A 57,671-nucleotide genomic window follows, 5' to 3' on the forward strand; every position below is an offset into this window, starting at 1 on the left:
CACGTGCAGTTGATGCGGCTGGAGATGAGCGGCGCGCGCATTGGCGACAACGGTGCTGTCACGTCAGGCCGGATCGCACTGAATTTCGGTAAGCTGACGCTGGGACCGGCGGCTGCACGCGCGGCGGACGCCGCCGGACCAAGGGCAGCAGGGTCGTTTGCCACACTACGGTTCCAACTTGACCATTCACGACCGATTGCCGAAGGCGTTGCCCTGAACCTTGGGATCAGCGGTCAATTGGCCAACAAGAACCTAGACAGTTCGCAAAAATTCTACCTCGGCGGTCCAAATGGTTTGATGAGCACGGCCGTCGGCGCAGGTGGCGGTGACAATGGCGTGCTGGTCAAGGTAGGCCTGAGCCGAACATTGACGACCAATCTGCCCGGGCAACTGACGCTGAGTGGACAGCTGCAATGGGGCGCGGTCCGGGTCGATCATACGTCCTATGCCGGGGGCGCCACGCCCAACACGCTATCGGGAAGCGCGGCCGTACTGGGCCTAAGATACCAGAAAGACCGTTGGTTCATTAATGCGGCCGCAGCGGCCCCGATCAGCGATCGTGGCCTGCAATCAGCCGGACGGCTTTGGCTAAGTGCCGGCGTCACCTTTTAGGGCGGCGCGCTAGGGGCATGGAATTCAACATTACCCTCAAGTTCCAGCCGTCGGCATGGTTCGTCGGTATCTTGGCAGAGTTGAACGACGGCCATGCCGACTGGACGGACGACGGATACGACTGGGCTGCCCAGACCACCGATTTCCTGACAGCCCCGACGCCGTTGCCAGAGGTCGACGAAAGCCTGTTCCAGACGCCGCTGTCGAAACGCGCTTTGAACGATCTGCTGCACATCGCCGTTGCCATGCTTTCGGGCGATTATCCAAGGGTCCGCGACTACCTGCAGCATACCCGGTTCGCCTTTGTGATTGGCTATCCGCGCTCGGGCGGCAGCTACCTGACCAAAGAGCTGTTGCGCAGCATCGGGCTGGATCACACACGGGTGCCAGAGGCGCTGGCCCATGACGGGTTTCCCGAAATCCGCGAAACGTGGTACGAATGGGCGGGCGGCCGGCCGTATTACCATCTGCAATCGGCGGTCTTTCAGGTTGCCGAATTCCTCGTGATTTCAAATCTCTACTACCAGCTTCAGACAAAGGGATTGGGCAATAATCTGTGGCTGGCGCCCAAAAAAATGCACAAGATCGTCGGCTGGGCGAGCAGCTTCAAGATGCTTCTGGGTCAGGGCAGGGCCGACTACATCGTCACCCTGCGCCACCCGGTGCCGACCGCGATATCCATCTACGAAAAAAGCGGCGGACGTCCCACGTATGGCCTGTTCCCTGCTTTTGCCCCACGCAGCCTGATTGAGCGCTGGATCCTGGACGACCTCATGCACCTTGGCTTTTCACAGGATGACGTGGCCGGGATGAGCTATTTCGCGGCTGTTCAGGCCAGCTGGAGCCACTTTCATGGTCGCATGGCGACCTCTGGTCTGTTTCTGGGGGCGCGGGACGAGATCAGGCTGGTGCCCTACGGCAAGGACACGCTGGAAGAGGTGGTCCGGGACTACCGCGACCGCTGTGTCAACCCGATGCCGCCAGAGGACGTGCTGATCCACGACAAATCAGCGGAATTTCCAGACGCACAAGCCGCCGGGGATCAGGCGGTGGCCGACATGCAAGCGACGTGGGCTCAGCTTGGACTTAGGTTCCCAAGTCTAACACGGGACTAAGAAGCACAAAGGCCGGCAGAGCAGCGATCCTCAGATGACGATGATCCTTAAGGGCCGCCGCTGGCAACTCACCGCAACTTATCGATGCGGTACGTCAGCGCCGGGCCGCCGGGTTGTACGTAAGCCAGCTTCGACCGCACGAAGGGTTCTTCACGCGGAATGCCGCTGGTGTGGACGCCTTCGCCTGCACCGCGTTCGTCGCCATAGGCTTGGGCGGTGTCGATTTCGCGGTAACCTATGTCGATGGCAGATTTGACGGCGTCCGCGTCGACGTCGTCTTAGATCATCCATGTGCTAAGCGCCAGCTTGGGAACAGCGACGCCATTGGGCAGATTGGTGGATTCTTGCAGGATCATAGTCGAATTCCTTCAGTATTCGGTGCAGCGGTAGCTGCTGACTGAAGGGGATGTAGTGCCGGGGTGTAGCGACGATAATCGATCAGAAATGAAAGCCACTCGTGAGCAGGTTTCAAAAGAGGGCGATCATAAACCGATGCTTTGTTCGGTTTTCCGGCGTGGAACTATCGTAATCTTTTAGAGGTAGAAAACGATAGGCCGGAGGGCGCTCAGAAAAACATAGGTCAATCGGCTTCGCTTTCGGGGTCAAGGCTGTCCGACGTCGCCCAGCCTTGCGTATTGCTGCTCAACGCAGCCACACACCACCACCACCGTCAGCCTTCGCTGTCCGCCCACATCTCTGGCGTGATCCCGTATTTCCGGATCCGGGAATACAGTGTTGTCTGACGTATGCCCAGAATGTCAGCCGCCCCACCGGGGCCAGCAACGCGGCCGTTGGTATGTTTCAGGCAGGCGATCAGGTTTTCGACCTCGGCGGTGCGGAATTCCTGTTCGGTCATGATCGTCTGTCCGGGTCGTCCCGTCGTGGGCAGGGGGGTATCCAGACCTTCGATCCGCAGTTTGTCGCCGGTCGATACGATCAGCGCGCGCTCCATCACGTTCTCAAGCTCTCGCACGTTGCCGGGCCATTGATAGGACTCAAGCTTACGGATGGCGCCGGTTGTGATCGTCGGCTCGGCGCGTTTGGTGCGGCGGCAGGCAAGGCGCAGGAAATGGGTGGCGAGTGGCGGGATATCCTCGGCCCGCTCGCGCAGCGGGGTCAGCGGGATGGGAAATACGTTAAGAAAGAAGTAAAGGTCTTCGCGGAACCGGCCCGCGGCAACCTCCCGGGACAGGTTGCGGCTGGTGCAAGCGATGATGCGGACGTTGACGCGGCGCTGGCGGTCTTCGCCGACGCGGGTGACGGTCTGATCGCGCAGTGCGTCCAGCAGGCGACCTTGGAATTCCAGCGGCAGGTCGGCGATCTCTTCCAGAAACAAGGTGCCGCCGTTGGCCAGTTCCAAACGCCCAGCCTTGTCCGTGCCGCGTCCGTTCTGACGAACCTGCCCGAACAGTTCGACATCAATGTTGTCGGGCAGGGCGGCACAGTTCAGCCGGATCATCGACCGCCGCCGCCGGTCCGAGGCTTTGTGAACCGCTGCCGCAATCAGGGATTTGCCCGTGCCGCTTTCGCCCGTAATCAGAACGTTCGAGTCGGTCGGCGCGACTAGTTCCACCTGCTTCAGCGTCCGCTGTATCGCCGGAGAGTTGCCGATCACATCGTAATGCGCGCGGGCCGAGCTGATTTCTTCCTGCAGGTACGCGTTTTCCTGTTCCAGCCGATCCCGCAGCGCATGAACCTCGGCCATGGCGTCTTGCAGGCGGCGTTCGTTTTCCTTGCGGTCCGTGATGTCGCGAAAGATCACCACGGCTCCGGCCAGAACCTGTCCGTCGTAAATCGGCGTGGACACGTATTCGACCTGAATGGGCCGTCCGTCCTTGCGCCAGAACACCTCATTCTCGACCCGGCTGACGCGTTCGTTGCGGAAGGAATGATAGATCGGGCAATCCCGGTGATCGTAGGCAGAGCCATCCAGATGGTGGTGGTGGATCATGGCATGGATATCGTGGCCCAGCAGATCCTCGGCGTGCCAGCCCAGCATTTCCTGCGCGGCACGGTTCACGAAGGTCGTCTGACCATCGGCATTGATCCCATAGATGCCTTCGCCCGCTGCATCCAGAATAAGCTGGTTCTGACGCTCCAGTTCGGAAAAGAAGGTCTGAGTACGCTTCCATTCCATCAGGCCGGACCGATGGAGGTTCCCTGCCTCTGTGATGTCCTGCCGGGCCTGTTGTTCTTCCAGCGACACCAGCGCGATCAAAAGCCGGGGGCCGTCGTCTGTTTGCAGAAAGGTTCCCGTCAATTCGCAAGGGCACAGCGTTTCGTTAGGCAGGCGCAGGTGAAACGCGCGCGTCCAGTGACGGCCAAAGTGCTGAACACCGTCCGCAAAAACGACCAAGTCGCCGACGTCCCCTTCGAGGCACTCAAGGAAACGGCTGCCCGTCAGGTCGCGCCCCAACAGCCGTTGTGCGTCGGAATTGGATGCGGTGATCTGGTCTGTGGTCGGGTCCACACAGACGGCGGGCCACGGCCAGTGCTCTAGGATCGAATCGGCGGCAAAGTCTTTCATGAGGGAAGAATACCGCATCGCAGCAATTTCGTTACGAAAAATCATAAATTACGAATTATCGTAAAATGTGTACGGTTCGCGCAAGGTTTAAGCTATTGTTTTGTATGTGCTTTGTTGCGGAGACGATAATCCAAAAATCTCATACCTGCCGCCATCTGCCGGGCTAACCTGATCTCATCAAACACGGTCACCACTGAAGACCGGGCAAGAACTGGGAGACGGAACATATGAAAAGTCTGGGAAATCCTTTCGATCACAAGTCTGATCTGCGCCATGGCGCCGGCTGCAGCTGTAACACCTGTAAAGGTGCCGTCAGCGAAGAGGCGTCGCTCGACACCTCTGACGCGATGCTGGAGCGTGCCGTAGAAAGTGCGGTCGTGCGGTCGATGTTCGGTGGCAATGACCTTAGCCGCCGGTCCTTCATGGGTATGGTCGGCGGCGGCACCTTTGCTGCGGCGCTGGCCTCTGTCTTCCCGATGGATAAAGCCAAGGCCGCGATCCTTGACGAATTGGGCGCGCCCGAGAAAACCGATCTGAACATCGGCTTTGTTCCGATCACCTGCGCAACGCCGATCATCATGGCGCAGCCCTTGGGCTTTTACGAAAAATACGGCCTGAACGCTCAGGTCATCAAAACCGCAGGCTGGGCCGTGGCGCGCGACAAATCGCTGGCTGGCGAATACGACGCATCCCACATGCTGACGCCGATGCCGCTGGCGATGACGCTGGGCGCAGGCTCGACCGCGACGCCCTACATCATGCCCGCCGTGGAAAACATTAACGGTCAGGCGATCGTTCTGCACAACGATCACAAGGACAAGCGCGACCCGAAACAGTGGAAAGGCTTCACCTTCGGCGTGCCGTTCGAATATTCGATGCACAACTTCCTGCTGCGCTACTACGTGGCCGAACATGGGCTGGACCCCGACGTCGACATCCAGATCCGCGTGGTTCCGCCGCCGGAAATGGTCGCCAACCTCAGCGCCGGGAACCTCGACGGGTACCTGTCCCCCGACCCGTTCAACCAGCGCGCCGTCTGGGAAGGCATCGGCTTCCTCCACACGCTGACCAAGGATATCTGGGAAGGTCACCCCTGCTGCGCCTTCGCCGCACCTCTGTCCTTTGCCGAAGAACTGCCCAACACCTATGGCGCACTGCTGAAGGCCATTATCGACGCCACGCAATACGCCCGTGTCCCGGAAAACCGCAAAGAGATCTCCGAGGCGATCGCACCGACGAACTATTTGAACCAACCGGTGCCCGTCATCGAACAGGTTCTGACCGGCACCTATGCCGACGGTCTGGGAGAGGTGAAGCAGGTCCCCGACCGGATCGATTTCGACCCCTTCCCGTGGCATTCGATGGGCGTCTGGATCCTGACGCAGATGAAGCGTTGGGGTTATATCGAAGGCGACGTGGACTATCGCGGTGTGGCGGAACAGGTCTATCTGGCCGCCGATTGCAAAAAGATCATGAACGATCTGGGCTACGACGCGCCGGACGTCACCTACAAATCGCACACTATCATGGGCAAGACGTTCGATCCCGCCGATCCCGAGGGATACGTGAAAAGCTTTGCCATCGGCAAAGGCTAATCCATGACTTTGTCTTTGAACCAAAAAGCAGCGATCCTATCGATCGTCATGCTGGTGGTCGGCCTCCTGATCTGGGAGGCCGCCATTCCCGCACAAAAGCCGATGTCCGAGATGACGGAATACGAACGTCTGACCGGTGGCGGCGCGCAAAAAGCAGGCGTTCCGCCGCCGTCCCAAGTGCTTGGCAAGGCATGGGAGCAGCTGTCGAACCCATTTTACGATGCAGGCCCCAATGACAAGGGGATCGGCATCCAGATCGGCTATTCGATCTACCGGGTGCTGACGGGCTATTTCCTTGCGGCGCTTGTTGCATTGCCTTTGGGTTTCCTGATCGGCATGTCGCCCGTGGCCTATAAGGCGTTGAACCCGTTTATTCAGGTTCTCAGGCCGATTTCACCACTGGCATGGATGCCGCTGGCCTTGTTCATCATTCAGGACAGCGAAGCCTCGGCCATCTTCGTGATCTTCATCTGTTCGATCTGGCCCATGCTGATCAACACGGCCTTTGGTGTCGCTGGCGTCAGGTCAGACTGGGTGAACGTTGCCCGCACGCACGAGCTTGGGCCGCTGAAAACCGCGTTCACGGTGATCCTTCCGGCCGCCGCGCCCACGATCATCACGGGCATGCGGATATCCATCGGGATCGCCTGGCTGGTCATCGTCGCGGCCGAGATGTTGGTCGGCGGAACGGGCATTGGCTATTACGTCTGGAACGAATGGAACAACCTCGACCTGACGTCGGTGATCTTCTCGATCCTCATGATTGGCATCGTCGGTATGCTGCTGGATTCCGCCTTTGGCGCGCTTCAGCGGGCCGTGGCCTACGCAGAATAGGAGAGGCAAATGAGTAAACCATTCCTCAGCGTTGAACATCTGACGCAAAAGTTCCCCGACGGGCAGGGCGGTGACATGACCGTCTTCGAAGACGCCACGTTCGGGGTCGAGAAGGGCGAATTCGTCTGCATTCTGGGCCACTCTGGCTGCGGCAAGTCGACGATCATGAACATCCTGTCGGGCCTGGCCGAACCTACCTCTGGCGTCGTCAAAATGGACGGCTACGAGGTATCGGGCCCGTCATTGGATCGCGGCGTCGTGTTCCAGAACTATTCGTTGCTGCCGTGGCTGACCGCCCTGCGTAACGTGATGTTCGGGGTCAAGGCGCGCCATCCGGACTGGACCAAGGCGCAGGTGGCGGAGCATTCCGAAAAGTACCTGTCCATGGTCGGGCTGGAAGGCGACGCGATCCACCGTAAGCCATCGCAATTGTCCGGCGGGATGCGCCAACGTGTGTCCATCGCCCGGGCCTTTGCCAACCAGCCTAAGCTGCTGTTGCTGGACGAACCCTTCGGCGCTTTGGACGCGCTGACCCGGGGCACGATCCAGGAAGAACTGCTGAAAATCTGGAGCGAGACCAAGCAGACGGTGTTCATGATCACCCATGACATTGATGAGGCGGTCCTGCTGGCCGACCGTATCCTGTTGATGACCAACGGCCCCTTGGCCCGCGTCGCCGAGTCGGTAGAAATCACGATCGAACGTCCGCGCAATCGGACCGAAATCGTCGAACATCCCAACTACTACGCGATCCGGAACCACTTGGTGCAGTTCTTGGGACGTCGGTCCAAGGAACTGGCGGGCCAGCCGTCCAACGGCCTGCCGCAGACCCCGGAAACCGTGCGGATCGATCTGACCGGAACAACCCCTGACGATGACAGTGATGCCAGCCCGCGGCTGCGGGCCGTGACCAGCTAAGCCCGGGCGCAGCCCGCAGAAGAAAGGAGAGACCAATGAAAGACAACTATGAGGTGCCCCAGATGATGACCAAAGAAGACGTCACCATGATGATCCTGTCGGCCAAGAAGCAGGCCGGCATGAAATGGGAAGAGATCGCGGAAAAGATCGACATGTCCCCCGTTTGGACGCATTCCGCCTGCATGGGCATGAACGCCATGCCCGAAGACAAGGCCGAGGCGCTGGTATCCGTCATGGGCCTGCCGCAAGAGGCGGCCAGCGTGTTGGCTGAAAGCCCCACTAAGGTCTGGGAACAGGCTGTGCCGACCGACCCGTGTATCTATCGCCTGTATGAAATCGTCGGCGTCTATGGCCCGACGATCAAGGCGCTGATCCACGAAAAATTCGGCGACGGCATCATGTCGGCCATCGACTTTGACATGCAGATCACCCGCGTACCCAATCCCAAGGGCGACCGCGTCAAGATCGAGATGTCGGGCAAATACCTCGGCTACAACAGCTGGTAAGCCCGGCGTGCATCACTCTGGAACAGGGCGGTCACGCCCTGTTTTTTTCTTAATTACGTCTAGGCTCCGATGTCCCGTCCTCCGTTCCCTCCCTTCACCGAAGAGACTGCTTTGCAAAAGGTCCGTATGGCCGAGGATGCGTGGAACACGCGCGACCCCGATCGCGTCGTTCAGGCCTACACCGAAGACAGCTTTTGGCGAAATCGGTCTGAATTCCTGAGCGGCCGCGCCGACATCCACGCCTTTCTGACCCGCAAGTGGCAGCGCGAAAAGGATTATCGCCTGGTCAAATCGCTTTGGGCTTTCGCCGACGACCGTATCGCCGTGCGTTTTGCCTATGAATGGCACGACGATCAGGGCCAGTGGTTTCGATCCTACGGCAATGAAAACTGGCGCTTCGCATCCGACGGCCTGATGGCAGAGCGTCACGCCTCGATCAACGATGTGGCAATCAATGCGGACGAGCGTCTTTTCGACTGGGCGCCGGGCCCACGACCGACCGATCTGGCGCCGCCAAAGGGGCTTTTCTAAGCCCCCTTGGGCAGGGTGCAAGCCCGCCATTGCAGATCCGAGAATTCAGCCGGATCGTCAACCTGCACCGCAATATTTGGTAACCCGGTTTTAATCGCCCACCACAATGTGGCCTGTATACAACACGCGGGGCCGGAAAAAGCATCCAGCGGAGACAAAGGGTTAGACCCGCTGAGTCAACTATGTGATTCGTGGATTTGCTGAGCCAGCCGGTAGAACGCCGGACATAAGGTCAGGCCAATAAAAAATTGGGCAGTTTCGTGTGTAGCATCAGAAGATGCGCTGCATTTGGCAGCTATTTCTCTGCGGTCTTCGCCTGTCGGGTAAACCGACCGGTCGGTTTTTGCTTTCGCGCTCCCATCAAAAGTCCTTGTCTCGGCAGCCTCCTTCGGGTGGCCCAACATATCGGGTATTCTGATGCGCGCATTAGCGACGTTCCGCGGTCTTCTTCTTGTTGCGCTTAGCCTTTTCGCACTTGGCTTTGCAGCTCCAGCAGCGGCACAAAGCCTTGTTCTGAACAACGTCGGCACGCCCACGCAGGTGGGGACCGGCGCGGGCAAGCGCGCGATCTGGACCAATGCCGGGACGGTCGGCGGTACGACGATCGACCTTGTCGCCGTGCTGACCACCGCGACGCTGAACCATAACTTTACCACCACCAATTCTCGAGCGTCGATCACCTCGGTCGGGCAGGACAACGTATTTATCGATTGGCGGCTGTACCAAGCAGGCACCTACGACATCAACACGGACACGGGCGGTGTGCCCGTGATTGCGGACGTGCACGTTCAGATCAATGACGTGGACGGCCCGAACAACGAACGCGTCTTCGTGCCCGTCTGTTCGGGCGACGTGGACTGGATCCGGATCGACAAATCCGCCACCACGGGCCGCGACTTCGGCACCGTCGCAGGCCAAGCTGAAACCTTCAGTCTGATCGGTGACCAGAACTATGCCAGTGAGCCGGAGTCCGGTCTGGAAATCCGGTATTCCAACACCTCGACCTTTACCTTCGGCCGTACCGCCAACAACAACTTTTTCATCCGCGTCGACAGTCCGACCTATTCGTCATTCGACACCTTCGACTACCAATGCGCGGACTTCGTCGCGCCCGCAGCCAGTGACGATAGCGAAATCGGCACCCCCGATACTGCCACCAGCGTGTCGATCCTGCTGAACGACGCCATCGCAACGGCCAACGACAACGGCCCGAACAACAACAGCCTGACGCCGTCCGAATTCGGCCTGCAAACCGTCAGCCTGACCGCGCCCGTCGGCGCGACTGGCATTGTGACGGACGCGGATGGCGATGTGACGGGGTTTTCCGTTCCGGGCGAAGGCTCTTGGGCGCAGAACGATACGACGGGCATCCTGACCTTCACGCCGCTGGACAGCTTCGACGGGTCGCCCACACCGATCACCTATACCTACCGCAACGATCTGGGTCAGGTCTCGAACGCGGCGACGGTGACGATCACCTATCCCGGGATCGGGGTGGTCAAGAACTCGACCTTCAACGACGACATCACGGCGGATACGAACGGGCAGGTGGGTGAAACGATCACCTACAGCTACACGGTCACCAACCTGTCGGCCCTGCCGCTGAACACGATCACCCTGACCGAGACGGGATTCACCGGTGCAGGTACGACACCTGTTCCCACGTATGTCAGTGGCGACGCCAACGGCAACTCGATCCTGGAGCAGTCCGAGACATGGACCTACACCGCCACCTACACTCTGGTGGCTGCGGACGTCTCTGGCGGCGGCACCCAAACGGTTTCGAACCAAGCGACCGCGGGCGGGCAGACTGAGGGCGGCATCCCCGTGACCGACCTGTCTGACAGTGGCAACGCAGGCGATGGGGACGGCACCGGCACACCCGGCACCGGCACAGGAAACGACGACGTGACTGTGACCAGCTTTGGCACCGCGCCGATAGACGCAATCAACGATGCGCCGACCAGCATCAATGGCAAGGATGGCGGCACCACGACAAGCGCTCTGGGCAACGATACGCTCAATAGCGGGGCGGTAAGCCTTGCCACCATTACCCTGACACCGGGCGCGGCCCCGTCGCCGACCGCTGGCACGATCACGATGAACGCGGATGGCACCGTAACTGTGACGGCGGGCACGACGGCGGGCAGCTACACCTATCCCTACACCATCTGTGAAACGCTGAACCCGTCCAATTGCGATACCGCCACCGCGACAATCGCCGTCAGCGCCGCACCCATTGACGCCATTAACGATGCGCTGCCCACAGTAGACGGCACCGCCGGAGAGACCACGGCCTCGGTCATGGGGAATGACACGCTGAACGGTGTGGCGGTCGTCCCCGCAGACGTGACCTTGACCCCCGGTGCCGCACCGCTGCCGTCCATCACGATGGCGACGGATGGCACGATCACGATCGCACCGGGTACGGCCCCGGGCAGCTACACCTATCCCTATACGATTTGCGAAAACCTGAACCCGGCCAATTGCGATACGGCCAACGCGACAGTCGTCGTAGCCACGCCGGGAATGGGCGTGGTGAAAACGTCTGTCTTCAATGACGACAGCACCGCCGATACGAACGGGCAGGTGGGTGAGACGATCACCTACACATATACCGTCACCAACCTGTCGGCGCTTCCGCTGAACACGATTACCCTGACCGAAACGGGCTTCACGGGCGCGGGCACCACGCCCGTTCCGGCCTATGTCAGCGGTGACACCAACGCGAACTCCATCCTCGAACAGTCCGAGACCTGGACCTACACCGCCACCTACACTCTGGTCGCCGCCGATGTGGCTGGCGGCAACGTGTCGAACCAGGCGACAGGCGCAGGCCAGACCGCTGGCGGTACGCCGGTCACCGACCTGTCCGATAGCGGGAACCCGGGCGACGGGGACGGTACCGGCACGCCCGGACCGGGGCCGAACAATGGCGACACCACGCTGATCAGCTTTGGCACAGCGCCCATCGACGCGGTCAATGACACCCCCGGGGCAATCAACGGCACCAATGGTGGCAGCACGACCAGCGTCTTGGGGAACGATACGCTGAACGGGGCGGGTGTCAGCCTTGCCGCGGTCGATCTGACACCCGGCACTGCGCCTTCGCCGACCGCTGGCGCCATTACGATGAATGCGGATGGGACCGTAACGGTATCAGCCGGGACGACGGCGGGCAGCTATCCGTTCAATTATACGATCTGTGAAACGCTGAACCCGGCCAACTGCGACACGGCGACGACGACGATCATCGTCGGCGCGGCCCCGCTCGATGCGGTGGATGTAACGCCGACTTCGGTCAACGGATCGCTTGGCGGCACGATGCCATCGGTACTGAGCAACGACACGCTGAACGGCGCAGCGGTCACCTTGGCGGATGTGAACTTTACACCCGGGGCTGCGCCGACGCCGACCGCCGGGTCGATCACCATGAACCCCGACGGCACGATCACCATCGCGCCGGGCACGACGGCGGGCAGCTATACCTACAGCTATCAAATCTGCGAAAAGCTGAACCCGACCAATTGCGACACGGCGACAGTCACCGTGGTTGTCGACACCGCACCCATCGACGCGGTGGACGATACGCCCCCCGCGATCAACGGCTTTGTCGGCGGCACCAGCCCAAGCATTCTGGCCAATGACACGCTCAGCACACTGGCCGTGAACGCTGCGGATATCACGCTGACCCCCGGAGCGATCCCGACGCCGACGGTCGGCACGCTGACAATGAACGGCGACGGCACAGTGACGGTCGGCGCAGGAACCACCGCCGGAACCTACACGATCCCTTATCAGATCTGCGAAAACCTGAACCCCGCCAACTGCGATACCGCCACCCTGACGCTGGTGGTGGACCCGCCCGTGATTGTGGCGGTGGCGGATACGCCGCCCTCGGTCAACGGGACGAACGGGGGCACGATGCCGTCGGTTCTGACAAATGACACACTGAACGGCGCCGCCGTGAACCCAGCCAACATTACGCTGACCCCCGGCACGCCGCCATCCCCGACCGTGGGATCGATCACTATGAACCCCGACGGAACGATCACGATTGCAGCGGGCACAACGGCAGGCAGCTATCCTTTCAGCTATACGATCTGCGATGTCGTGAACCCGGCCAATTGCAGCACCACGACCGTTACGATCGTCGTTGATGCAGCCCCGATCGACGCGATTGACGACACGCCGCCTGCCCTGAGCGGGAACACCGGCGGCACGACGGCCAGCGTACTGGCCAACGACACCTTCAACGCGGCAGCACTGGTCCCCGCCAACGTCACGCTGACGGCTGGCACGGCCCCCACGACGGCCATCGGATCGATCACGATGAACCCGGACGGCACCATCACGGTCGCGCCGATCACGTCGCCCGGCACTTATGCTTATCCCTATACGATCTGCGAAAACCTCAACCCGACGAACTGCGATACCGCCACCGCCACGGTCGAGCTGACGGGCCACAATATCGCGGACATCCTCAAGGACGATAGCTCGCGCAACAATATACTGGGCGCGCCGGTGACATTGCGGGTTCTGGCGAATGACGCAGCCCCCACTGGTATTTTCGACCCGGCAACGCTGCGTATCATCGGCACCGCCGCGCCGGGCGATCCGCTGGTTGTCAGCGGACAGGGGACGTGGATCCCCGACCTCCAGAAGGGTACGATCACCTTCGCCCCCGTTTCCGGCTTTGCAGGCAATCCAACGCCCGTCCGCTATACCGCCATCGATATCTTTGGCGTCCAACTGACCCCGGCGACGGTTACCATCGAATACGATGTGGTCGCGGCTTTCGTCTGCTCTGACATCATCGGTAAGGTCTTTGACGATGCCAACGGCAACGGTCGTCAAGACGAAGGAGAGGCCGGAATTCCCGGCGCGCGGATTGCAACGGTCAAAGGCCTGATCATCACGACCGACCAGTTCGGCCGCTATCACGTTCCCTGCGCCGAGGTGGCAAAGGAAACCGGCACCAACTTCCTTCTGAAAGTCATGCCGGATTCGCTGCCCACGGGCTATCGGTTCACCACCGAAAACCCCCGCGTTACGCGCCTGTCCAAGGGCATGATGGCCCGCGTCAACTTTGGCGTATCGCTGTCGAATGTCGTGGAAATCGCCCTGAACGCCAGCGCGTTCGATCCGGCCACCAATCGCATCACGGCAGAGGTCGAACAGGCCATCGACGCCTTGATTACCCAGATCGCGGACACCCCGACGGTGATCGACCTGTCCTACCAAGCGGGGGCAGAGCCGCGTGGGCTGGTCACCGACCGACTGAACGCCTTTGAAGAGGCGATACAGGCCCGATGGCGCGGACGCGGCCGATACAGGCTGACGGTCGAAAAGAACCTCGTTCGGAAGAACTGAGGATGAGGGGCAGAACCATGACATTGAAGACGATCGTCCGCCACCAGCGCGGCACCCTTATCGCAGTTCTGATGGCCAGCACGGCCATGGCCCCGGTCGCGTCTGCGCAGGAACTGAACCGTCAGGGCGCGGACATTGCTGGCACGGGGTTTGCCATCAAGATCAATCCCGGTTCTGCCACGGCCAACCAGACCGCTGGCCAAACGGCGCGCGAACAGGCCCAGGACATCGACCTGCGTGACGCCAAGGTGAAGGTAACCCACGACAAGTTCTTTGCCACGCGCCGCCTGAACGTGCGCACGGCGGACCAGCGTGCCGATTTCGCGCCGGGCGAAGAGGTCCGGTTTCTGTCGTCGATGAATTATCCAAAGCACATCACACGAAGCGAGGTGCTGATCCGCGAAGACAGGGACGGCACCGGACGGGGCCGCGTGACGATCGTCCCTATCGCGCCGAACGGCGTCGCGGGATGGCGGATGCCGGCGGATGGGCCGGACAGCTATTCGTACGTTTTGCGGGTCTATGACGCGCACGGTCGGTTCGATGAAACACATCCTCTGGCGCTGACCCGATCCGACAGCCCATCGCGGCCCGTGCTAAACGGCCCGGCCATCGCCCCCGGCGAAGGCGAAGACCGCACCGCCCGCCGTCGCATCCCCCAGCAGGGGGGCGCCATCACGGTGTCGGGCAGCGATCTGCCGCCGAATGCTCAGGTCTCGGTCATGGGGGAACCCGTCGCCGTCGATGCGAACGGGCGCTTTGTCACGCAGCGGTTCGTGGGCTACGGCGATCACAACGTCGCGGTCAAAATGGCGGCCCCCGGCGTGCAGGGCTACACGCTGGAACGAGAGGTCACCGTACCCCGCAGCGACTGGTTCTACACCGTGATTGCCGATGTCACGATTGCCCGCCGCGATGACGGCACGGGCGCTGGCACGAAAACCACGTCCGAAGGGCGGCTGGCGTTCTACACCAAAGGCAAATTCGATGGCCGGTACGAATTAACTGCCGCCGCCGACACGGGCGAACGCGGGATCGACGAATTGTTCGATGGTTTCTTCGATAAATCTCCCCGGTCCGTGTTGGATCGCGTGAACCCGAACGAAGTTTACCTGACCTACGGTGACGACTCGACCATCATCAACGATGCGCCGACCTCGGGGCGGCTGTATGCCAAGATCTCCGAAGGCGACAGCTATCTGATGTGGGGTGATTTCCGAAATCAGATAGAAGGTACGCGCTACCTGAACAGCAGCCGGAACCTGTACGGCGCCAAAAGCGTCTATGTCTCGCCCGATGCGACCCCTTTGGGCGAGGCAAGCTCCAAGTTCACGGCCTATGCGGCGATGCCCGAAAACCTGCCGCAGCGTGACGTGCTGCGCGGCACGGGCGGATCGGCCTATTTCCTGAAGCGTCAGGACATCATGCCGGGCACTGAAACCCTGACGCTGGAGGTCGTGGACCCGGTGTCGAAACGCGTCGTCAGCCGTCGCGAACTGGTGGCGGGCCGGGATTACCGGATTGATTACTTTCAGGGCACTGTCATCCTGACCGATCCCCTGTCGTCCTCGACCAACAACGGGTCGGTGGTGTCGGGCGGCCCGGGCGGCAGTTACGACGTCAACCTTGTTGCGCAATACGAATACACGCCCACGCTGACGTCCATCGACGGCACGTCAGCAGGCGGTCGGGCCGAGACGTGGTTGCCCGGTGACCGGCTGCGTCTGGGCGTGGCCGCGATGACCGACACGACGGATACAGCGAACCTGAACGTGGCCAGCGTGGATGCGCGATTGCAGCTGGGCGATTATTCCCAGATCGACGTAGAGATGGCGCAAAGCACCGGCACCGGGTTTGGGTCTGCGGTGACGACGGACGGCGGCCTGACCTACAACACGATCGCGCCAACCACGGGCGCGACCGAGGCCCGCGCCGTTCGCGTGGAAGGCACCATCGACCTTGCAGATGTGACCGCCAATGGCGACGGCACGCTTAGCGCCTTTGTGGAACAGAAGGACGCGGGCTTCACCACGTTGTCGGAAAACATCAAGGCGGATCAGCGGTCCCATGGGGTTAGCGGTAGCTTTGCCCTGACCGAGCGCACGGATGTGAAATTCCATTACACCGATTTTTCGGAAACCGGGAGCCTGCAATCGCGTGACGGGTCTGTCGATCTGGCTTTCCAGTTGAACGAAAGCCTTCTGCTGGAAACTGGCCTGCGCCATCTGGACCAGACCGATCCCTTGAACGCCACCAAGACGGGCGAACGCACCGATCTGGGTGTTCGCGTCACGCAGGAATTCGGCGAAGACGCCGCCATCTGGGCTTTTGCGCAAGGCACCGTCAAACGCAGCGGCGGACTGGCCCGCAATGACCGCGTAGGCTTGGGCGGCCGTGCGGCGGTATCGCAAACTGTCGCGGTTGAGGGCGAAGCCTCGACCGGGACAGGGGGTGTCGGGGCCCGCGCATTGGTGACCTATCGCCCGGACGAAGACAGCCGGTACTACGCGGGATACGAGCTTGAGCCCGGTCGTCAGTTGGACGGTCTTGCCCTCCGAGGTCGCGACATGGGCGGTATTGTCGTCGGATCGGAAAAGCGCGTGAACGAACAGGTCAGCTATTTCACCGAAAACAACTACGACATGTACGGCAAGCGGCGGTCTCTGACCTCGGCCTATGGCGTTACCTACACGCCGACCGAACTCTGGAGCTATTCCGGCGGGCTAGAGACAGGCCGCGTCCGTGACGACATCGACGGTGATTTTGAACGGCTGGCGGTGTCGCTTGGTATGAAGCACGACAGCGGCACCGGCATCACCGGCAGCCTGCGGGCCGAGGCCGGGTTCGAAGACCATCAGACCGACCCGACCCGGGATCGTAAAACCTATCTGGTTGCAGGTTCTTTCGGCTATCAGGTCAATCAGGACTGGCGTTTTGTCGCCAATGCCGATGCGCTGGTGTCGAAATCCGCGCAAAGCAACCTGCTTGACGGTCGCTATGTCGAATCCAGCGCGGGCTTTGCCTATCGTCCCACGGGGCACGACCGGTTCAACGCGCTGATGGGCTATACTTTCCTGTACGACATGCCCGGATCGGATCAGGTCAGCGCGGATGGGACCACCGGCGGCGATCGTCAGATCAGCCATATTCTAAGTTTTGACGGCATCTATGAGGTGAACGAAAACTGGGAGGTCGGCGGCAAGCTGGCCTATCGGTGGAGCCAATCTGCCCCGCGGGCCGGTGGCAGCTATACCAACAACGATGCGGCCTTCGCCGCGCTGCGGGCGTCTTACCACGTGGCCAAGGAATGGGAACTGCAGGGCGAGGCACGGACACTGGTTATGCCGTCGTCGAACTCGACCGACTATGGCGCGTTGGCGTCGGTCTATCGTCACGCGGGCGACAACGTCAAAGTTGGCGTTGGTTATAACTTTGGCCGCTTCAACGACGACCTGCGCGACAACAAGATGGACGATAAGGGCCTGTTCCTTAACGTCGTGGCCAAGTTCTGATAACCCGCGTCGGTTATGCCGCGTTCAATACGCGGACCAACTACATAAGGTCGAATTCGGTCACGGCCTGAAACGGCAACAGCGCGCTGCCAAGAGACCTAGCTCGCACCCCGCCTTCGCCGCTTTGCACGGCGAAGGGACGAAGGCCCCTTGTGTCATAGGCAGAGAGCGCGGTCACCGTTGCCTCAACCAGCCGTGCGCGCAGGGGATCGGCCAGACTGGAATCCAACACCATGACCTCAAGATCCAGAAAGGCCTGACCGGCGACGAAGGTGAAAGCCAGCGCGGGGGCAGCCTTTGCGATCCACGACTGCAATATCTGATCAGCCTCGGCACTTAGTGGCGCGTCGTCATAATAGACCGTTGGGGATAGCCCTGCGACCTCTGCCATATCTTCCAGATCCTGCAGGGACGCATGGGCGATCAGCTGCTCAGCAGGCCCGCCGCGCGCAACACCCATCGGCATTGATCCAAGAGCAGAGGCATTGCCCGTCAGTCCTTCGTACACGCGCCCGTCCAAGGCCAGCCCGCCACCCGCGAAGGTGCCCACGTAGATATACAGAAACGACCGGGGCCGCGCGCTGCCCAGTTTCAGCGCAGCAAGGCAGGCGGCAGAGGCATCGTTCATCTGAGCGACTGGCAGGCCAAAGGCGGATTCGATTTCTGCCCGCAGATCGGCAGTGTCCCACGGCGCCATTGACCCTGCAGGCGCGCCAATAGCACTTTCCCAAGAACTCAGTGCATCAGGAATGGCCAGGCCGATCCCCAGAAGGCGCGATATCTGCATCGCATCCAGCGCACCGATGAAATCCGAAATGGTGTCCAGCACATGCGCCCTGACCGTATCGTAGACAGGGTAGTCGTAGCCAAAGCTGCGGTGGTCGATGATCTGGTAATCGAACCCCATGGTGGCGACTTCGACCGACTGGCGCCCAACTTTGACGCCGATGGTCATCGCGCCATCCGCGTTGATCAGATAGGGCTTAGACGGCTGGCCGACCTTTCCGCGCACGCTTTTCCCGGCGCGCAACAGGCCCTCGGCCTCCAGCCGTTTGACGATATTGGTGGCCGACTGCGCCGACAACCCGGTGGCGCGGGCGATCTCGGCCTTGCTCATCCCATTGTTTTCGCGCACGAGGCTCAGGATCAGCCGTTCGTTGTCGGGCAAGGGCTCCAGCACCTTCGGGGCAGGGGCCAGTGCATCGGGATTGTGGGCAAAGACCATGGCGTCAGATATAGCTGGCGTTGTCGTGCACACCCTGATCGACACCGGTGATCATGGCGACCACGTCATTGCCGCTGGCTTCTTTCGCGTCCAGAACGCCCGCGATCCGACCCTGCCGGAACACCACGATCCGATCGACCAGATTAAACACCTGCCGCAGGTTATGAGAGATGATGATCACCGGCACCCCGCGTTCCTTCAGGCCGCGGATGATGTTTTCGACCCGGGTGGTTTCTTGGATACCAAGCGCCGCGGTCGGTTCGTCCATGATGATCAGCTTTGATCCCCAGCCCGCAGCGCGGCTGATGGCAACGCACTGACGCTGGCCGCCGGACATGCCTGCCACCGGCTGGCGCATGTCGGGGATCTTGATCCCGGTTTCGTCCAGCAGCTCTTTCGAACGCTTGGTCATCGCTTTCTTGTCCAGCCAAGACAGCGGACCAAGATTGAATTTGACCGTTTCGCGACCCAGAAAGATATTGGCGGGCACATCCAGATGATCGGCCAGCGCGAGATTCTGGTAGACCGTTTCGATCCCGTGATCCCGCGCTTCCTGCGGAGAGGCGAAATTGACCGGCTGGCCATCGACGAACACCTCACCGGCGGTACGCTGTTCCACGCCCGTGATGTTGCGCACGAAGGTGGATTTTCCCGCGCCGTTATCGCCGACAATGGCGATATGTTCGTCCGCGTACATCTTGAAATCCGCGTCATTCAACGCCTGAACGCCGCCATAGTGCTTGGTCAACCTTTTGGTTTCCAGAATGATTTTCCGCGTCTCGGACATGTCACCTCCCTTTGCGCGCAGATAGGGCCGCGGCGCACTTGGGCCTTAGAAGTCACGGTCAGCGCCAATCTGTCAATAGATAAATCAAGTTGATTTAGTTATTGACTCTAATCGCCGGATTCGGTCTTTTCTGGCGTCAGGAGCCGCGCCCGGAGGGGGGCCGGCCAGTGGAGGAAAGTCTATGAACATGAAATTCACCCTTGCCGGTGCGGCCTTTGCTGCCCTGATGGCAAGCACCGCCGTGCAGGCGCAGGACGTCATCGGATACATCACCAAGTCGGCCACCAACGCGGGCTGGATGATGATCAACCAAGGCGCAGCAGACGCCGCCGCCGAAGAGGGCGTCGAACTGGTGTCCGTCGGCCCGTCGTTCCAGGGCGATCTGTCCAGCCAGTTGGAAGTTTTCGAAAACCTCGTCTCTCAGGGGGCTAAGGCCATCGGCGTTGCGCCGGTTGATAGCTCGGGCATCGCGCCTGCCGTTCAAGACGCAATGGAAGCCGGCATCCCCGTCATCGCTATCGACACGGGCGTGTCCGGTGCCGATGTCACTTCATTCGTGGCGACCGACAACTTTGCCGTGGCGAAGGAACAGGGCAACGCCGCCGCAGGTCTTGTCGAAGATGGCGACGCGATCATCTATGTGACGGGCAATCAGGCGCAATCCACGGGGCAAGAGCGAAAGAACGGGTTCATGGAAACCTTCACCGCGCAGCGCCCGAATTCCGAAGTGATCGAAGTGCCGACCGAATGGGACAGCGCACAGGCCCAGGAAGGGGTCGAGGCGATCCTGAACTCTCGTGACGACATCAAGATGGTCGTCAACGCGTGGGATGGCGGTACGATGGGCGCCAAGGCGGCGCTGGAAAACCTTGGCTACGGCGCAGGTGACGTGAAACTGGTGGGCTTTGACGGCGCATCCGACGCAATCGTGGCCATGGACGAAGGCTGGGTGCATGCTGACACCGCGCAGATGCTGTACCAGATGGGCTATCAGGGCATCAAAGCCGCCGCTGCCGCAGCACGTGGCGAAGAGGTCGAAGCCCGCATCGACACCGGCTATTTCCTTGTGACCCCGGAAACCTCGGCGGAATACAAGAAAATGATCGGGATGGAGTGATCCATTCCATCGGCAGGCCACCCGGCGTGGCCTGCCAAACCCCCAAAGCCCATCAAACAGAAAGACCCGAGCCATGACTGACGTCACGCACAGCACGTCGTCCCAAGCCTTGTCGCTTCAGGACCGCCTGATCACGCTCCTTGTTCGGTTCTTCCGGGCGGAATGGTCGGGGGCCTTGCTGGCCATCATCGTCCTTGGCATCGCGATCGAGGCGGCAACGGCCAACACGCTATTCTTCCGCCCATCCAACCTGATGACGATCCTCAACAACTCGGCCGCGATCGGCGTAGTTGCGGGGGGAATGACCTTGATCATTCTGACGGCAGGCATCGACCTGTCTGTCGGGTCCGTGATGGGGATGACGGCTGCGCTGACAGGCTACGTGGCGAGTTTCTGGGGCTTTCCCCCGGCATTGGCCATCATGACCGGACTGGGCATCGGCCTGTTGGTCGGCGCGTTCAACGGCACGCTGGTCGCCTACTTCGGGATGCCCGCGTTCATCGTGACCCTTGCCGGCCTGTCGATCTGGCGCGGCACGGGGCATTTGACCACCAACGCGCAGGCGACACCAAAACTGCCCGAGGCCTTCGATTACTTCGGTCGCTACAATCCATTTTCGGGTCTGCGCGAAGCCTACCGCGCTGGCGAGCTTTCCGGGTTTTCCGAAAGCCTTGGTGCGTTTGTCGATGCGAACTGGCTGAACTTTTTCCGAACCTTCCAGATGTCGATGCTGATCTTCATCGCCTTCTTCATCGTGTTGGCCGTGATCGTCGCCAACACGCGCTATGGCCGCTACGTTTATGCCATCGGATCGAATGAACCGGGTGCGCGTCAGGCGGGGATCAACACGAAACGCTACACGCTGATGACCTATATGTTCGGGTCTTTTGCCGCTGCCTTCGGCGCGCTGCTGTTCCTTGGTCGGGCCCCTTACGCGAAATCCGATTATGGCCAGATGTGGGAACTGGACGCGATCGCAGCCGTGGTCATCGGCGGCACGTCTCTGTTCGGTGGCCGCGGGTCGCTGTGGGGCACTTTCATGGGGGTGATCCTGCTAAAGCTGATCAACAACGGCCTCACCTTGGCGCAGCTGAACACCTTCTGGCAGATGGTCGTAACCGGCGGCATCATCCTAATCGCCGTAGGCATCGACATCGTCCGCCAATCGCGCGATCCCCACGCGGTGCGCAAACTGCTGGCGGCCGTCGGTGCCTTCATGGCGTTTCTGACATTCATGACGCCCGCCTCTGTCTGGCTGCGCGCCAAAATCGCGCTTGGCGAACATGGCGCCGCGCAGTCCCTGCGTGACGCAGGCGACGCGTTGGCCCCCGGCCATACGGTCCGCCTGATGGAGCCTGATGCGATCACCGCTGCCACCGCCGCCATTCAGGCAAATGCCATTGGTACTTACCTGCTGGCGATTGTTCTGGTGCTGGCCGCGGTGAATATCTTCCGCAGCACCCATGTCACCACGCTGGTTCTAGCAGGTCTCTTCGTCGCGCTGATCCCGCTGCTGGCGCTGATGGGCTATCAAACTGCGACGCCGTTCCTTGTGCTGGGCGCGGTCGTCCTGACCGCCAGCGCCTTTGTCTTTGTCATCTTTGACCGTGCGCGGCAGATCGGTGCCAATGCCTAAGTCCTATTCAATCGCAGTTGGTGGGGAAAACCTGATCGACCAAGTCACGACGGACGGACACGTGGTGTCGCATCCCGGCGGGTCGCCGTTCAACGTGGCGGTGGCGATTGCGCGGCAAGGGGCGGATGTGCGCTATGTGTCGCCCATTTCGACCGATCAATGGGGCGATCTGCTGGCAGAGCGCCTGACCGACGCGGGCGTGAACCTGACCGGTGGGCGAAACGACCGACCGACCACAATGGCGCGGGTCACGGTCACGGCAGGCATCCCCAGCTATATGTTTGAAAGGGTCGGCACGGCAGAGCGTGCGGTCGATGTGCCTTTCCTGACCGACAGTATCGGCATGGGTGTGCAGGCCGTGCACACTGGATCGCTGACCCTAATCGACGGGGACGACGCCGACGCCTGGGAACTCACGCTGGCCCAAGCCTACGACAATGGCACCTTCGTCAGTGTTGATCCGAACGTCCGCCTGTCGATTATCGCGGACCCCGAAGACTATCGCGTCCGCATCACGCGTGTTCTGGGCAAAGTCCATCTGCTGAAGCTTAGCGATGAAGACCTGAGCGGCCTTTACCCTGATTTGGCGCAGGACGACGCACTGGCACAGCTGCGCGCGAAGACCTCTGCCCTGATGGTCGTTCTGACCCGTGGTCCCGAAGGCGCCAGCGCTTGGCTTGGTGACACGCGGGTCGACATCGCCGCCCCTCCGGTCAATCCGCTGGTCGATACTGTGGGGGCAGGGGACACCTTTATGGCGAACATGCTAGTGGCCCTTGGCGATCGTGGTCTTCTGTCGCCACAGGCGATGGCTGGCATCACCCCGGATGCGGCGACGCAGGTTCTGACCCGCGCCGCGCAAGCTGCGGCCTTGAACTGTCAGCGCGCAGGGTGCAATCCCCCCACACGGGACGAGCTTGACGCCGTCTGACCTGAGATTTCGAAAGGACGCCCCATGGACCTGTATCTGGACAGCGCCAGCACCGATGACTGGGATCGGCTGATGCCGACCGGCATGTTCACCGGCATCACCACCAATCCCCTTCTGGCCTCGCGGGCAGGGCTGACCTATCCGCAGATCGACTGGACCCGGATGGCGCAGCACGCGCAATCGCTGGGTGCGCAGGAGTTGCACGCACAGGTTTACGGCGCGCCCGAGACGTTCCTGCCGTGGGTGGAAACCCTGATGGAGGCTGGCGAAAAGGCCGGCATTCGCACCGTGGTCAAGGTGCCGCTGGTCGAACGCGCGATCCGGCAGGTGCCTGCGCTGAAGGCTGCAGGATGCCCAATCCTGATGACCGCCTGTTATGACGCCAAACAGATGCTGGTCGCCAGCGGCCTGCGAGCGGATTACATCGCGCCCTACTTTGGCCGGATGCTCGAAGCCGGGTTGCCCGCTTACGACGCCATGGCGCAGATGCTGGCGGTGACGAAATCGCCGGGCAACAAAACCCGTGTTCTGATCGCGTCCCTACGCGACACCGACCAACTATGCCGTTTGGCCGAAATGGGGCACGATTGCTTTACCATCTCTGCCGCGGTCGCGGACATGCTGTTGTCGGACGGGATGAGCGAAACAGCCGTTGCCCAGTTCGAAGAGGCGACAAAGGGGCCGCAATAAGTGGCGTTTCGCTAGGGGATCACATTCCTGCCAAGCGCTTCATATGCCACGACAAAACTTGGTTCGAACTGAATACGGGCAGGCCAAGCTCGTCCTCTATTGTATCCAGAATGTCGTAGGTCTGCAGGTTGGTGCAGGACAGAAAGATCGCCTCCATCTCGGCCCTTGCTGCCAAGCTCCGCGCCCCTTCGATGATTGAGCGTGGATCGATCCGTGCGACCCGTGCCTCGACCTCTTCGCCAAAGGACAGCATGTCCGGCACTTGCACCCCATGCGATTGGACCGCGCTGCGCAGGCTGTCCGCGACCGCATCCACATAGGGTGACACGATGCCGATCCGCTGAAGATCGCGGTCCTCAAACGCGGCGAGCGCTGCGGTCAAGGGGTTGGTCACATGTGCGGCCCGCGCGCCGGTTGTCACCAGATCGCGCACCCTGTCCGCCCCGATCTGCGCTGTGCCAGAGGTGCAGGCGTACCCGATCACGTCGAACTCTACCGCTGGCGGCAACAGCGCGGCGGCGGCGCTTAGCTGCGCCTCCATCCCTGCGATGGTCTCGGGCGTCAGTTCTTCTCCGGACGGGACGCGGGTGACGTACAACTGCGCGGCATCAGGGGCGATGGCCCGGCGGAAATCCTGTTCGATCGTTTCGTCCACCTGCAGCACGATCAGGCCCATCGCGGGCAGGGGGCTTTCCGTCAACTGATAGGGGAACTGCGCCATCAAATTAGCTCCGGCAACTCAAGTGGGGCGCGGGGCGACAAAAGTTCTGCGCCATTCGCCCGCATGACGATGTTTTCCTCGTGCACCAACATTCGGCCCTGATCCGTCATGGCGCCCGGCTCCAACGTCAGGACCATGCCTTCGCGCAGGGGGGTGCCATCCAGTGGCGTGAAGGACGGCCATTCGGTGAGCGTGATGCCCAATCCGTGGCCCAGACGCCCCCCGCCGGGCTGCGCGCCGCGCTTGACCAGACCTTCGGACAAGAGGCGGTGCACATCGCTTGCCAGCATGCCCGGGCGCAAGGCATTCAGCACATCTTCGGTCGCTTGCCACAACGCATCGTGCACGCGACGCGCGGTGTCCGAAGAAGGCCCGACCGCGTAATTGCGATCGAAGTCGCAGAAATATCCGTTCCGAACCGCGCCAGTGTCCAGCATCAGAATATCGCCGACCTCTAGCGGCGTGTCCGAGGCCGGAGAGATCACATCGGTATATCCATCAGGCCCCGTGCCACCCGCGACATAGCTGACCCAATCCGCGCCTTCCTGCAAAAGCACCGATTGAAAATCGCGGAAGATCTGGTCCAGCGGACGCCCCTTTGCCGCGAACTCGGGCACGCGATCAAAGGCCCGTCCGGCGATGGTACAGGCGGTTCGGATCGCCTCAACCTCGGCGTCGGTTTTGATTTCGCGGACGCGTTGAACCGCATCGGTCGCGTCCTCGAACCGGCGCGGGGCGATAGATTTGGCGACCCGGTCATAGTCGCCGATAGGCATGCGCAGATGCGTTTCCAACCCCATCGGAACACCGATCCGCGCAGTGTCGGGCAGTAGATCGCAAAGCGTATCCACCAGCAGGCTGACCCCATCGTCGCTAGGGTGCGGCGCGTCCCACGTGCGAATCGTCGGCACCCATGTGCGGCCCATCAACTCGGCCCCGATCGACGGGATGACCGCGACGGGATCGCCAGTGGCGGGCACAATCAGGAACCACGGGCGCGCCGGGCTTTCCCAGAAACGGGTCAGGAAGCCTGTGACGTAGAAGATGTCCGCGGCAGACGTCAGGAACAATGCGTCCAAACCATCCGCAGTCATCTGATGTTGTAGGCGCGCGACACGGCCTCGGAATTCATCAGCCGGGAAAATCAACGACCGCTCAGCCATCTTCGGGCCCTTCGCTCAGGAACGTCAGAACCCGCGCGTCGGGGCCAAGATCAAGCCCGGTCAACAACGCCGCAAGCCCCGCGCCACCCGACGGCGTGGTGTCGAACCCATGCTCCGCCAACGTCTTAACGCCGCTTTGTGCCACGTCTTCCGAGATGGTGACGAACTCATCCGCATCTCGCGACAGGCCGGCAAGCGCGATCATCGACGGCGTCTTGCAATCCAGCCGCCCCATGGACGAAACCGGACCTTCGGTCGTCACGATCTGGCCCGCGCGGATGCTGTCGATCAGGGCAGGGGCGGCTTCAGGCTCTACCACGATGATCTGGGGCGCGTCGCCCCAAGCCAGCCGTGCGTGGGCAGCGACAGCCGCGGCCAGCCCGCCGACACCGGCCTGCAACAGAATGTGCGTCGGCGGGGTGTCGATCTGCGCGACCGCCTCCGCGGCCATCTGGGTATAGCCCTCCATCACCCGCAGCGGCATTTCGGTGTACCCGGCCCAAGAACTGTCGGACAAAAGTGTCCAGCCGTTGTCTTGGGCGGCTTGCATGGCGGCGTCCATGCTTTGTTCGTAATCAGCCCCTGAGCGCACGACCTCTGCCCCGTAAGTGGCGAGACGCTTGGCAAACCCCTCGGGCACCGTCTGGGACAGGTAGATGACTGCGCGGGCGCCGAATATCCGGGCCCCTGCCGCGACGGACAGTCCGTGGTTGCCCGCACTGGCGGCAACGAAGGTCTGTCCCGCCAATGCGCTGCCAAGCGCCTCGGCGTCCCGACCGACCGCCGCGACCGCAGTCCGCGCGATGGCGTGAACCGCGCCCAAGGCCTTGAAACTGCCCAGCCCCATGCGAGCCCGTTCGTCCTTGATGTGAACCGCCGCGACACCTGCCAAAGATGCGATCTGCGGGGCGTCAGACAGCGGGGTTTCCCGATGCATTGGGCAAAGATGCAGCAAGTCCGCCACGCCGGCGGCGTCGGCAATCGGCATCAGCCCGTCAGGGTCGTAGCCCGTGCCGCGCAGGGAATTTTTGAGGCGATCCATCACATTTCGGCCTATCGTCAAAGAGAATTGGCACCAATAGGCAACGACAGAAGGTGGCAGCGCAAGCGGTTTGCATCCGCACAAAACAGCCTGCTTACGTGGCGGAGCCGGGCCAAGTACGCCATATTCCGGTGAAAAAGGTTGTCTGGTACACCCAAGCGACCTTGCCAAGCCAATTGACTGGCCCATAGTTAAATCTTTCGGATCCCCAAAATCGAGGGACATGACTTTGGAGCTGCCGGAGCGCCTATCAAAATACCTGCGCAAATCACATATTGCGTTGGCTTTGTCTGACACGTCCCAAGACGCGCCGCTGGTCTTGGTGAACAAGGCGTTTTGCGACCTGACCGGGTATACCGAAGATGAAGTGCTGAACCGTAACTGCCGATTCCTGCAGGGTGAGAACACCACCGAGGAGATGCGCGCGCCTCTGCATGATTTTGTGCACGGCAAGGGCCCTGACGCGGGGCGGTTTCCAATCCTGAACTATCGCAAGGACGGCACGCCGTTCCACAACTACGTCTACATGTCGCGGCTGCGGGACAGTGATGACGAGGTGAAATTTATCCTCGCCTCTCAATTCGACATGACTTCGGCCCTGCAACGGTCGACGATTTCCGCGAACGACGAAAAGCTGCGCCATGCCCTGAGCGATTTGGAGCAGATCAGCCGGGAATATGGTCTGGCAATGATGGGATCGGCCAAATTGCTGGCGGATTCAGTGGCCATGATGGCCCAGCTCTCACTTACAGAAAAGTAATTGTCAGAAGATCCCCGGACATAACGATGCGCGACGAAGATTTGAACGACACGACCAGAACCGGGGAAGACGCTGGACGGCTTTGTATCGTGGGCATCGGTGCCTCTGCCGGGGGGCTAGAGGCGATCCGCGAAATGCTGGCAGGCGCGTCGCCGGATGCGAACCTTGCCTATGTCGTGATCCAGCACCTTGATCCGAACCACGAAAGTCTGCTGGCCGAGCTTTTGGCGCGTCATACCGACCTGTCCGTGCGGCAGGTGTCGGGCGGGGAGGAAATTCGCAGCGGCAATGTCTACATCATTCCGCCCGGTGTCGGCCTGTCGGTTAGCAAGGGCGTGCTGAACCTGACCGAATTCGCCCAGCCGCGCGGGTTACGCCGCCCAATCGATGACTTTTTCGAAAGCCTTGCGCTGGATCAGGGGCGGTTCGCGGCCTGCGTGATACTGTCTGGCACTGGTGCTGACGGCAGCGTCGGCCTGCGTGCGATCAAGGAACACGGTGGGCTATGCATCGTGCAAGAACCACGGTCCGCCAAATATGATGGCATGCCCACCTCGGCCCAGAACACTGGCCTTGTGGATTTTGTCCGGAAACCGAACGAAATCGTTGAGGCGATCCGCGCATACTATGCCCATTCCGTGCAGGACCAGACAGACACCAAACTGGCCAACACGATCGAAGACAACCTGAACGAAATCTGCGCCGTCGTGCGCAATTTCGTCGGCCATGATTTTTCGGGATACAAACAATCCACTCTAATACGTCGGGTGCAGCGCCGGGTTCAGGTTCTGAACCTTCAAAACGCCGAACAATATTTGCAGCACATCCGCTCGGACCCCAGTGAATGCGAACTGCTGTTCCGTGATCTGCTGATAAACGTCACGCGATTTTTCCGCGATCCCGAACATTTCGAGGTGCTGCGCGAAACGGCGATCAGGCCGATGGTCCAGAACTCCGGCAACGAAGATGATCTTCGCGTCTGGGTGCCCGGCTGTTCCAGCGGGGAAGAAGCCTATTCCATCGCCATGCTGATCGCGGATGAATGCCGGTTGCAAAAGCGGTCGGTGAACATCCAGATTTTCGCCACCGACATCGATGAACAGATGTTGCGGATCGCGCGCGAAGGGACCTATGCGCAGGCCGCGCTGGCGGACATCCCGGAACGGATGCGGGACGATTACACCATTGCGCGCGATGGGCATTTTCAGGTGTCGTCCAAGATCCGCGACATGATCCGGTTTTCGGTCCACAGCATCGTCCGCGACCCGCCGTTTTCGAACATCGACCTGCTGTCGTGCCGCAATTTGCTGATTTATTTCGGCGAGCAGCTGCAGAAGGCCGCAATGCCGATTTTCCATTATGCGATCAAACCGGGGGGCATTCTGTTCCTTGGGCCGTCGGAAACGATCGGTCGATATGACCACGAATTTCAGGCCATAGACCAGTCTGCCCGCGTTTTCCGCCGCAACAAAAGCCGCCCCGAATACCCCCTACACCTGCGCCATCAAGAGCCGTCAACGGTCCCCAACAGACGCCGCCCGCGCTATGATGAAGAGCCGTCCAAGCGGCTGGACTGGGGCGACGGTGGGGCCACCGATCGCATCCTGTCAGCCTATGCGCCAGCCACCCTGCGGGTCACCGCGTCTGGCGAGATCCTTAAATCCACCGGACGTCTGGGCAAATACTTGGACTTCACCCTTGGCGGCGACTCGAACAGTTTTGCCCCTTCCGTCGCGCGTCCCGGCGTGCGCGAAGCGATCTCTGCCATCATCCGGCAGGTCAGCAAGAGCAAGAAACGCACGATCTCTCGGGACCTGACGGCTCAGTCGGAGTTCGGCAGCCAGCCCTTCGACCTGATCGGAGAGCCGCTGAACGACGGCACCTTCCTTCTGGTGTTCCGCGAAAGCGACCGCTTCGCCGCGACAGATGAGGATGATTTCGAGTCTGTCCTGCCGATGGACAGCCACGTCCAAAGCCTTGAGGACGAGTTGCGCTCGACCCGCGTGCGCCTGCACACCACGGTCGAAGAACTTGAGACCGCCAATGAAGAGCTGAAAAGTTCGAACGAAGAAATGATGTCGATGAACGAAGAGCTTCAGTCGACAAACGAAGAACTTTCGACCGTCAATGACGAGCTGAAGGGCAAGGTGGATGAACTGTCGGTCGCGAACTCTGACCTGTCGAACTTCTTTGCTTCGACCGCGCTGCCTTTGGTCGTTGTCGATGCGGACATGTCGATCCGCAATTACACCGACGCGATCCAGACAATCTATCCCTTCCGCAATTCCGACCGTGGCCGCCCGCTGACCGAAGTCACCAGCGCCCTGCGTCAGGATACCGAACTGCTGGAAGCCACCCAAGAGGTGATGCAGGACGGGGAAATCCGGCACATGCGTGTCTGGGACCGCGCAGAAGAGCGCACATGGTCGCTGACGATCACGCCCTACCGGTCGCGGGACGGTGAATTGGATGGGGCGACGCTGGTCTTCTCGGAACTCACCGACGCGATCCGGTTGGAGGACGCGCTGGAACGCGAAAGCGAAAGACTGCGCCTTGCGCTGGACGTGTCCAACCTGTCGGTCTGGGATTTCGACCCGTCGTCCGGCGCCATCCGTATCGATGCCACGGGCACGTCCCTGATCGGGCTGCCAGATGAAAACATCACCTCCAGCGCGTTCTTCAAGGCCGTCCACGAAGACGACCGCGACTATGTCAGCGAAGCCTTCGCCGCGGCCACCAAGGACGGTGACCACATCGATCTGATGTTCCGCCCCGTGGGCGATGGCGCGACGTCACGGTTCACCCAGATCGTCGGCCAGCGGATGAACAGCCGCAACGCGTCGCGCATCCTTGGCGTGGCCTTCGACGTCACCCGCGAACAAGAAGACCGCGACGTTCGCGAGTTGATGCTGAGAGAGATGAACCACCGCGTCAAAAACATGTTCGCGATCATCTCGGGCATGTTGCGCATCGTGGGACGGTCGGTCGACAACGTCAGTGATCTGGTCGATGCAATGCAGTTGCGGATCACGGCGCTGGCCCGGTCCCACGACATGACGCAGCGCGCGCCCGGCGGGGCCGCGCTGACATTGGCCGACGTGGTCAACGCATCGCTGGACCCTTACAGCGATCACGCCGACATCAAGGTCGAAGGCCCCACCGTTCAGGTCGAAGTCGGGGAACTGACCGCGCTGTCGCTGCTGCTGCACGAATGGGCGACGAATGCCGCCAAATATGGCGTCCTTGGCGATGCGAAAGGGCGGCTAGAAGTCACTTGGGATAACCAAACCGAAAACCAAATCATACTTTCGTGGAACGAAGTTTTGACTGAAGGCGTTGTATCGCAAGATGAAAAAGCCGGCTTTGGGTCCACCTTGGTTCAACTTTCGGCAATGCAATTGAATGGGCGCCTTGATACGACGATTGGTGCCAGAAACCGAAGGATGACCCTTGAATATGTCCCAAGCTTCAGAGGGCAAGACGCCAAGTAAGACTGTATTGCTCTGCGAAGATGAAGCGATTGTCGCGATGGACATTCAGTTCATGATCGAAGACTGGGGGTTTGAGGTCATCGGCCCCTTCGCTGACAAATCCTCGGCCAAGACGGCCCTGGCAGACACTGTGCCCGACATAGCGGTACTAGACGTGAACCTGCGCGACGGTCAGGTCTATCCGCTGGCCGATACGCTGCGTGAAAAGGGCGTCAGGCTGATCTTTCACTCTGGTCATGTGGATGATCTGGAGATCAACGAACGGTACCCCGGTGCCGAAACCTGCATGAAGCCGATCGAGCCGCTGCGCCTGAAAAACGCGCTGATGACGGCTGAGGCATGACAGGCATTGGCTGGATCTGAACCCCCTTGGGTCAGGTCGGGCGTACACCGGAAAAAGCGCGTGGTTCTTCCAAAAAGCGTTGAAAATTAATTCTGCCTTAAGATAGGCTAATCTCCAGCGGCACGAATTGCGCCGCGTCCAAGATAGTGAATTCATTATAGCGGGCGGACCGTTTTCAGGTTCGGGGGATCTCGTGATTGGCATGGCGCGTAGGCGATAATTTGATCGCCGGGCTTCATATATTATTGCCCAAAGGGCGCAGACGGATCGGGCGGTTGCTTGCATCCGCTTCTATCATTGCGCTTGCCACGACCTCTCTTTCTCAGCCCCCTGCAATCTCGGTCGATGGACGCACGAACACCACGGTTCGCATCAACGGCGCGGTGACGGATGTCCGCACCGGAACGGTGCGCAACGGATCTGGCTTCAATTCTTTCAACCGTCTGGATGTGAACCAAGGCCGCACGGTGAACCTGCATGTGCCTGATGGCGCCAGCCGGACGATCAACCTTGTGCGCGACAAAAGCTCTGTGATCGCGGGCACGCTGAATTCGATGACCGGCGGTCAGATCGGCGGCGGCATTGTCATCGCTAACCCCAATGGCCTTGTGGTGACGTCGACCGGGCAGGTCAACGCGGGCAGCTTTGCGGTCTCGACGCCGACGCGGCAGTTCGTGGATCAGTTCTTCAATGCCGATGGCAGCCCCAAGGACGCGTCAGTCCGCGCGCTTCTGGATGGCAGCGCACCGCAGGCTGCGGCGGATGTATCGGTCGCGGGTCGGATCACAGCGGGGGGTGTGCGGTTGCAATCGGGCCGGGACGTCTCGATCTCGGGCCTGATCGACGTGACCGCGCGCGAAGCCTTCGTGTCGAACTTTGCCAATACAGGCCGGGTTCAAACGCACGCCGGACGGGACACCACGATCTCGGGCACGGTGCGCACGCGTAAGGGGGACAACGGCGGATCGATCGGTGTGACAGGCGGCGGTGATGCCCGTATCTCTGGCGTGATAGATGCCAGCGGGACGGGTTCGGGCGATGGTGGTGAGATCATCGTTTTCGTCGACCGCGACGCCTACCTGACCGAAACCGGGTCGCTATTGGCCGAAGCGCCGTCGACGGGCGCTGGCGGGTTCATCGAACTGTCGGGCAAACAGCTGGTGTCGGCGGTTGGGCATATGTCGGCCCGCACTGCCGAAGGGGCGAAGGGGCAGATCCTGATCGATCCCGAAACCTTCGAATTCGTTGGCAGCATGACAGCCGAAGGTCAGGACATCACGATCATCGCCACGCAGGCGATCATCGTTCAAGACGGGGCGACAATTTCGACGCGCGTGCCGGGGACGAACCTGTTCTATGCCGAAGGCGATGCAGGCGATATCACGTTGCAGGCCCCGACGATTTCTATTGGTCGAAACGTCACGCTGGATGCATCCGGCGGCGCGAATGCCAGCTGTGGTTTCTGCGGTATCCCCTACATGGGCGGGATCATTACGCTAGAGGCCATCGCGCAGGAAACGCTGACCACAGCAGGTATCGCCGCAGGTGCCCAGACCCGCATCGAAATCCGTGACGGTTCTGTCCTGAAGGGGCGCGAGGTCAATATCATCGCCCGGTCAACCGCCACGGTCGATGTGGAAACCATCCGCGATGCACCGGGCTTTTTCGACAATGGCGCACCGTCGTCGATTGCCGAGGCGATCAACAACGCCGCCGCTGTCGCCGTCGACAAACTTCAGGCCGCCACGGACATCACGCTTTTGCCCGCGATCGTCCGGGCCGAGGCCGTCATCGACAGTAGCGCCTCTTTGATCACTGCGACGGGCGGCACCGTCACGGTCGACGCCTTGGCGGAAACGCTGGTCAGCTTGGCGCCGGAGCAGGACAAGGTCGCACTGGCGGGCGTCGGGACGTTCACCGACGCGCGTGTCGTCCTGCGCGGCTCGACCAACCAGTTCGGCAATGCGACCAGCCAGAACATTCAATCGTCGCAGATATCCGTGCCGGACGAAAACGGCGTTTGGCAGCCGCTGGAAAATGGCATTTCCGTTTCGGCGCGCACGAAAGAAGTCGTCGATATCGACGTCACCGGCGGGGAGAACGGATCGCTGGCTGGTTTGGCTTTGGGGTTCGCCTATCGTGACCAAAGCGCGATCGTTGAATTCCGTTCGGGCAGCAGTTCTTCCTTTACCGCGCCTGTGACCTTTGGCGGCAGAACGACCATCCTTGCCGACGCTGAAAAGGATATCTCGATCAAGGCGCGGGCCGCGGACGGCAAAGCGGCCAGCGTCGCTGGGGCCGTCGATTTGGCCAAGGGCGAAACCATCGTCGCGGGCGGGTTCAGCCTGAATGGCGAAGAGTTTGAAAACAGCGTCAAGGCCACGACGCGCGTGACCGATTACACCGTGCAGGCGGTGTCGAAAAACGGGACCGACACCACCGGCGGTGAAGACATCGACAGCGGTGCCGTGCGGGACGAAGTGGACGGCGCAACGGGCAACGTCACCCGCGCCTTTGCCACCGGAGAGGACGAGGTCGCATCCGGCACGCCCGCGCCTGCAACGTCCGAAGGCACCGCAGGCGAGGCGTTCTTTTCCGCCGGGCTTGCGCTAAGCCGTGTCACCCAAGCGACCGAGGCGACGACCGCATCGACCAATTCGATGGACAACACCCGGATCGGCGACGTCGCCCCCAGCAACGGCGCGTGGATCAACCTTGGGACCTATGATGGTCAGGCAGGGTCTTTCGAACTAAGCGCCGAGACCGCTTTCGACAGCGTCGCCGTTACGTCCGAGGCGGTGTCGGAACAGGGCGTCATCGTATCTGGCGCCATCGCGTCGTGGGATTTGGGTACCACCGCCCGGCTAGAGCGCACACGGGTAGAGGCCTCTGCCGACGATCAGAATGTATTGGTCTCCGCGCGAACCCAACTGCCAATGGTGGGTGCGGCTGATCCGTTGAGGACCGAGGACATCCTGTCGGGCCTTTCGGCCACCGATACTGGCCGCGTTGCCGCCCGGGCCGCGGGCAACGGTCAACTGGGCTTTGCCGTGGCGGGCGCGTATTCGAACGTGGACACTGATACGACGGCGCGTGTGACCAGCCTGAACTACCTTCGCGGGCAAGAGGACTGGGAAAGCAATTATTACGGCGGTGGCGAACTGGACGAGAGTTCGGCCGAACCGCCCGCCCGCACGTTCCTTGGCCAGTCCGAAGACCCGACAAGTTCCCCGGAATTTCTGTCCGCCGGGCGGCTGACGATCGAAGCCATGACCAACGGGCGTCTGGATACGCGCGCCAATGATCCGGTGTGGTCGTCCGACACCAAGGACGGCAACGAAAACCTTGCCGCCGTCGGCGCCGGTGTCGCCATCGGTGTGTTCGACACCACCACCCACGCCGCGCTGGACAAGCTGATCTCGGACACCTTCAGCTACGGCCCCGCCGTTCGGCTGACGGGCTTGGACATCTCCGCGACCAATGCGCTTTACACGACCACCGCCGCAGGCTCTGGCCAACTGGGGTCGTCCGGCGCGATCGGATTCAGCGGCGCGCTGGCCTACAGTAAGCTGACCACTGACACGCGCGCGGCGCTGGCCTCGGAAATCGATCTGGTCGTCAAACCCCGCGAGGATGGCACATTCGGTGCCACTACCGTCAGCGCACGTGACGACAGCAAGGCCGCCACGGTTGCAGGCGTCGCCCCGGCAGGCAGCGCGTTTTCGCTGGGTCTGTCTGCGGCGCTGACGGAACAGAACCGTAAGACCCGCGCCGGGTTGGGTGAGCTGTTCGAGCTGGACTACATCCCGTACGAGACCGATCAGGGCGGGTATTACGAAGACAAGCCCGCGCTTTTCGATCGTTACGCATACGATACGGTGCCCTACACCCAGTTCTTCGATCTGCTGACGATCACCGCTGACACCACGGGCGGGGTCGCGACACTTGCGTCGGCGGGGACGGAAGGCACCGGGGCAGAGGCGGACGCCGACAAGCCAAAGCCCGCGCGCATCGGGGCCTTGGGGCTAAGCGATGACGCCACCAGCGAAGACACGCTGGACGCGGAAGACGAAGACAACCCGGGCGAGGGCGCCAAGGGTGGTTTTGCGGCATCGGGCGCAGCGGCGGTCAACTATGGGACCGTGAACACGCAGACCTACATCGGGACTTTGGGCAAGGTCGTATCGGACGACACCATTTTCCGCGCGACCGACAGCGCGACCACCGTGGCGCAGGCGGGCGGCATCGTCAGCGGTGCGGGTCTGGTTGGCATCGGCGGTGGTTTTGCGCGTGATACGCTAACCCGCAATACCGAAGCTTACCTGCGGGGCCTGTCGCTCTTTGCGTTTGGCGATGTCGATGTCACCGTGTCGCGCAGCGGCGAAACGACGGTTCAGGCCAGCGGTGCATCCGGGCGGAATGGTGCTGCGGAAAGCGGCGTGCCATTGGCGGGGTCTTACGCAGTCAAGAAGGGCAGCGATGATGTCCGGCTTGAAATCGGGTCGGCTTCTCTTGGCGCGCTTGGGCCGCTTAGCCTCAGCGCGACGAATAGCGCAACCACGACCATCAAGGCCGGCGCGGATGCAGGCAGCGTCGGGAATGAAGCGGCGTTCGGCGTCGGCTTGGCTGCGGCGCAAGACCTTGGCACCAGCGATACCGACCTGATCATCACCCGCTATTCGTCGCGGGATCTGGACGGCACATATATTCCGCCGCTGACATATTCCGCCCTGATCTTTGGAGAGCCGGGTTCCGGTGGTGATGTTCCGGTTCTGGTCGAAAACGCCCGCACGACAACGGTTGAGGCCGCATCATCTGGACAGGTTGAAGGCTTTGCCTTGTCCGGCTCGGCGGCGATAGCTAAGGGCGCACGGTCCGCCACGCTCGATATCTCGAACCGCAGTGGTGACGTGATGGGCCTGATCGTTCCGGGCGGCATCGACGCCAAGGCGCGGGTCGTGGGATCGACCACGGTTAAGGCGGGCAGCGATGCGTCCGGCAAGATCGCCGTGGGCGTGTCCTATGCCGCGCAGAAGGAAACTCTGCGCGCAACCACGTCTTTGGGCGCACTCTACGTCAGCGGGTTGGATGAAACCTATGCGTTGGCCAACGCGCAGGACGTGACGTTCGGTGCCGTCACGGATGCCGATCAAAGCGCCATCGCCATCGCCGGGGCCGCGGTTCAGGCGGATGAGGACGCGACAGAGACCGACGCCACGGAAACCCCCGCCGAGGGCGCTGAAGCTAGCAATACCGAAGGCAGCGAAGAGGACAGCGGCACCGCGGGCTTTGCTGGGAACGGCGCGATGGCGGTGAACAAGGCCGATGTCCAGACCACTCTGGTCCACACTGGAACCGGGACAGTCAACGCACATCACGTGACCCTTTACGCCCGGGAATCCAGCGATCTGAGCGCCCAAGGCGGAGGCAAGACCGAAGCTGGCGACGCCATCGGCGCGGGTCTTGGCATCGGTCGCCTGAAGCCGACGACAACGGTGACCACCGATTTCACCGGGCTCAGCTTCTCTTTGACCGGCGCATTCTTCGCCGAGGCGATGACCGACACCCAAGGATCTGCCACCGCGACCAATGGCGCGTTGTCTGACAAGCTGGGCATCGGCGTGAATATCGCGGGCGGTGAGGTCAGCGCGACAACGAACTTGATCTACGGGGACGAGACCCGCGCCGGAACGGTGTTTGCTGCTCGCGCTACACTGCTGAACCAAGACCTGTCTGACTTTACCGCCAGCGCCGACGCCGTGAACGCCACGGACGAGACGGCGAATTCCATCGCCGTCGGCGTCTCGGGCTTCCGCGGCACGCGGACCGCGGACCTGACCCTGACGGGCACAGAGATCTACTCTGGCACCGAAGCCACGATCCAGTCCAAGACCGCCGCCACCTTTGATGCGCTGTCCGAAGGCGTGCGCGGCACGCGGGTGGACTTTGCCAAGGTTAACGACAGCACCGACGACGAAGGCAACGTGACCTCTTCTGGCGGGTTCAATCTGGAAATCGCAGCCGCCTTGGCGAACCTCAACAGCGATGCGACAGTCACGCTGGACAACGTCACCGTCGACGCGGGCACGACCGCAGACCTGATCGCCGAAGCAACGCTGGAAAGCGCGATTGCCGGTCTTGGCTATGCCTCGGCTGATCTACAGATCGCCGACAGCGACATCACCGGCGCGAGCATCGAGGTGTCCTCGATCGCCACATCCACCGTGGCCGTCGACGGCAGCGTAGAGACGAACCACGCCGCCAGGACGCGGGCCGAAGCCGAGAACAACAAGGACCTGCTGGACAAAGTAACCGCGCTGGCGGAAAGCGACAGCGAAGACGACAAGCTTGCCTTCTCGGCCGCCTTCACACCGCAAAGCGCCAAAGCCAGCGCGACGACGAACGCGGCAGACAGCAGCTTTGAAAGCAGCGATGGCGACGTGGATGTCCGGTCTGTTGCCAAAACGGATGTGACCTTGGGTGCAGGCGCAGCGCCCTTCGCTGTGACACTGGCGATGACCGAAACCAACGCGCTGACCAAACTGTCTGAAACGGCCGTCATCGCGGATGAGGCGGCAGAAGTGACAGCCAAGGTCGTCGAAGCGCAGGACCTGACCGCCACGGCGAATTCCGACAGTAATCTGCCGGTCGATGCGGCAGCCATCATTTCGATCCGGAAATCGTCGTCCCGTTTGGAGATTGCCAATGCTCTGGCTGGCCCGGCGATCACGGGCGACACCGTTCTTCTGGATGCGCTGACCGAACGTGATCTGTCCTTCAACCTGCGTGCGCATGGCGCGGCCACCGATGTGGTCGCCCTTGGTGCGGTGGTCAGCTATTCCGACGCGCTGACGCAGGCGCTGATCGACGGCACGATCACCGCGACCGATACGCTGGCCGTGGGCGCCCGCACGCGCACTTCGATGACGTCGCTGGCCTTGGCGACAGGCGGCGACGCGGTAGAACCCGCAACGGCAGAGGATGACGCATCGGGTTCCGGCGACGGGCTTGGCGGCACGGTGCGCGACATCGCGGGCCGTGTGGCGGGCATCGGCGCGCCCGACAGTGAAGAAACGACTGCCGAAGACGGCACCGAAAAGACCATCGACGACGCCGTTCAGATTGGCGCGGTGGCCTCGGTCTTCGTGCATACTGACGCGGCGCGCACGGTCATTGGCACGGCCACGCTGACCGCCGGCACCACCGCCGACCTGTATGCCAAGCACTACTACCCGACACTGTCGCTGAACTCTGGCGCGCTGCTGGATGCGGATGTCGAAGATACGAAAACCGCCGTGGCAGTGGCCGTCACCTACGCGGGATTGGCGCATCAAACAGAATTGGACCTGACCGAAAACGCCACCGTGACCGGCGACATTACGGCGCGCGCAGAAACGCGGTATCGCGGCCCCGAAGATTTTGCGACGGTCGATGCCTCCCTAAGCCTTGCGAACAAGATCACCGGGTTCGATGAAAACGCCGCGAAACCTGAACTTGACGGGTTGTCGGACAGTGATTTCGCGATCTCTCAGACCGTTGCGGCCTTTGGGGACAAAGTCGGTGTGGGCGTCGATGTCGGTGTCCTGAACCTTGATGCCGAAAATACGCTGACCGTTTCGGGCACTCTGACCCAGACCGGCGAAGACGATATGATGCTGCTGGCGCAGACGGTGAACACCTTCGGGGTGCGCACCGGCGATCTGGGCGGTACACGCGGGCTGGGCGAGTTGGACGCGCTGAAAAAACAGTCCGAAGGCGAAACGGCCAGCGTCGGTGGCGCGGTTTCCATCGCGCTGATCGATGAGGTCAACCGCGTCACCTTGGAACAGACTGCCAGCCTCTCTGGCGGCGACGTCGCGGCCCGCGCCGTATCTGACGCCAATTACGCGAACTTTGCCAAATCGACGGGCAGCGCGACCAAGACCGGCGTGAATGGCGCATTGGCCCTGACCATCGCACGCCGTGATCAGCTGATGACCGTCGATCCGCGCGTGATCTTTGGGGCGATCGGGTTGGAGGAAACCAGCCTTGATGCGCGCGCGATCGATCAGGCGCAAATCGCGACCATGGGCGATACCTTCACCTCTGCCGGGAAGGCGGGCGTTGGGGTTGGTGTCGGGCTGACGTTGCTGCGCGGCAAAACCTCGACCGTGTTTGGCACGCGGGATGAAAATGACGATGCGATTGCCGTCATCACCGGCGCGATCAGCGAGGATGTTCGCAACGACATCCATCTGGGCGCCGACACGCAGTCGCAAATCGTCACGCTGGCCACGCCCGGCGTGAAGGCGGGCGCGGATTTCAAAGGCATGGCCGAGTCGCTGGACTTTGACCAGATCGCAGGCGGCGGCATGGGAGAGGCGGCGCAGCTTGCTTCCTTCGAAAAGGTACTGGCAATCAAGGAAGGCATCCCCGAATCCGACTATGGCATCGGGATCACCGGCGGCTTTGCCATGGTACAGGGCACGGCCACGACCGAAGTGATTGCCGACCGTGCCGATCTGTCCGGGTTCGATGCCGCAAGCTTTGTCGCCCAGGACACTCTGATGTCGCTGACCCATGCCTCGGCCGAGGTCGAAGGCCTGCTGGCCGACGCGATTGCCGGGGCAGGTTCGGTCGACGCGCTGGCAAACAGGGTCACGGCCTCTTTGACGTATGCCAATACCTCAGGCCGGGCGCTCAGCGATTTGACGGTATCAGCCCTTTCGGACGGGATGCGCAAACTGGGCGCACGGGGCGGCAGCGGTCCGTCCTTGGGCGATTATTCCGTGGTCGGCTCTGGCGCGGTGATGGTGGGCGCTGAAACGGCGATTGCCGATCTGTCGAACGCACAGCTGGATGTGCAGGGCGGATCTGCCGGGCAGGGTCTAAGCCTGACGGCCAAGGCCGCGCGTGATCACGGGCTTTATGCTGGCGTCGGACAGGCGACCACTGGCAAGGCAATCGGCGTTTCGGCCTCGGTCGATGTGGCCAACAAGACTGCCGAAGCCCGGCTGGATGACGCGACCATCGATACCCGCGATCTGGATGTCTTGGCCGAGGCGGAGGCGAACCGCCGCCTTGTCACGCGCGCCGGGGCCATTTCCGGCACGACGGCGGTGCAGGTCTCGGGCTCTGTCCTGACGGGCAGGGTGGATGCGACCGTATCGCTGGACAATGCCAACCTCACCGTCGCCTCGGCCCAGACCGCGGATATCATCGCCCGCACCTCTGGTGACACGGCCGTCCAGCCGATCTCGGCCAACCTGTCGGTCGACCTGGGGATCATGCCAAGCGTCAATACGCTGGTGTCGCGCCGTAATGCGCGTGTGACGGGCACCAACTCCGTGATGACCATCGCCATGTCCGACGCGGCCCCCGCGCGGATCGCGGCGCAGCGTACTGGCGATACGCTTGCGGATGGTGTTGCGGTCGGCATGTCGCAGGGAACGCAGATCGGCGCTGCGGCGGTCACGCTGTTTGACCGCGGCGACACCCGCGTTGACCTGACGGGCGGCCAGATGGACGTCGACGGTGGCATCACGATCCAAGCGGTGGATAGTGAAACCCGTAACGTCAGCGTCGGGGCAGGGAACCTGACGCCGGGTGTCACTGTCAATGCGGTCGCCGGATATCTGGACGATAAGGCCGACGTGACGGCCATCCTGACGGACATGGACCTGACCCGCGGCACCTTCGACGTGACGGCGCAGAAATCCGGTGACAGCCGCGTTGTCGGGTTGATCGGGGCCGTCACCGGGGGCGGATCGGTGTCGGTCAATGGCGCGGTCATGTTCGACCGTGGCAACGTCACGGCACATGTGCTGGGTGCACAGACGACCGGCGGTGTCTCTGATCTAAGCGTGACGGCAAAGGACGCCGGGGACGAAGGCAACCGGGTGCTGTCCGCCACGCTGATCACCGGCGATGTCGGATCGTCCTGGGGTGTCGGCGTCACGGGCACATGGCAATCGCAGACCGGTCAGGTCAGCGCGGTCTATGCCGACAGCGAAACCCGCGCGGCCACGCCGCTAGATGGCACCGACCTGACGATCGCTGCCGAAACCGATACGGCATTGCGGACCGTCAACGTCGACGTGGGCGCGCAGATGGTCGCCTCTGTCTCCGGGCTGTTCCGCATGCAGCGCTCGACCCGCGACGTGGTCGCATCGCTTAGCGCGGGCGGCGACTTTGGCCACGTCACTGTAGACGCGCAGCGGGCGGATAACCTGACGGGTGTCTCAGCTGGGCTGAACTTTGGCGGCACTTTCGGTGGCGATCTGAAGTACCAGCAATTCGTCAGCCAAGGCGGCACGCTGGCGCTGGCCGATTTCGCAACGGGTAGCGTGATCGACGGCAATCTGGCGGTCACCGCGCTGGACGCATCGCAGATCACGGGCGTATCTGCCGGTCTGGTCGGATCGCAATCGGTCGCGGCCTCGGTCGACGTGATGCTTGCGCTGCGCGGCAACGGCTCTGTTGACGAAGACGACGTGTCCGAAGTTCCCTTCTCGGTCGAAGACCGGATGGCCAATGCCGAAGCAGACGCATATGCCAGCGCCGCCGATCTGCAATACAATACCGAAGGCGCGGTAAGCACCGACCGCCCGAACGATACGCCCGACCCGATTGCGGTGCCGGTCGCGATCCCCAACACGATCACTGCGCAGGTCGCCTTCGCCGATGGCAAATCCGCACGCGTAAACGGCGGCATCGACATCGCCGCAACGGACGCGGGCCGGATTGTGATGCAATCTACCCAAGCTGCCCTGTCGGGCGGTGTCGCGGTGCTTGGCCCCTCTGCCGCCTTCGCGCTGGACCGGACGGAAACCTCGGCCGGGTTGCTGCTGCCGGGTGATGCTGGCCTGCTGGCCGGGGCCGATATCAACGTGACCTCTGACATCCAGCAGGGGATGTTCGCCAATACCATCGGCCTGTCGGTCGCCTCGAATTCTTTCGGTCTGTCCTTCGGCATGACGTTCGACAAACGTGCATCTTCGGCGCTGATCGGCGGTGGTACGCTGGCCTCGGGCCACAATATTACCGTCGATGCCACGTCGTCTGGTCAGACCGTGGCGATGATGCTGATGGGACAGGTGTCGGCCTCTGCCGGCTTTGGTGCTGGCGTTGCCGTCTCCTCGGCCAAGCGTGAAACATCTGCCAAGGTCGATGACGTCACACTGATCGCGGATGGTGAAAATATCGCTGATCTTAGCGTCAAGGCTACCAGCGAAGACGCCGCGACCGCCTATGCGCAAAGCCTGTCGGTCAGCGGCACCGCCGGGGCATCGGGTAGCATCGCCGTCGCCATCAGCCGCGCGGGCGCAGAGGCCTTGGTGACCGACGCGACATTGGCCTTGGATACCCTCGCCATCGAAGCGAATTCCCTGTCGCCGGAAGATGGATCGAACACCACCACGGCCGCAGCCCTGCCTGTTGCGCTGTCCGGTGGATCGGCAGGCGTTGCGGGCGGCCTTGCCATCGCGACCCGCACCGGCAGCACTAAGGCGCTTTTGACGAAGAGCGTGGTCACGGCGCAGGGTGACGTGCTGATCGGCGCGGCGTCCTCGGGGCGTTTGCAATCGATTGGTGTGGGCGTCGCGGGTGGCGGCAGCCTTGGGGTCGCGGGCTCTGTCTCCGTCTCGGTGCGCAAGGATGAAACTATCGCCCTGGCACAGGGCGGTAGCATCGACGCACAAGGAAACGTCGCGGTCGCAGCCTATTCGACGACCGACAATGACCTGAAGTCCGGCGGCGACGAAAAGGGCAGCAATTTTGAACTGTCGGGTACCGGCGTCACCGTTGGCTTCGGCGGCGCGACGGGCATCGGCGCATCGGTCAGCGTTCCGGTCGTCACCGGCAAAACCGAAGCGGCGCTGCGCGGGCTTAGCCGCGTTCGCGCCAATGGCAGCGGCACCCCCATGGCGCTAAGCCACTTCTATGGCGGGCAGTCCGTCACTGGCCTGTCTGTGCTGGCGGAAAGCGAATTGTCCTTCAACCAACTGACCTTGACGGCAGGTGTCGGTGGCACTGTCGGCGTCGGCGCATTGGTCGACGTGGTCGTTACCAGCGACGAAATCATCGCCGAGATTGTGGGGGCCGAGGCCGCCCCGACCGAAGTCATCACCGCCCAAGACGTCACGGTCGAGGCTTTGGGCGATCTGAACGTATCTACGATCACTGGCAGCTTTGGTGGCGGCGGTGGCGCGGCGGGTGTCGGGGCATCGGTTCAGACGCTGGTCACCGATCGCACTATCGAAGCGCAGATCAAAGATGCGCAGGTCGATCTCGGCTCTGGTGATCTGAGGATCGCGGCGCTGTCGGATGAGCAAATCATCACCGTGTCCTTCTCGGGCGGGGCAAGCACCATCGCGGGCGTCGGCGCGGGCGTTCTGGTGCACCGTGCCGCAACGGATGTCAGCGCCAAGCTGATCGACACGGCCGTATCCACGGCGGGCGACATCACGGTAGATGCCGATCTGATCCGCGACCGCGCGTCGACCATCACCAGCGTTGGTATCGCGGGCAAGTTCGGCGGGGCCGGGGCGCTGATGATCCTGTCGGCCGATGACAATGTCGTCGCCGCAATCGAAAACACCGGCACACCGGAGGCGATCACCGCCTACGACATCAATGTGACCGCACAGGCGCTGAAAACCGTGTCTTCCATCGCGACGACGGCATCGGGCGCGATCGTGGGGGGCAACCTGACCATCGCCACGCTGATCGACTCCAGCCGCGTTCTGGCCGAGGTCTCCGATGGCGTGACACTGGGAACCCAAGACGCGATCCGCGATCTGACTGTCACCGCCCAGACCTTGCGCCCGGCGCGTGGTGACGACGAAAACACGCTAACGGTCGGCGGCATCTCCGGCTCATTCGCAGCCGTAGGCGCCACGTTCGGCGTCGTGCACTACGCCGATGACACGCTCGCCCGTATTGGCGCGGCGCAGATCGACATGACCGGCGATCTGAGCGTCACCGCCTTTAGCGATCGTGATCTGGACCTGCGCAGCAACTCTTTCGCGGTTGGGCTGGGCGGCGCGCTTGGCTTTATCGTGGCAGACGCCTCTTATGGATTTGTGGCTGAAGAAGAGCAGGTGCGCGGACGTGACGAAGCGGACGCCCAATTGGCCGCGCTTCAGGGTGAAACGGTGGCCGAGGTCGAAGACGGCGACGATGTCCGCCACGATCTGACCAGCGGCACAGCCCGCGCCGACGACGGCACCGCGCTGGCCCAAGCTGGATACGAAGTGGCCGTTCAGGATGTCCGCGATCAGATCACGGCGACCAGCGAAACGGGCCGTACTGATCGCACCCGCGCACTGGTGGATGATAATGCGCAGATCAGCACTTTGGGTGGCTTGGACATTACTGCGACGGACGTCTCTGACCTGTTCGTCCGGGCGGGCACATATAACGTTTCTGGCGGCGTCGCCTTTGCCCCGGGTCTGGCCCGCGGCCGTGTCGCGACCGAAGTGGCGGCGACCATTGGGGCAGCAACCGTCGCCGCGCGCAACGTGACCCTGACCGCACGCTCGGGCACTGATCAGGACGCGGCCGAGGCTGGCGCCGAAGCGGGCGCTGGCAGCCTAGGCCTGACCTTCAACGCAGCCCCCGTCGTCGTCACCGTGGCAAACGACCGGGCGACGCTGGCCCAGATGGACGCGCAGGCAGAACTGAGCACCGACGGCCTGATCGGGGCACCGGGAACGCTTAGCCTGACGGCCAGCGCGGTCACGCCAACCTCGGCCATCGGGTCCGGGTTCGCAGGGTCTTTGGGCGGGGCGGCCAGCGGGATCTTTGCCACCGCAAAGGATACCAGCACCGTCAAATCCGCCATGGCAGCCGATCTTGATGAAGCTTACGACGTCGATGTCGCAAGCGATCTGGCGGGCGAACTGCGCGCCGAGGCGAAGGGCTTTAGCATGGGCCTCGTCGGCGCTGGCAGCCTGATCCGCGCCAGAACCGTGGACAGCAGCCTGATCGACAGCACGCTGGCGGGCACCTTCAACGGGGTCGGAGATTTGCGCGTCACCGCCGAAAGCAATCGCGATGTGGTGTCGCTGGCCGAGGGCGTCAACGGCGGTGCGTTGGCTATTGGTCTGACCTTTGCCGATGCCGATGTGACCCGCAGCACGCGGGCGAATTTCGCGGGCTATGTCTTGAACGGCGGTCGGATTGACGTGCTGGCCAAAGACGGTGCCGCGGCTGACAGATCGCGGGTCTTTGCAACGGCCAAGGCAGGGTCTGGTGGGGCTTTGACGGGGGCGGGCGCGGACTCGGACGCGCTGTTGGAAGGCGATGTTTCGGCCACCTTCGCCGGATCGGTCTATAGCGACGACATGGTCACGGTCCGCACGGTATCCGGCGCGCTGGTCGAAACGCAATCTGACGCGGTTAGCATCGGCGGCATCAACGGGGGCGCGGCGACATCTGAATCCGGACTGACCCGCAAGGCGCAAACGGTCGTATCGCTGGACGGCGTGGTATCCGGCCTGTCCCTAGCCGCCGACAGCCATGACGAGGCGATGTCGCGCGCCCAAGGCAGCGGCGGGGCCATCGCGGGCGTGCTGGCCACCGGGTCCGAGGTTGCCGTCAATTCGTTGACTGACGTCGTGCTGAAGTCCAGCGGCGACACGGGCCGGCTGGAAGTGATGGGCGCGCTAAACGTCACGCGCGACGCCTCCCTGTCGTTTGGGTCGCTGGCCGACACGGTTCAGGTCACCGCACTGGGTGTGGGCCGCGCCAAATCGCTGACCGACATCACCCGGGGTGGCGGCATCACGATTGGCAGCGCGACCAACGGGTACACCCTGTCCAACATTGGCGGCCTCTACCTCTCCAGCCGCTCTGACATCTCCAAGGACCGGCGCGGCGCGGCCCGTGACGCCGAAGCGGGCACTGGCAGCCTTGTCGATTTCTCTGGTGCGATTGCCGAAGAAACCATCCGTAACCGCAACGCAATCACGTTTGCCAGCGGCGCATTGGTGCAGAACTTCGGCTACGGCAATGTGCCTGTGGTGGTCGCCACCTCCAGCACCGACACTGGCCTCAAATCCAGAATGATGAGCGGCGGCGCCGTCGTCGCCGCCAAGGCCGAGGCGGTCAGCACCGTGACCCAGACCGCCACGGTCACAGTGGCGCAGGGCGCAGCGATCCACGCCTATGACGACATTCAGATTGCGACCCGTTCGGACGCTGACATCGATGCACAAAGCGACGCCTCGGCCTTTGGTCTGGGATCGCGTCTGCGCAGCCTGGCCGAGGTGGATTACAACGCCAACGCAGGCATCACCGTTGCCGGTACGATCGAAAGCCAGCAGGGCGACATATTCCTAAGCGCCGGTCAGGCCGAAGGGCGTGCCAGCGATGTCGACTTGACGTCGAATGCGACCTTCTTTGCCGGGACGATCATCCCGTTGGACAAGCGTCCCGAAAGCAACATCATCGCGACGATCAACCACGGCATCGACGTTACCGCGACGGGCGAAGTGCTGGCAGGTCGCACGCTGAACCTGACCACCGCACAGCCCGATCTGACCTTCACCGCGCGTGGCCGCGGTAAGAATACCTACACCGCCACCGCCGAAGAGATCGCGAATTTCGCCATCGATGTCTGGAACGCACTGGTCAGCGACGAAAACGAAATTGCCGAGGTCGATCTGGACATCGACCCCGAGACGGAGCAGCGCCTGACGCTGGACACCGGCGTTAAGGTTGACGGTCGCATCGCATCGGGCCGGGCCGCCTCGATCAACGTAACGATGGCGCCGGATGGCACGTTCCTGAACAGCGACGGCACCACGACGACCACGCCGCAGAACGCGCGCTATCTGAACATGACACTTGGCGATGCGGTCGCCCTGCTGATCGAAGATCTGGACGCCGACCGAGAGGCCGCTATCGCCGCAGGTGACACCGCGCTGGCCGATCTGTTGGCCCTGCAGGCGGGCGAATTGGCCGGACAACTGCAGGCCTTGGCCGAGGACGTAGACGACACGGTCAAGCTGCTGCAACTGAACGACCTTATCGTGCCTGAAGGTAAAGGCGATATCCGCATTGCAGGCGATTTCCTTGTGGGCACGGGCACCGTATCCGCTGGTGCTGATGTCGGTGTGACGGTCGATGTTCAGGCCGACGACGTGGCGCTGTTCGTGGGCGATATCACACTGCCCATCACTGCCGGTCAGCTGTTCCTTGATGGCGTCAGCGTCACCAACACCAGCGATGTGGCCGGACGGAACGCGTCCCTTGCGATCCTGCGCGCCGGAGAAGCCGCGCAGGCCGGGTTCAACGGCACCTTCGCCATGGCTCACGCGGCCGCCGAAGCGCAGACCCTGACGCTGGCGACACCCCGGTCGGCACGTGCCTCGGTTGAGGTGACGAACCTGCAAGACATCTTCCTGATGGGCGATATCGACAACCGCAACGGCACGGTCGAAATCACGTCGGTCTTTGGCGATTATTACCAGTTGGGCAGCATCACCGCCGACGAACAGGTGCTAAGCGCGGTGAACGGCGATGTGCTGGTGGGCTATCAGCCGGGCGTCAACAACATCAAAGGCCAACCCGACCTGCGCCGAGAAGCCGCTTTGCTGGCGGTCGAGCGGTCGTACTTTGACGGCGACAGCGTGGCGCTGCCGGCGCTGAACCCGGACTCCGTCGATGACCGGCCAGCGCTGACCGGCAACTCGGTGTCGATCTTCGCGGAAACCATCAATCTGAACGGCGAAATCAGCGCGGGATCCGAAGCGCGTGGCGTCGTGATCGGCGAATCCGCTGACCTCTTTATCCAGAATGCTTTCGGCGGCGTCACGAGCGGCCGGTATCTGGTGCACAACCCCGACGCGCCTGACGCGAAAAGTGGCATCACCGGTGACATCGGAGTTTACTGGAACGCCACATTGCAGCGCTTCGAACTGCAGCCGGTTCAGTCCAACGGCGGCCGGGTGCTGCTGGCCGCGCGCGACATTATTTCGACCGGCGGCGGGGCGATCAACACGCTGGACGGTTTTACCGAGATCACGGTCGACAGCCGCAGCGTTCGCCCGCTTTACGTTGATACGCTTGATACCGGGGGTGAGAACGGCGTTCGCGGTGTGATCGAGTTCGTCGATTTCGGCACGGTGGTCGATCCGAGTGCGACCGAGATCTTTGACCGGTACCGCGTGGACCGTTATGAAGGCGTCCAGATCAACAGCACGACCCGCGGTCTGCAGCGGACAGTAAACGGCGGCACGCCGACGATCTTTGCTCCCCAGATTGGTGAGCGTGAAACCTTCTACGCCGTACAGTGGGAAAACGGCAACGTGCCCTATCTGACGTGGGATGTGACGACGACCTTCGACGTCACCTCGGGCAGCCGCTTGGCGGATTACAACAGCCGCATCATCAGCGATTATGACGTGACCTATGCGCTGAACAGTCAGCAGGGCCACATCTGGACCAAGGGCGACATCACGACCGAAATTACCCAGCAGGGCACCTTTGAGACCCAGACCACCACGCATTTCCTGCGCGCGACCGAAGATATCGCGATTGGCCTCTTCGGGTCGGAAGATGTTGACCTGAACCTGCGTCATAAGGGCGAAATCCAGCTGGCGGGCGACGTGGTCAACGCGGCGGGCGATCTGATCATCGCGACCGGCAACGTGACCAGCAACGGTATCACGCGTCTGTCGGAAACCGGGCTGCCCACGTGGAAAACCGCGCTGAACCCGACCCGCCGCATCGTGGCCGTGTCGCCGTCGGCCCGCGTCGTGGGCAAGGACATCATGCTGACCAGCCATGACGGTGTCGCGGGCTACACGATGGAAACCGGTATCGGTGGCACGGGCGGCAGCGCGCTGACCGTGAAGTCCACCGATGGCGGCACCTTCTACGCAGGCGCCTTCGGCACGCAGGTTGGGGACGTGGATATCGCAGCGCCCGACAGCCGCCTGAACGTCCGGGCCGTGATCGGTGACAACATCAGCCTCTCGGCCACCGGGTCGATCCTTGGTGCAGTCGGCGGTCTTTATGATGCGCTTGGCGATCTGACGCTGACCTCTCTGACGGGCAGCGTGGATGCATCCGGTTCCAAGGTGCGGGGCGATTTGAACATCTATGCTACGGGCGACATCAACTTCTCGGGCGGGGACCCGTTCGGCGCGCTGGAACTGGGCCGGATCGAAAGCCAGTTGGGTAATATTTCGATCACCAGCACTTCGGACGTCGTGGATGCCAATACGCTGGAGACCCGCGATGTCGTGACCGAAGCTTCGCTGCTGCAGGCACTATGGACCGAGGCAGGCTATCTTGGGGCCGAGGCCACGGCGCGTCAGGACGCAGCGCTAGAGGCCGAACACGCCCGCCGCCGCACCGCATTTGAATTCTTCTGGACGGCAACCAACCTGCTGGACGGCCCCTACGATCCGACGCTGGTGTTCGATATTTCCTCGACCCAGGCGCAGGCGATTGCCGATGCGGGCGGCGATCCCAACAGTGAACGCCGCCGTCTGACGAACCTGTATCACGAAGGCTTTGCCCAGACCGGCGGCCAGGCGACCGATCCGACGACCCTGACGGTAGGCGCGGGGCTTGGCGTGGCACTTGGTGAGCGCGCGCCGACGACCTTCGACAACAGCGTGGCGCGGAACGAATACCTTGCGGCTTACGATCCCAACTTTGTCCCGACCATTTCCGCGCAGGACGAGGCCGCGATCCGCGCGCCCTTTGCCTTCACCGCCGCCGATCTTGATCTGGGCCTCAGCACCGGCTTGGTCCGTCGCGTCACCGACACCCAAACGGATATCGAGGTCGCCAATATCTCGGCCCCGGGCAACGTGTACCTTGAAGCGCGCAACATTGGTCAGGATGTCCAAATCGGCAGCCTGCGCATCTACAACGACCCGGCCATCGTCACCCGGCGCGAAGACGACACCTTCTATCTGGGTCCGATTGCGGCCAACGCAGATGGTGTGATCGAACAGGCGATCGACCGCGATTTCCTTGTGATGCTAGCGGGGGCAGAGCCTGAAGATGTCGAGGTCGCTAACTTTACCTCTCATCCCGATGGGCTGGTCATGGCGATCAATGTCTACGGCACCGAAGACGTCGATATCGACGCGGGCGGAGAGATCACGGCCATCGCCACCGAAGCCACGAGCGGTCGCGCCTTCATCGGGTCCGAACTTGGGTTGAACATCGAACAGGCCAATGCCGATGCGCGCGTTCGTCTGAAAACCGCACAGGCGCTGGTGGGCCGCCAAAGCTTTAACGATGACCAAACCCGCACGGCCGAGTTGATCCTTGAAGCCGGGAATGGCGGCATCGGGTCCGAGGCCGCTCCTTTCCGCGTCGCGGGCATCGGCGACGGCTTCAACTCTGATCAGGGGGACGTGACGGTCACCCTGCGCGCGGCGGGCGACATTTTCGTGTCGCGCGGCACGCCGACGGCGAACATCACCGACCGCGACCTGATCGTCCGGTCGGGCTTCACCACCGGGCATGTCAGCCTGACCAATACCTTCGGCAGCGTTCTGGCCGACCCACTGGGGACCGAAGCGCTGGCCGCCGGGTCGCTGTCGCTGACCGCCTCGGCCGATATCGGCGGGGTAAACGGCGCGCTGGATCCGCTGCGTGTGTCGCTGCTGGATGACACTCGGACCTCGAGCTTTGTCGCGGGCGGGTCCGTGAACGTCCGGACGCTGGCGCTTGGGGCCGAAGACGGGGTTGCCCAGCCTTCAAGCGGGACGTTGCGCGTCGGCAGCGTGCAGGCGCAATCGATCCGTCTGGCCACCGAAGGCGATCTGTTGCTGCAGGGCGAAAGCACTGAATTCTTTGACCAGGGCGGCAACTCTCTGGGCAATCTGCTAACCTATCCCGCGATCGTGGCGCTTGGTCAGGGTAACATCGTGCTGCAAACCGACGGCTCGATCTTGGATGTCAGCGATGATCGCCCGGTCGATACGCCGATCAACGACCGCGTGGCGGACATCGAAGGCGGTGATCTGCGGCTGCTGGTGGCCGGGGCCGTCGGGACAGCCGATAACCCAATTGAAACCGATATGCTAAGCCTGTCGGGCGGCGCGACCGACGGCGCCGTGATCCGGGACAAGCGCGATCTGGTCTATGCGGGTATCAGCACGCCGAACGGTGTTCAGGACATTCAGGCGGGTGGCACGCTGCTTCTGAACCGCATCTTCAACGCCAATGGCGCGTTGTTCGAGGAACAGCACACCGGCGAATTCGGCATTGATCCGGACTTTACCGTGGCGCAATCCACCAACATCTCGGGCACGGATGTACGACTGGCGGGATACAACGTGCAGGTTCTGTCTGACGTAACCTTTAGCGGCAACGCGCTGAAACTAGACGCCTCGGATCGCATCGTGTTCTTCGACGGCGCGGATTTGATCGGGCAGGGAGCTGGTGGCCGTCTGAGCCTTGAGGCCACGCGCCTGAAAGCCTTGGGCAACAGCACGATTGATGCCCGCGGGCTGTTGGATATCGCGGCCAGTGGTAGCGTGCATTTGGATCAGATCTCCGGTGGTCAGGTCGATGTCTTCGCGTCGTTCGTCACCCAGATCGAAAACCCGAACCGGCCAAGCGACACGATCACCCAAGTGAACATCGTCGACACGGAAATCGCCCGCGTCACATCGCGCGGCAATCTGGACCTTGTCGTCACAGGCAACAGCGTGATCGGCCCCGTCAAGGCGGCAGGCGACGCCAACCTTGATCTGCGGCATCCCTATCAAACGGGCCTGACCACCGATCTCGCCTCGGCCCAGGCGGGGGGTATCCTGCGCGTGACGGCGGACGATCTGGCCAGCGGTCTGCTGCCCCTGAACGCCACGCAGATCCAAGGGAACATCGGCGGTCGCGACGTGGTCGTTTCGCTATCCCAGCCCGCCGTCCGGATGGAGAACTTCATTTTCCGCGGCGGAGGCGCCAGCGCGGTTCAGGCATTGGGCACCGACCTGACCCTTGGGGATACCGCGTGGCTGAACGTCGGCCGTGTGGACGCCCGGACTGTCACCGTGGCCGGGGCCGCGCGCACCGGGCAGGTCTTTGGCGCAAGCCATTGGCGAATTCTGGATGGCATGACGATCCTCAAGGGGTCCGAACTGCAGGCAACCGGTGATCTGACCGTGGACATCGGGCAGCGGTTGCTGCCGGATTATCCCAACGGCAATGCCAAAGCCGATCTGATCATGGCCGAGGATGCCAAGCTGGGCGCCAGCGGAAGCCTGACGCTGAATGTGGCGGACCGGGCCGAAATCACGGGGCTGTCTGCCGGTCGCGTCACCCCGGGTCTGGGCCTGTCCCTGACGGCAGGGACGCTTGCGGACGCGGGCAATGTTCAGACCGACATTACGGCGAACAACCCGGGCGTCATCACGCGCATTCAGGGCAATGTCGAAATGAAGCCGACGGCCTATTTCACCACCCAGATCAACACGCTTGAGGCGATGATCGGAACCGGCGATCTGAACATCTATGAACAGGACACCCTGATCGTGACCTCGGTCGAGGCCGGGCGCGGCAAGATCGACATTCTGGCCGAGGGCGACATGCTGGTCCGTCGGACCAATGCGAACACGAAGATCGAAGCTTACGATGACGCTGGCAACCGTGGCACGGTGATCCTGACCGCAGGTGACGACCTGTTCAGCGAAGGCGTCGTGAACGTCCGGGCCGGTCTGCTGGCGCTGACCTCTTTGGACGGGAATATCGGCAGCATCGTTCAGCCCTTCGTTCTGGGCGCAGGCGTGGTCGATCGGATGTCCGCCACGGCGGCTGGCAGCATCGTTATGGAAACGGCCATCGCCCCGGGCGAAGCGACCCTCTTTGCAGCCGATCAGGGCGCGTTGATCGTGACCGCCACGGGTCAGGGCTTTGCCATCAATCAGGGCGTATCCGTTCTGGGCACCGATCTGGATAACGTTGAGATCCTCGAAGACGTCACCGGCGTGCGCTATACCACCCGTCCCGAGGCACGTTCGATCATCTTGGAAAACCGCTATAGCGTGCGTCAGGCCCCGGATGGCGGCATCGAAGGTGATATCGAAGAACTGCGCGACACCTTCGAAGATTTCGTGCCACCGCGCTTTACCTGGGCCGAGATGGAGGCCGAGGGTATGACCCCGCGCCAGACCACCAACGGCTTTGCCAAGCGTCTGCCCGATGCGGAAAACGGTGAAGATGAGGAAGATGAGGAACAGTCTGAGCGCGAAGAGGCCTCGGACGATCCCTTTGCCTTGTCTCGCGGTCCGAGGGGCGGTTTTGTGACGGTGTCGCCGTTGTTTGCGACCGATGCTGGGGGCGTGACTGCAAATTGAAGAAACTGACACGACACATAAGGCGCGCGGCATTGGTCGCGGCCTGCGCCCTGCCGGGCACGACTGGCGCTCTGGCACAAGACACCGCAGCCCTTTGTCCCCCCGCAACGGGCGGTGAACAGGCCTATACCGGCGTCACCTTTACAGGCCGCACGGGATACCTTGATCGCGCTACGCTGGATCGCATCTCGGGCTCTGTCGCGGGGTGTTCGATCGCGCGCACCACACCTGATCTGGGTGCGCGGCTGGTGAACGCGGCCTATCAGGCCTATCCGGCACCTTTGGCTTTCGCACGTCCGGCGGGTCGTTCCGGTCAGACAATGATCGTCGAACTGGTCGAGATTACCTACGGCGCGGTCAACGTAACGGGCAATCAGACCACGCGCGCGGATTATGTCCGGCAGCGTGCGGGTGTTGTGCCGGGCGGACTGGCGGATGTGGCCCAACTGGAATCGCGGCTTGCTGCCGTGCCAGAGGTCGAGGACATCCGGGTGGACGCCGATCTGACGCCCGGCGCGCAGGTTGGCACGTCAGACCTGACGCTGGCCGTGACGGAACCCGCGAAACCTTATTCCTTGGTCACCACGCTGGATAACTACGGATCAGATGCGCAGGGACAGCTGCAGGCCGGCGTCTCGGCCCGTTGGAACAGCCTGACGGGGCGTCGTGATCCGCTGTCGCTGTCTGCCACCATCGCGAAAAGCAAAACCGCTATCGCCGTGTCCTATGACACGCCGATCAACGGGGTGGGCACGCGGCTCAGCTTCAACGCGAGCCTTGACAGCGGGACCGTGTCCGCAGGCCTTCCGGCGACGATCGGGCTGCGCACGGAAACCCGCAGCTTCGGTGTCACAATGCGCCACCCGCTTCGCGCGGATGAGCAGCGGGTGGACCTGCTGACCGGGTCGCTTCAGCGAACCAAGGACAAAGCCGTGCTGTCGGGCTTTACCCTGCTACAGCAAGACGTGACCGAGGTGCGGCTGGGCATGACCCATATCCGTCGCTGGCCGGGCAAGGCGGTGCTGACCGTGTCGCACGGCATCGGCTTTGGCAAAAACCGTGATGCTGTGGCGGGCACGACGGAAACCTTCCGCGCCTATTCCGGCTTTGCCTCTTTGGTCTACAAGCTCAGCGACACGCTGACAGCCAGCACTGAAATCGGCTGGCAGGCGACAGGTGACATCATGCCGTCGTCGCTGCGATTTGGCGTGACCGGGCCGTCCGCGGCGCGTGGGTTTGCGACAAACGACGGATCTGCGAATTTGGGCTACTACACGCGCAATCAGCTGAACCTGACGCTGCAAAACCAGCCGGACTGGGGGCAGGTCACGCCCTATGCCTTCCTTGATGCGGGCGAGGGCTGGGAAATCGTCGGCGGCACGTCGCGTCGGCAGGGCCTGCTGGCCAGCGTGGGCGCGGGGCTGGGCATTAGTTTCAAGAACGGCGCGGGACTGGACCTTTGGGTTGCCAAGCCGGTTAAGACAAACGCGGCCACGACGTCACGGTCTGCGCAAATCGGGGTAAGGTTCGCATGGACGTTCTGAGGGCGCAGTGGGTCCGCAGATTCGGCGCGGCTGTGGTTGCGGCTTTTGCCGTCGCGCAACCGGCGCTGTCGCAGGATACGCCGGCGCCCGCGCAGAACGGTACGCAGTTTCGGGACTGGACGCTGGCCTGTCGGGCCGTCGCGATCAACGAAACCTCCTGCGTGCTGAACCAAGTGCTGGTGAACGCCGCGGATCAATCGTTTCTGGCCGAATTTGGCGTGTCGCTGCAGCCTTCAGCCGATGGGCCACTGGCTGTGTTGGTGATGCGCGTGCCGACCGGAGTGATGCTGCTGGCACGCCCCGCCGCCGAGGTCGACGGAGATGCCGACAATCAGATCAGCCTGCAATGGCAAAGCTGTGACGAACGCTTTTGCGCCGCCAGCGCTATCCTCGCGGCCGAAGACACCGCCAAGCTACGCGCTGGCCAAAGGGCCATCGTCGGCTATCAACCCTTGGGCAAAGCAGAGCCATCGGTGTTTCAGGTTTCCCTGCTGGGCATCACTGCCGGCATGAACACGCTGGAGGACGCGTTGGAATAGCGCGCCTCAGGCTTCGGCGACGATTGCGTTGCGCAGCGTGCCGATCTGCTCGACCTCGACCTCGCAGACATCACCGGGCTTCATCCAGAGCGGCGGCGTGCGCGCCATGCCGACCCCGGCAGGCGTACCGGTGACGATCAGATCGCCGACCCGCAGCGTCATGATCGCCGAAAGCTTTTCGATCAGCGTGGCGACATCATAGATCAGCAGTTCCGTATTGGCATCTTGGACGATCTCGCCATTCAGGCGTGTCTGGATACGCAGGCCAGATGCCCCGGCGGGCAGTTCGTCCGCAGTCACGAAATCCGGACCCATCGATCCGGTCGCGTCGAAGTTCTTGCCCAAGGTCCACTGGGGCGTGGCCATCTGGAAATCGCGGATCGAACCGTCGTTGAAAAGGGTATAGCCCGCCACGTGGTCCAAAGCCTCATCCTTTGGCACGCGGTGCGCCTCTTTCCCGATGACGGCGACAACTTCGCCTTCATAGTCGAAATCACCCGAGGCGGCAGGGCAGACCAGATCGCCTTCGTGAGGCACGAGAAGGTCGTTAAAGCGCACGAAAACAGTAGGGTAGGGCGGTGGTGCGTGGTTCGTTTCAGCCGCATGATCGGCGTAGTTCAGACCGACGCAAAGCACCTTGCCAGCCTTCTGAAACGGAAGGGCGGGGGTAATGCCATCTTCGTCGATCAGGTTGGCGGCGGACAGAACTTCGGCAGCTTTGGTCCAATTACCGGATCGGACCAGCGCATCCATATCGCCGGGATAGCCGGGGTCGTCTTGCATCAATCCGCGCAGCCCTTCGTCCGTGCGCAGGCCAAGCCCCGGTTTTCCATTCTTGGTAAAGGCAAAAAAGCGCATCCCGTCCTCCTTAGTTTCGGGGCAGAGATACATATCCCACCGGCCAAGACAATCCCGGGGGACGCGCGTTCATATCATTTGCGAGGATACGCATCGCGCATCGGGCGCGAATGCAAAGGCCCCTCCCGCGCGTGGGCGCGGAAGGGGCGGTGCGGGGGCTATTAGCCGCCGTGCTTTTGGATCAGCGATTTCGCGTGATCGATCAGGGCCTGACCGTCGATGTCCTTGGACTTCATGTCCTCGATCCAACGGGCGGTGACCGGCTTGGCCTTTTCCTTGAAGCGCGCGACTTCTTCGGCGGGCAGCTGAATAATGTTGTTGTTGGCACCGACCGCGATTTCACGCGCGGGGGCGTCCGCATCCCACATCACCTGCGACGCGAATTCTGCCAGCTTCATGCCAGACTCACCGTCGATCGCCGCCTTCACATCGTCGGGCAGGCTTTCGTACTTGTCCTTGTTCATCACCATGATGATCGTCGCGGTATATAGCGCCTCATCCCCCGAAAATTCGGTGTGATTGCTAACCAGTTCCGACACGCGGATGGCAGGCGTCACTTCCCACGGGATAACGGTGCCGTTGACGACGCCCTTGGACAGCGCTTCGGGGATCGCGGGCAGCGGCATGCCGACGGGCACGGCGCCCAGTTCGTTCAGCATGTCGTTGATCACGCGGGTCGGGCCACGCAGCTTGACGCCTTCCAGATCATCGACCGAGGTGACGGGCTTGTCGGTGTGCAGAACGCCCGGGCCGTGAACCCATGCACCCAGCACTTTGACGTCGCTGTATTCGCCGTTCTGAAGGTCAGTCTCCACCAGTTCCTGAAACGCCTTCGAGGTCGCGACCGGGTTGGTCATCATGAAGGGCAGTTCGAACACTTCGGTTTTGGGATAGCGACCGGGGGTGTAGCCCACCACGGTCATCACGATATCCGCAACTCCATCGATCGCCTGATCGATCAGTTCCGGCGGACGCCCACCCAAGGACATGGCGT

General features: G+C 62.2%; 27 protein-coding genes and 1 pseudogene (2 of these 28 cut by a window edge). 19 read left to right on the plus strand and 9 right to left on the minus strand.

Going from position 1 to position 57,671, the window contains the following annotated elements:
- Both ACI3GR_RS02890 and ACI3GR_RS02895 read left to right on the plus strand, forming a co-directional pair.
- A protein-coding gene (locus tag ACI3GR_RS02890; protein WP_407492454.1) for a ShlB/FhaC/HecB family hemolysin secretion/activation protein crosses the window boundary here: on the plus strand, window positions 1-612 show its 3' end. Its footprint begins 1,044 nt before the window's first position; 612 of the gene's 1,656 nt are visible here — the last part of the coding sequence; the start codon falls outside the window, past its left edge; it ends in the stop codon at window positions 610-612.
- Between the two features lie 17 nt (window positions 613-629).
- A complete protein-coding gene (locus ACI3GR_RS02895; protein WP_407492455.1) occupies window positions 630-1,727 on the plus strand; it encodes a hypothetical protein in 1,098 nt (365 codons plus the stop codon).
- Between the two features lie 68 nt (window positions 1,728-1,795).
- Here ACI3GR_RS02895 and ACI3GR_RS20145 read toward each other — a convergent pair.
- Both ACI3GR_RS20145 and ACI3GR_RS02900 read right to left on the minus strand, forming a co-directional pair.
- Window positions 1,796-1,981, minus strand: a pseudogene (locus tag ACI3GR_RS20145) (hypothetical protein); the annotation flags it as partial.
- Window positions 1,982-2,397: 416 nt separating this feature from the next.
- Complete coding sequence (locus ACI3GR_RS02900) at window positions 2,398-4,272, minus strand: sigma 54-interacting transcriptional regulator (protein ID WP_407492457.1); 1,875 nt, start codon at window positions 4,270-4,272, stop codon at window positions 2,398-2,400.
- A gap of 209 nt (window positions 4,273-4,481) precedes the next feature.
- On the opposite strand from ACI3GR_RS02900, the gene ACI3GR_RS02905 reads away from it, so the two are divergent.
- The 7 genes from ACI3GR_RS02905 (at window position 4,482) to ACI3GR_RS02935 (ending at window position 17,523) form a co-directional block, all read left to right on the plus strand.
- Window positions 4,482-5,849 carry a CmpA/NrtA family ABC transporter substrate-binding protein gene (locus ACI3GR_RS02905; protein ID WP_407492458.1) on the plus strand — a complete coding sequence of 456 codons (1,368 nt, stop codon included), beginning with the start codon at window positions 4,482-4,484 and terminating at the stop codon, window positions 5,847-5,849.
- Window positions 5,850-5,852: 3 nt separating this feature from the next.
- Window positions 5,853-6,683: a nitrate ABC transporter permease gene (ntrB, locus tag ACI3GR_RS02910; protein WP_407492459.1), complete on the plus strand. Its 831-nt coding sequence runs from the start codon at window positions 5,853-5,855 to the stop codon at window positions 6,681-6,683.
- A gap of 9 nt (window positions 6,684-6,692) precedes the next feature.
- Window positions 6,693-7,601 carry an ABC transporter ATP-binding protein gene (locus ACI3GR_RS02915; protein WP_407492461.1) on the plus strand — a complete coding sequence of 303 codons (909 nt, stop codon included), beginning with the start codon at window positions 6,693-6,695 and terminating at the stop codon, window positions 7,599-7,601.
- 35 nt (window positions 7,602-7,636) lie between these two features.
- Window positions 7,637-8,107 (plus strand): cyanase, encoded by a 471-nt coding sequence (cynS, locus tag ACI3GR_RS02920; protein ID WP_407492462.1) that lies wholly within the window; start codon window positions 7,637-7,639, stop codon window positions 8,105-8,107.
- 69 nt (window positions 8,108-8,176) lie between these two features.
- Entirely contained in the window at window positions 8,177-8,638 is a 462-nt protein-coding gene (locus ACI3GR_RS02925; protein WP_407492464.1) for a nuclear transport factor 2 family protein, read from the plus strand.
- A gap of 417 nt (window positions 8,639-9,055) precedes the next feature.
- The gene (locus ACI3GR_RS02930; RefSeq protein ID WP_407492465.1) at window positions 9,056-14,011 is read left to right on the plus strand and encodes a beta strand repeat-containing protein; all 4,956 of its coding nucleotides are present in this window, start codon (window positions 9,056-9,058) and stop codon (window positions 14,009-14,011) included.
- A gap of 17 nt (window positions 14,012-14,028) precedes the next feature.
- Entirely contained in the window at window positions 14,029-17,523 is a 3,495-nt protein-coding gene (locus ACI3GR_RS02935; RefSeq protein ID WP_407492466.1) for a TonB-dependent receptor, read from the plus strand.
- 40 nt (window positions 17,524-17,563) lie between these two features.
- Here ACI3GR_RS02935 and ACI3GR_RS02940 read toward each other — a convergent pair whose 3' ends face one another.
- Together ACI3GR_RS02940 and ACI3GR_RS02945 are read right to left on the minus strand one after the other, a co-directional pair.
- Window positions 17,564-18,748 carry an ROK family transcriptional regulator gene (locus ACI3GR_RS02940; protein ID WP_407492467.1) on the minus strand — a complete coding sequence of 395 codons (1,185 nt, stop codon included), beginning with the start codon at window positions 18,746-18,748 and terminating at the stop codon, window positions 17,564-17,566.
- A 4-nt stretch (window positions 18,749-18,752) separates the two neighbouring features.
- Entirely contained in the window at window positions 18,753-19,535 is a 783-nt protein-coding gene (locus ACI3GR_RS02945) for an ATP-binding cassette domain-containing protein (RefSeq protein ID WP_407492469.1), read from the minus strand.
- Between the two features lie 187 nt (window positions 19,536-19,722).
- On the opposite strand from ACI3GR_RS02945, the gene ACI3GR_RS02950 reads away from it, so the two are divergent.
- The 4 genes from ACI3GR_RS02950 (at window position 19,723) to ACI3GR_RS02965 (ending at window position 23,909) form a co-directional block, all read left to right on the plus strand.
- On the plus strand, window positions 19,723-20,652 hold the full coding sequence (locus ACI3GR_RS02950; protein ID WP_407492470.1) for a sugar ABC transporter substrate-binding protein: 930 nt from the start codon (window positions 19,723-19,725) through the stop codon (window positions 20,650-20,652).
- 73 nt (window positions 20,653-20,725) lie between these two features.
- Window positions 20,726-22,288, plus strand: coding sequence for an ABC transporter permease (locus ACI3GR_RS02955; protein ID WP_407492471.1), 1,563 nt, complete (start codon window positions 20,726-20,728; stop codon window positions 22,286-22,288).
- Entirely contained in the window at window positions 22,281-23,219 is a 939-nt protein-coding gene (locus tag ACI3GR_RS02960; RefSeq protein ID WP_407492473.1) for a carbohydrate kinase family protein, read from the plus strand. The genes ACI3GR_RS02955 and ACI3GR_RS02960 overlap by 8 nt, the downstream gene beginning before the upstream one ends.
- Before the next feature lie 24 nt (window positions 23,220-23,243).
- The gene (locus ACI3GR_RS02965) at window positions 23,244-23,909 is read left to right on the plus strand and encodes a transaldolase family protein (RefSeq protein ID WP_407492474.1); all 666 of its coding nucleotides are present in this window, start codon (window positions 23,244-23,246) and stop codon (window positions 23,907-23,909) included.
- 19 nt (window positions 23,910-23,928) lie between these two features.
- On the opposite strand, the gene ACI3GR_RS02970 is transcribed toward ACI3GR_RS02965, so the two are convergent.
- Genes ACI3GR_RS02970 through ACI3GR_RS02980 form a run of 3 tightly spaced genes read right to left on the minus strand, consistent with a single transcriptional unit; the run spans window position 23,929 to window position 26,835 of the window.
- On the minus strand, window positions 23,929-24,630 hold the full coding sequence (locus tag ACI3GR_RS02970; protein ID WP_407492476.1) for a maleate cis-trans isomerase family protein: 702 nt from the start codon (window positions 24,628-24,630) through the stop codon (window positions 23,929-23,931).
- Entirely contained in the window at window positions 24,630-25,793 is a 1,164-nt protein-coding gene (locus tag ACI3GR_RS02975) for a M24 family metallopeptidase (protein WP_407492478.1), read from the minus strand. The genes ACI3GR_RS02970 and ACI3GR_RS02975 overlap by 1 nt, the downstream gene beginning before the upstream one ends.
- Window positions 25,786-26,835 (minus strand): pyridoxal-phosphate dependent enzyme, encoded by a 1,050-nt coding sequence (locus ACI3GR_RS02980; protein ID WP_407492479.1) that lies wholly within the window; start codon window positions 26,833-26,835, stop codon window positions 25,786-25,788. The genes ACI3GR_RS02975 and ACI3GR_RS02980 overlap by 8 nt, the downstream gene beginning before the upstream one ends.
- Before the next feature lie 223 nt (window positions 26,836-27,058).
- On the opposite strand from ACI3GR_RS02980, the gene ACI3GR_RS02985 reads away from it, so the two are divergent.
- From ACI3GR_RS02985 to ACI3GR_RS03010, 6 genes are all read left to right on the plus strand, one after another.
- Window positions 27,059-27,595, plus strand: a complete 537-nt coding sequence (locus ACI3GR_RS02985; RefSeq protein WP_407492480.1) for a PAS domain-containing protein — start codon at window positions 27,059-27,061, stop codon at window positions 27,593-27,595.
- 26 nt (window positions 27,596-27,621) lie between these two features.
- Window positions 27,622-31,086 carry a CheR family methyltransferase gene (locus ACI3GR_RS02990; protein ID WP_407492481.1) on the plus strand — a complete coding sequence of 1,155 codons (3,465 nt, stop codon included), beginning with the start codon at window positions 27,622-27,624 and terminating at the stop codon, window positions 31,084-31,086.
- Entirely contained in the window at window positions 31,052-31,429 is a 378-nt protein-coding gene (locus tag ACI3GR_RS02995) for a response regulator (RefSeq protein ID WP_407492482.1), read from the plus strand. Before ACI3GR_RS02990 ends, ACI3GR_RS02995 begins: the two co-directional genes overlap by 35 nt.
- Before the next feature lie 275 nt (window positions 31,430-31,704).
- A complete protein-coding gene (locus ACI3GR_RS03000) occupies window positions 31,705-53,736 on the plus strand; it encodes a leukotoxin LktA family filamentous adhesin (protein WP_407492483.1) in 22,032 nt (7,343 codons plus the stop codon).
- A 32-nt stretch (window positions 53,737-53,768) separates the two neighbouring features.
- On the plus strand, window positions 53,769-55,280 hold the full coding sequence (locus ACI3GR_RS03005; protein ID WP_407492484.1) for a ShlB/FhaC/HecB family hemolysin secretion/activation protein: 1,512 nt from the start codon (window positions 53,769-53,771) through the stop codon (window positions 55,278-55,280).
- Window positions 55,268-55,819 (plus strand): invasion associated locus B family protein, encoded by a 552-nt coding sequence (locus ACI3GR_RS03010; RefSeq protein ID WP_407492486.1) that lies wholly within the window; start codon window positions 55,268-55,270, stop codon window positions 55,817-55,819. The genes ACI3GR_RS03005 and ACI3GR_RS03010 overlap by 13 nt, the downstream gene beginning before the upstream one ends.
- A 6-nt stretch (window positions 55,820-55,825) precedes the next feature.
- On the opposite strand, the gene ACI3GR_RS03015 is transcribed toward ACI3GR_RS03010, so the two are convergent.
- Window positions 55,826-56,677 (minus strand): fumarylacetoacetate hydrolase family protein, encoded by an 852-nt coding sequence (locus ACI3GR_RS03015; protein ID WP_407492487.1) that lies wholly within the window; start codon window positions 56,675-56,677, stop codon window positions 55,826-55,828.
- A gap of 161 nt (window positions 56,678-56,838) precedes the next feature.
- Window positions 56,839-57,671 carry the 3' portion of a TRAP transporter substrate-binding protein gene (locus ACI3GR_RS03020; RefSeq protein WP_407492488.1) on the minus strand. The gene runs 205 nt beyond the window's last position, so the window shows 833 of its 1,038 coding nt (coding positions 206-1,038); its start codon lies off the right edge, out of view; its stop codon occupies window positions 56,839-56,841.

Origin of the sequence: Pseudooceanicola aestuariicola (assembly GCF_045763785.1) — a bacterium.
Taxonomy (GTDB): Bacteria; Pseudomonadota; Alphaproteobacteria; order Rhodobacterales; family Rhodobacteraceae; genus Pseudooceanicola.

Excerpts from the sequence above, each read along its gene's own strand:
- ACI3GR_RS02895 (WP_407492455.1), top strand. The coding sequence starts at position 630 with ATGGAATTCAACATTACCCTCAAGTTCCAGCCGTCGGCATGGTTCGTC.
- ACI3GR_RS02900 (WP_407492457.1), bottom strand. The coding sequence starts at position 4,272 with ATGCGGTATTCTTCCCTCATGAAAGACTTTGCCGCCGATTCGATCCTA.
- ACI3GR_RS02905 (WP_407492458.1), top strand. The coding sequence starts at position 4,482 with ATGAAAAGTCTGGGAAATCCTTTCGATCACAAGTCTGATCTGCGCCAT.
- ntrB (WP_407492459.1), top strand. The coding sequence starts at position 5,853 with ATGACTTTGTCTTTGAACCAAAAAGCAGCGATCCTATCGATCGTCATG.
- ACI3GR_RS02915 (WP_407492461.1), top strand. The coding sequence starts at position 6,693 with ATGAGTAAACCATTCCTCAGCGTTGAACATCTGACGCAAAAGTTCCCC.
- cynS (WP_407492462.1), top strand. The coding sequence starts at position 7,637 with ATGAAAGACAACTATGAGGTGCCCCAGATGATGACCAAAGAAGACGTC.
- ACI3GR_RS02925 (WP_407492464.1), top strand. The coding sequence starts at position 8,177 with ATGTCCCGTCCTCCGTTCCCTCCCTTCACCGAAGAGACTGCTTTGCAA.
- ACI3GR_RS02930 (WP_407492465.1), top strand. The coding sequence starts at position 9,056 with ATGCGCGCATTAGCGACGTTCCGCGGTCTTCTTCTTGTTGCGCTTAGC.
- ACI3GR_RS02935 (WP_407492466.1), top strand. The coding sequence starts at position 14,029 with ATGACATTGAAGACGATCGTCCGCCACCAGCGCGGCACCCTTATCGCA.
- ACI3GR_RS02940 (WP_407492467.1), bottom strand. The coding sequence starts at position 18,748 with ATGGTCTTTGCCCACAATCCCGATGCACTGGCCCCTGCCCCGAAGGTG.
- ACI3GR_RS02945 (WP_407492469.1), bottom strand. The coding sequence starts at position 19,535 with ATGTCCGAGACGCGGAAAATCATTCTGGAAACCAAAAGGTTGACCAAG.
- ACI3GR_RS02950 (WP_407492470.1), top strand. The coding sequence starts at position 19,723 with ATGAAATTCACCCTTGCCGGTGCGGCCTTTGCTGCCCTGATGGCAAGC.
- ACI3GR_RS02955 (WP_407492471.1), top strand. The coding sequence starts at position 20,726 with ATGACTGACGTCACGCACAGCACGTCGTCCCAAGCCTTGTCGCTTCAG.
- ACI3GR_RS02960 (WP_407492473.1), top strand. The coding sequence starts at position 22,281 with ATGCCTAAGTCCTATTCAATCGCAGTTGGTGGGGAAAACCTGATCGAC.
- ACI3GR_RS02965 (WP_407492474.1), top strand. The coding sequence starts at position 23,244 with ATGGACCTGTATCTGGACAGCGCCAGCACCGATGACTGGGATCGGCTG.
- ACI3GR_RS02970 (WP_407492476.1), bottom strand. The coding sequence starts at position 24,630 with ATGGCGCAGTTCCCCTATCAGTTGACGGAAAGCCCCCTGCCCGCGATG.
- ACI3GR_RS02975 (WP_407492478.1), bottom strand. The coding sequence starts at position 25,793 with ATGGCTGAGCGGTCGTTGATTTTCCCGGCTGATGAATTCCGAGGCCGT.
- ACI3GR_RS02980 (WP_407492479.1), bottom strand. The coding sequence starts at position 26,835 with ATGGATCGCCTCAAAAATTCCCTGCGCGGCACGGGCTACGACCCTGAC.
- ACI3GR_RS02985 (WP_407492480.1), top strand. The coding sequence starts at position 27,059 with ATGACTTTGGAGCTGCCGGAGCGCCTATCAAAATACCTGCGCAAATCA.
- ACI3GR_RS02990 (WP_407492481.1), top strand. The coding sequence starts at position 27,622 with ATGCGCGACGAAGATTTGAACGACACGACCAGAACCGGGGAAGACGCT.
- ACI3GR_RS02995 (WP_407492482.1), top strand. The coding sequence starts at position 31,052 with ATGTCCCAAGCTTCAGAGGGCAAGACGCCAAGTAAGACTGTATTGCTC.
- ACI3GR_RS03010 (WP_407492486.1), top strand. The coding sequence starts at position 55,268 with ATGGACGTTCTGAGGGCGCAGTGGGTCCGCAGATTCGGCGCGGCTGTG.
- ACI3GR_RS03015 (WP_407492487.1), bottom strand. The coding sequence starts at position 56,677 with ATGCGCTTTTTTGCCTTTACCAAGAATGGAAAACCGGGGCTTGGCCTG.